This is a genomic window from Kitasatospora sp. NPDC048545 (assembly GCF_040651155.1).
In the GTDB taxonomy this organism is placed as follows: Bacteria; Actinomycetota; Actinomycetes; order Streptomycetales; family Streptomycetaceae; genus Kitasatospora.
Genome location: NZ_JBEZIQ010000003.1, coordinates 284,888 through 337,411, shown reverse-complemented (window position 1 = coordinate 337,411; position 52,524 = coordinate 284,888). Strand labels below are relative to the sequence as shown.

Below are 52,524 nucleotides of genomic sequence, written 5' to 3'. Positions count from 1 at the left end.
AGGATCGGCGCGAACTGGCCCGTCTGCTTCAGCAGCGCGCGCAGCTTGAGGTAACAGCGCTGGCAGCGGTCTCGTGCATACATTGCCGACGACCCGCAATCGGCGCATCGCCGCGCAGAGGCGGCCATCACTGTTCCCTGGCGAGGTCGGTGAACCGGCTGTAGTGCAGCTGGCTGGCCACGGTGATCGTCGCCGTCGGCCCGTTACGGTGCTTCCCAACGATCAGATCGGCCTCGCCCGCGCGCGGCGACTCCTTCTCGTACGCGTCCTCCCGGTGCAGCAGGATGACCATGTCGGCGTCCTGCTCGATCGACCCCGACTCGCGCAGATCCGAGACGACCGGCTTCTTGTCCTGCCGCTGCTCCGGGCCGCGGTTCAACTGCGACAGGGCCACCACCGGCACGTTGAGCTCCTTCGCCAGGGTCTTCGCCCCGCGGGAGATCTCCGACACTTCAAGCTGCCTGTTCTCGGCCTTCCCCCCACCGGACTGCATGAGCTGCAGGTAGTCGATGACGACCAGGCCAAGCGGGTGCTTCTGCGCGAGCCGACGCGCCTTGGTGCGGATGTCCATGCCGGTGAGCTGCGCCGAGGCGTCGATGTACAGCGGAGCCGCGGTGATGGCCGGCATCCGGCGGGCGATCCGCGTCCAGTCGTCGTCGGTCAAGTTGCCGGAGCGCACCCGTTCAAGCAGGACCTTCGCCTCGGCCGACAGCAGCCGGTCATGGATCTCGCCGCGGCTCATCTCCAGGCTGAAGATGACGGTCGGCAGGCCGTGCTGGATCGCGGCGGAGCGGGCGAAGTCCAGGGCGAGCGTGGACTTGCCCATCGCCGGCCGCGCCGCCACCACGATCATCTGACCGCCCCGGAGGCCCCCGGTCAGCGCATCAAGGTCGGCGTAGCCCGTCGGAACGCCGACGAGCTTGCCCTGGTTCGCCTTACGTGCCTCGACGTCATCGAGGTGGCCGCCCATCGTGTCAGCGACCGCAAGCATGTCCTCCTCGGCGTGCTCGTCGGCGACCTCGAAAAGCTCCTTCTGTGCGGCGTCCACGATCTCCCGCACGTTGCCCTCGGCAGCCCGGCCCATGTCGGTGATGCGCATCCCGGCCTTGACGAGGCGGCGCAGCACGGCCTGCTCGTGGACGATGCTCGCGCAGTACGCCGCGTCCAGCGCGGTCCTCGCCGTCTCCATCAGGGCGTGGAGGTAAGGGGCACCGCCGACCCGCTGCAGGTCGCCGGTACGGGCGAGCTCCGCGGTGACGGCGATCGGGTCGGTGGGCTCGCCACGGGAGAACAGGCGGACGATGGCCTTGTGGATCTCCTCGTGCGCAGGCCGCTGGTAGTCGCGGGGCTTGAGGACGGAGCAGACTTCGCCGACCTTGTCGCGGTCGAACATCATGCCGCCGACGGTGGCCTGTTCGGCCTGGAGGTTGCTGGGGCCGCCGGCCGGGATGACGTCCGACTCCGGCTCGGGTTCGGGCTCGTAGTCCTCGGGCTGGGGTTCGACGAGGTACATGGTCACAGGGAGGCTCCTGGAGGGTCAGGCCGCGCTGGCGTGGACGTTGGGGTGACAGGCCGGGCAGGGCTGCCCGCTGCGGGTGCGCCAGCGGGGGTTGTGGGCCGCGTGCGGGTTGTTGTCGAGACAGGTGCCGCACGCCGGCTTGAGGTTGCTGCGCTGGCCGTGCACGGCCTGGTGCGGGATCAGGTTCGGGATCCGGTCCCGCTCCAGGACCGCGGCGTAGCTGTTGATCCCGTCCGGGTTGGTGCACAGCTGGGCGGCGAGGTCGTCGTCAAGGGACCAGCCGAGTCGTCCGGCCGTGCCGAGGAGTGCGGGGGCGATCCGCTGGGCGTCCTTCGGGCCGACAGTCCACGGGCCGGGGAGCCGCTGAAGGAACAGGATCGCGCGGTTCAGTTCCAGGCTGCTGCCCGCCTCCTCCTCCGTTTGGGCCGGCCTGGCAACTGGCGCGGCTCGCCGCTGCGCCGGGGGACGGGAGGGGGAGGTCTTATACGTCTTCTTAAAAACGTCTTCTTCGTGTTCAACAGGCTGACCAGCTAGGTCAGCCCGCTGACCAGTTCTGGTCAGCCTGCTGACCAGTTCGCCTGACTGGTCAGCAGGCTGACCAGCTCCCACCTGCGCTTCTACGGGGAAGGGTTCGTTGAACGCGATGGCGTACGTGTTGGTGCGGTGGTCGGCCGCTCCGGACTCCTCGATGCGCAGCGCGCCGGCCGCCATGAGGGCCTTCACATAGGTGATGACGCTGCCGCGGCTGACGCCGAGTTCTTTGGCGAGGGTGCCGTAGCTGGGCATCATGCGGTCGTAGTGGCCGTAGCGCCCGTGAAGCCAGCCGTAGGTGGCAATGGCCTGGAGGGAGACGCCAGCCTCGTACAGCCACAGGGGGATGCGGCCGTACTTGGTCTCGGCGGTACGCCCGCGCATGTTCTCGATCACGGCGCGCTCCGGAAGGTCGCGGCTGCCTCGGCGATCAGCGCTGCTGCCGCGCAGCCCGAGAAGTCGAACCACTCACCGCGGACACGACGGCTCGCGAACGCATCGTGGAGGTGCGTTTCGAGCGCCGCGCCTCCCGGCCCCATCCAAAGGACTTCCAGGTGGCCGGGCCACGAGGTCTGGAGGGCTGACAGCCGCTGGCGGACGTTCTGCGAACAGCCGATCTTCACGAACGGCTGGCTGCGATCCGTGATCGCATAGGCGAAGCCGGTGGCGTCGACCACCTCGGCGGCCTGCGAGCCAGGCAGCACGTAGGTGACGCCAGACAGGGTGCCGTCCGGGAGCCGGTGGCGGTGCCTACGCAGGTAGCCAGCCGCCTCCAACTCTTTCAGTGCTGCCTTGACTGCACCCAGTCCCTCCTTGGAGTACTGGGCGAGCGTTTCAGCGGAGAGCCCTCGGCGATCCTCGAAGGTGCTGATCAGACCGAACAGGCCTTTGGCGCGGAAGGAGAGCGTTGCGCTGAGGAAGAGCTCGTCGGCATGGACGCCCGAGTGGCCGCTGTCGGCCTGGGAGTTGTTCACGGTGTGCTCCGGGAAGGAGTGCCTGTGCTGTGGGCGCGGCGGGTGAAGGGGAGCGAAAGGGGGGCCGCCCGCGTCGGGGCGGCCCATGGGGATGTCAGCGGCCGAGGATCCGGTCGAGCGTCCGCTGCGCCGTCGCCGCCGGCAGATCACCGGTCACCGTGTGGTATCCGGTCGGCGGCTCGTAGTGCGTCCGCACGTTCTCGAAGCCGAGCAGGCGGGCATCCTCGGCAGTCGCGGCAATCAGCGCGGCGGCACCGGGCTGGCTCTCATGACGGGACTTGAGCAGCCTCACTGCGGCACCCCCTCGACGAAGCTGATGGTGTCGCCGTGCACGGACTGCAGGACCATGACGACCAGCTCGGCGGTCAGGAACCGCGGGTCGAAGCCGACGACGACCTGGTCCGGCGCGATCCACGTCGCACGCATCGCCGGACCGTCGTCGGGGAGGGTCACGTTGATCAGGCCGGCGGTGATACGCGGGCTGGTGGCGCTCAGGGTGGTCTGCATGGCGCTCACTCCCCCACCCGGCCGGCGCCCGCGGGGCGCAGCAGGCGGGCCCTGAACAGCTCCTCGCCGTACCGGTCGCCGACACGCTGCGCCCAAGCGATCAGGCGCATCAGCTGCTTGCCCGTACGGGCGGGGATCGGGCGGCGGTCGGCCTGGCCGACCGCAAGGTCCTCGGTGGGACGGTGTACCGTGACGGCGATCATCGGGCCACCGCCACGGGGACGGGTGCACCGGTGCACTTCTTGGCGATACCTGCCATGATGGTCTGACTCCTTCTGCGGGCGCCTCGGTTACCAGGCCAGGCGGCGCTCGCGTTGGTTCCGGCGGCCCCGCTTCTGCGGGGCCGTTGTCGTTTATGCGGCGAGCGGCAAAGCCTGCTCGGGTTCACAGACGAGGTACTCGACCATCACCCGATACGAGGCCGCGAGCTTCATGAGCGTGCCGATGCTGGGCTCGGCCTGGCCGCTGGCAAGCCGGGACAAAGTCGCACGGGAAACGCCCGAGCGCTTCGCGATGCTGTAGTCGCTCTTGTCTCCGAGCTTGATGGCGACCTCACGCAGGTTGGCGATGTTCAGTCGGTGAGTCATTACACCCCCCTCCGTTGCTCCTGAGGAATCAATTCCGGCTGCGGAACTAGCCCCAGACTACGCCCACAGTTCCGCGCACGCAACATGTTGCGCGGCCGGACTTCCGTGCCACCCTCCGACGCCACCGATTGCGCATGTGCAACCATTGCTGTGCACGCGGCCCACGCACCCATATGCAGGAGGAGCAGACAAGCCATGACCACCACACCTGCCCAGCGATTCGCCTCATGGCTCAAGCCCGCCATGCGGAGGGCCGGCATGGACGTCGACAAACAGCAAGGCGGCGGCCGAGCAGCGCTGGCGGATGCCTGCCAGGTCTCACGAAGCACGGTCGGGCGCTGGCTCGACGGACAGAGCATCCCGGGCTCAGAGCATTTCGAGGCCATTGCCGCAGCGCTCGGCGTGCCAGTCATGGATCTGCTGCTGGGGACAGGCATCATCTCGGCCGAGAGCCTGCAAACCCCCCAGTCAGCCACCCGCCACTTCTCGCCCGAGGAAGCCGCCGAGGAGCTTGGCATCCGCGCCGACGATCGCGAGTTCTTCCTCACGTTTGTCGAGCAGCTTCAGAAGCGGGCGGACCGCGCCTAACCAATGAGCCAGCCCCTGAGGGTTTGCCTGTCGGCACCCTTTGGCACAATCGGCTGGTTGGAGTCCTAGCCGGCAAGGAGTGCTCGGCTAGGGTGAGGGCAGACCGCAAAGGGGAGGCCGAGACATGGCAAGCGTGCACGACGTAGCCGCGTACATCCTGGCCAAAGACGGCCCGATGTCCGCGATGAAGCTGCAGAAGCTCACCTACTTCTCGTACGGCTACCACCTGGCCTGGGACGACGAGCCGATGTTCCCGGAGCGGTTCGAGGCGTGGGCCAACGGGCCCGTCGCCCCCGGCCTGTATGCCGATCATCGGGGCCGCTACACCCTGAACGCCGACGACATCAACGGCGACCCCGACCAGCTCACCGCCAGCCAGCGCGAATCCATCGACGTGGTCCTGGAGAACCTCGGCCACCACACCGCGCACCAGCTATCCGAAGCCAGCCACCACAAGGACGGGCCTTGGCAGATGGCCCGCACCCGGGCCGGCGCACGCGAGCTGGAACGAAGCAACGAAGAACTGCGAGACGAGGACATCGCCGACTACTTCGGCGCACTCACTGCCGGCGCAGAATGAAGGCCGCAAAGCGGGTCGCCAAGCTGCCCGCACAGCGCGGCACCACAAAGAACGTGGCCAGCCTGGACGCGGCACTGCCCGGTTCGGGCAACTCCGGCGGCCGGATCTGCTGGCGCTTCACGCACGTCGACCACGACGGCCCGTGGGGCATAGCCAAGCTGCCGCCGGGCGAGTGGGAGTTCCTGCTTCGCAAGCTCGCAGAGGTCGAGACGCAGACCCTGATGGAGCTGTTCAACAAGGGCGAAGAGCCGGGCAAGCACTACGAGACGCACCGGCTGCCGAACAAGGACGCGCTGCGACGCCTGGCCGAGCTGAAGCTCAACGACATGACGCGGATCTCGCGCCTGCGGTTCGGCGGCAGGCAGCGCCTGTACGGGTTCCTGGTCGACAACGTCTTCCACGTCGTGTGGTGGGACCGGGAACACGAGGTCTGGCCGTCACAGAAGAAGAACACCTGAAACACTCAGCTGCGCCCCACCCAGGGACCTCGGGCGGGGCGCAGCTGCGTGTTCAGCGGACGTGGTTGATGAAGGCGCGCGAGCCGTCGCGCAGGTCGATCGTGGCGCCGTGCCCGACGGCCGGCGGGTTCGGCAGGGGCGAGTAGACCTCGACGGCGGCGATCTCGCCCGGGTCGGCGGCCAGCAGGGCGGCAACGAGACCGTGCTCGACTGCGGCCAGCTCGGTCGGCATCGCGGGCCCGGCTGGCTTCTCCCCCAGCATCGGCTCCGGCTCGGGGTGGTCGCCCCACTTCTCGCCGGGCGCGCCCATCACTGCAATCTGCCAGTTGATGGTCCGGCCGCCAGCCTCGATGACGACGCCGTACGGGTGTCGGGTGTTGCCGGTGTCGGCGAAGGTCTTCGCGGCCGCGCCCGGCAGGGTTGCCGCGGCGTCGAGGAGAAGCTGCTGAAAACGGGCAGGGCGCATGAACGTTCCTTCTCGGGTGGAGTGATCCACCGTACCGGGAGGTGGGTCCCGGTACGGTGACCGACTATGCCTGGCGCGGCCAGGCCGCCGAGTCGCTCCGCTGTACGCGGTAGGCCAGCGCGAACCGCTCGGACGACATCCGCGTCTCGTTGACTTCGGCGCCGATCAACGCGTCATCCCGCATGATCTGGGCCACCCGAGTGACCACAAGAACTGGGATCGTCTTCGAGATCTTCAGTGCTGCCTGCTCCTCCTCGGTTGGCTGCCGCGACCAGGCAGTCTCCTCCCATTCGAGGGGCGCCTGGAAATGCTCTTCGAGTCGGTCATAGATGCCTCCCGGGCCGGCCTTCTCTGCGCCGAGCGCGGGCAGCTCGGCGACTAGAGCCATCGGCAGGTAGCTGGTAGCGAGCTGCAGTACCTGCTTGGTGTCGGCTGGCCCCATCTTTCGCTCCCGGACGAGGACATCCTGTCCGCGGGGGACTCCGAGTAGATCGGCGATGTGGTCCGGGGGCACGGCGATCCCACGCGTCGGCGCTTCCACGGCTGCCCAGTTCTTTGCGTTCTGGTCGAAGAAGTAGCCGAGCTCGTCGCGATAGACCGTCCGGTCCCGGACAACCAGCCGGCTCCGGGGCCGCTCGCGCACCCTTGGCGCCTGCCGCGGAACGAGTTCCACGTACCCCTCGGCAGCCAGGGCGCGGACTGACTTCATCGCGGTGCCGCGGTGGACTCCGTACTTCTCGGCGAGCTTCTCCCCTGTAGGCAACTTGTCGCCCGGGGAGTACTCGCCAGTCTCGATCGCTTGGCGCAGCGCATCGGCTACGCGACGGGTTTCGTCCCCGGTCATCCGTCCTCCTTGCAGTGAGTCATCGGCGTGTTTCCTCGCTTAGGCTATCCCACGCGCCGTGGCGCATGCTACGGTTCTTTCGTACCAACCAGAAACGGCCCCGCTGGTGGTGACACACCAGCAGGGCCCGACTAGCCACACCTGCGCAAATCAGGAGAGGCCACTCATGTCTGATCGTACGGCTGCTACGAGCGGTGGGACATCCCAGGGCAAGCGTGTCGACGCTGCGGCCCTCCCCACCTCCGAGCAGATGAAGGCGGCCTCCTCCTTGCACCGGGGGTTGTGGCCCGGCCTCGACCCTGTCGAGCCCGGCCCGCAGCCCTCTCGCCCTACCCCCGCCTACGGCGCGCCCGACATCGGTCAGCGCCACGCCAAGGAGGCCCCCATGCCCACCCCCGACCGCGCCTTCGCCAACGGAGACGGTGGCGGCGACCACTCGACGAACGGTGGCTACGGCCACGACCCGCTGCCGCCCCTGCCGAACCCGCAGCCGGCGAAGTGACCCCCATGGACATCAACGAGCAGATCGCCCGTGCCGAGAAGCGCCGTCAGGTTCTCGCCGAGCTGGTCGCGACCGCGACCGACTTCATGGAGAAGGCGGCGGCGGGCCAGGCCTTGTCGCGGATGAATGCCGGCTTGGACGCGCTGAAGGCGCAGGCGGCCCGGTTCAGCGGCCCGCTGGACGTCGTGTGATGGCCGGCTCGCATCACAGTGCTGCGGTCATCGAGGCCATGCGGTGACCTGGGACAACCGGCCGGTGATCCCGAAGATCCCGCGGCCGCGCAAGCCGATCGACCCGACCAAGAAGGAGCCGCAGTGAACGTCGACGAGCAGATCGCCCTGCTGGAGAGCCAGATCGCGGAGACCGCCGCCGCGTTCGCTGCCGCAGCCGGAGACCCCGCCGAACGGAAGTCCATCGCTGACGAGCTGACGGCGCAGCAGGACTTGCTGCGGTGCCTCAAGGCGGAGCGCGCGACCCGGACCCGGAATCCGCTGGACATCGTCTGATGGCCGCCGGCGACATCGTTCCGCGCCCCTTGGGCGACCCGGACTGCCGAGACCTCGTCGAGCTGCTGTGCCTGATGACGGCGGCGGACGGGACCCCGTACCTCGACCTCCTGCTGGAGGGCGACGAGGAGGACTCCGGTGAGTGACCGCACCGTCTACATCGTCCGGGTGTTCAACCCCGACGGCTCCCCCTACCTGGACACGCTCGGCAAGTCCCTCGCCAGTGCTGGCGTCTCTCCGGCCGCGTCCGGGATCAGCGCCTACGGCGAGGCCGACCGCGACAAGCGCATCGCCACCGCCCAGGCCAACGGCTACACCGCCACCTGGGAGATCGCCCCCAATTGGAGGACCGCCTGATGACCATGCAGGAGCGCTTCGACGGCATCGTCAGCGTCGAGATCGCCCTCGGTCGGCTCCGCCCGGACGCGACGCCGGCCGAGCGTGAGGCCGCCGTCGACGCGGTCCTCGACAGCCTCAACGACACCGCGGACGCCCGCGCGACCGAACTCCTCCACCGTCTCGGCGCCGGGCACCGCTACCCGGCCGCCGCGTGAAAGGAAACGTCATGAGTCTGCGTCACGAACTGGCCCGCCAGCACTGGCCGGCCGACCTGTCGGACCGCGACACCGTCGTCTCCGTGTTCCAGGTCTACAGCGCCAGCGGTCACGTCGCCGTCGTCCGGAACCGCAACTCCGAGTTCTGGTTCGGCTGCAACTGCGGGGCCAGCATCAGTCCGGTTCGCGCGGACAACAGCAACCACTTCCGCGACGTTCTCGACAAGGTCGAGGGCCTGGCCGACCAGCACATCGAACAGACCCGCTGACACATCAACACCCCCGAAGGGACAACGACATGACCACCATCGACAAGCTCCTCGGCCAGCGCGCTGACCTGATCCACCGCGACCCCGAGACCGACACCGCGGTGCTCAACTCCGCCAACACCTACGGCGACATCAGTGACGACACGCTGCGGGCGTTCGCCCGGAAGGAGTTCGGCGCCCACGGGTACGTCCACGTCAACCGCGAGCAGGCGGCCTGATGGTCTGGTCTTGGGACCACAACCAGACCGGCGGGACCCGCTCCTACAGCTCCCACGTTGCGCTTGGAGAGCATCTCCTCCGGATCGCGACGCGCCGCGAATGGGAGGCCATCCAGCCTCTGTTCAACCGCAGCAGCGACTCGTACGACATCCAGCCCGAGCAGGCCCGCCGCATGGGCGAGGCGTTCAAGACCCTCGCACCGCTCGCCGACCGCCGGTGGCGACCCGCCTGCTACGAGCTCGGTGCGGCCGCTGCCAAAGCCGGCCGCACCAACTCGGTCTGGCACTGGGTCTGACTTCGCCGCGCCCCCCGATCAGCACCCACCGGAAGGATCTGAATGAGCGTCGCCCGCTACCCGACCGCCGGAAACCCGAGCAAGAACACGGTGGTCTACCAGGACCACAGGAACGGCGTCTCGTACGCCTGGTGGGGGTGCGACAACTGCGGCACCTCCGTGCAGACCCGCAACCTCGCCCACTCCGACGACCGCGCGTCCGTCAACGACCTGCGCCGCGAAGCCAAGGCTCACGCGGACGACTGCGTCATCTGAATTCGCCCCGGGGCGGCCGTCTCGTCGCCAAACTCGCCGGCCGCCCCGGGCCCTCATCCACCCAACTGAGTAGACAGGAGTACCCATTATGGGCCTGCGTGACCTGATGAGCAGCATGTCCGCCGGTGCGGCCGGCCGGATCGCCCGGATCGACGACCGGATGCTGAGTGAGCGCGCGCTGCGGGACATGCGCCGAGAGCACGCCATCTGGGCGAAGACCGTGAAGGCCGGCACCACGTACTACACGGTGCGGCCGACGCTGGGCATGGACCTGGTTCACGCCGGCCACATCAGCCGGCCCGTCCACGGCGCCTACGTCTGGGACCGGCGGGTGAGCTGGGGCCCGCAGACCGGCCACTGGGTCACCGCCTCCAACCTCACGTCCAGCTGGGACGTGTGGCGCAAGCACGGCGTGCTCGCCACGACCCGGCAGTGGACGCAGCGCGACCAGGACGAGCTGGACGCTCGCCGCGACGCCGAGTTCGAGCGCGGAATGGGCGCGGAGGTCCTGCGCCGGGTCTACGACTCCGCCGAGTACATGGAGCTCACGCGCCGCCTGGAGCGCGAGTACCCGGCCACCGTCGCCGCCCTCGCGGCCTGAGCCGACCCCTAACCCCTCGACCACCCGCACCTGCTCCTGCCCGCCTGACCGACCCGATCCCAAGAAGGAGAGATCCCGATGCTCACGACCCCCACGACGGTGACCGACGCCGAGTGGCCGCGCATCTACAACCTCATGACCCGCGCCGTCGACAACGAGGTCGCCGCCGAGGCCGCCGCGCTCGCCGGCGAGAAGACCTCCTCCACCGCCCTGGACCTGGAGAGCGCCGTCGAGATGGTCATCGAGCTGTACGGCATCGACGCGCTGCGCCAGCTGCTGACCGGCCGCTCCCCCAGGGCCTGACCGACAGTCAGCCGCGAGGGGTGCGACGCACCGCACGAGTCGCACCCTCGCACCACCTGCACAGAACTACATCACGGAGGCCTGACCCATGCCCCAGCTCGCCGACGGCGACACCCTCACCCACGCCGACTACGACACCCTGGTCTGCTGCGGCCGACCGATGCTCGTCGGCCACGCCACAGCCCAGCTGCCTATCGCTGGCGCGACCTGCGAGACGTGCCTGTGTGTCATCACCTCTCAGGAGTACGGGCCGATCCACGTGAACGCCTGCTCAGTTCACCGCGCCTGACCAACATCACGCCCTCACACCCCGCGACCAGGAAGGAGGCCGAGATGCCCACCGCGACCACCGACCTCGACATCGACCTCGCCGAGCTGCTCGGCCCCCTCCTAGTCGCCGAGGTCGAGGCCTACCTCGCCACCGTCGCCCCCACACCAGCCTGGCGTGCCCGACTCCGTACAGCGATCGCCGAGGCCCACACCAGCACGCCGCGCGGGACCAGCCCCAAAGCACCGAAGCCCTGGTGGCACGACGCCCCCGCCCCGGTGCACACCCTCACCGACCGAATCCTGCGCCGGCGCCCGACCGTCCCGGTCACCGCCCGCCAGTACCTGCACCTCATGGACCGCTACATCCGGCAGCACGGCTGGACTCAGGGCCGCCTCTGGGACGACACCGGGGCCGTCTGCGTCCTCGGCGCCCACATCCAGGTCTTGGCCGCAGGCTACGGCACCCCGGCCACCGCCTGGCAGGCCCGGCTGCTGATCGGCAACGCCCTCGGCTACCAGGGCACCCCGGTGCCCGTCGACACCTGGAACGACCTCCCCACCACCTGCCAGAACGACGTCCACCACCTGCTGCGCGCCGCCGCAGCCCGAGCCTGACGGAGAGACCCCGATGAGCCACCCCCTCGCCCGCGCCGCCCTGGAAGCGATCGCCGCGGCCGCCCAAATCTCCATCGACCACAACGACGACGCCAACTCCCCTGAGGCCGAGAAGGCCCGCACCGCAGCACGAGACGCCATCGACAAGGCCCTGGCCGCCGGGGTCACGAGCGAGGAGATCTGGACCGCGACCGGCGCCTGACGACATCCCGGCCCAGGCGACCCGACGCCCACACCCTGCTGCGGACCGCAGCAGGCCTCACCTGAGAGGCCCCACCGCCATGACCACCCTGTCCCTGAGCCAGCACGGAGCCAACACCCCGGTCCCGCCCGGGAGCTACATGGCCACCCTCACCACCGAGTTGCGCGACAGCAACGGCATCGGCATCAACCTGAAGGAGATCGACACCCAGGTCACCACCCCGCACACCCTGGGCTCGCTCGCTGCCGGCGTCGCCACCCTGACTCGCGTGCCCGGGACCGTGGTCGACCTCGTCATCACCCCGAAGTAGGGGCCCCAGAGGTTCGGCTGCCTGCCTGGCCTGAATCAACGATCACGTCTGCCCCAACCGCCGAAAGAGGCATCATGACCACCTGGTCCCAGCACACCGAGCCCGACACCTGGCCCGACGGCGTCATCGCCTACAGCACCCACGGCGGCACCACCATCATCACCCCCGGCCAGTGGACGTTCTTCGTCATCCCCGACGACGACCGCATCGGCAACGCGTCAGGAACCGTCACCGTCCCCCAGTCCTGCACGCTCACCGCGCTCGCCACCGGCATGAGCGCCCAGATGCGGAACGCCTTCCACGGCGACCCGATCTACGACCTGGCGATCGCCCCGTACGGAAGCCCCGCAGCCGCCGCACTCGACCGCCTCATCCCCAGCGACTGCAGGGCCGACATCGCGATCGCTGCCCGCATGTGATCTGAGCGGACCGTCACGGTCCCGGCTTCAAAGGAGCCCGAGTAATGACCGACTACCTGATCTTCCTCGCCAGGCCCCACCCCGCGGACAGGGCCCTGCGCGCCGCGCACCTCGCCGCGGTCAGCCTCCTCGCCGCCTTCATCGCCTCCGCCTACTACCGCCGCACCACCTGACCCCGGAGCCCACCATGGCCCGCACCGCCGCCCCAGCCGAGCAACACGCGCTCACCACCATCAGCCTCGCCCTCGCCGGCCTGGCCGCCACCCAGACCCCCGGGGCGGCGGTCACCACCCTCCTCCTCGCCGCCGTCGCCCACTACGCGATCCTCGCCCTCGCCGCCGCCGCCCTCCGCCTCAACCTCCCCCACCTCCTCGACGGCCACCACCGTCAGCTCCGCGCCACCACCGCCCTCATGCTCCTCGGCGCAGCCCACGGACTCCGCGTCGTCGCCACCGCCATCCTCTGGGCCCTCACCACCACAGCTCACGCCATCACCCCAACCAACCGCCCACCAACCGCTAGCCACCCAAGGAGGTGAGCGTCATGACTCGCCAGACCAACCCGGCCGACAGCACCACGCTCAAGAAGCCCCCCGCGCTCACCAACGGCGAGCAGTGCCTCCTCTACCTCACCGTCGCACTGCTCCTCGCAGTCGGCACCATCGGCCTGATCGCCAGTTTCCAGTCCGTCACCGCAGCCGCCACCCGCTGGGGCTTCCAGACCCCCGAGCTCCTCCCCATCGCAATCGACCTCGCCATCCCCGGCTTCACCATCGCCCACCTCCTCCTGATCCGCATGGACATGGAACTCGCATGGGTCCGCGCGGTACCCATGGCGCTCACGGCAGTCACCGTGTACCTCAACGTCCAGGCCGCCGCGAACCCGCTCACCCCCCTCGGCCACGCCGCGCTCCCTGCGAAGGCCGACAGCACGCTCGCCGCTCAGATCGGCCACGGCGCTCTCCCCCTCGTCTGGGTCGTCTGCTCCGAGATCGCCGGCCACGTCTACCGCGTCATCATCGGCGCCGCGACCGGAAAGCGCATGGAGCGGATCCGGCGCGCTCGCTTCGCGCTCGCCCCGATCAAGACGAGCGCGCTCTGGCGCCGCATGGTCTTGTGGGAGGAGACCTCCTACACGAGCGCGCTCTCCCGTGAGCGTGAGCGCCTTCTCGCGCGAGCGTCCCTCCGTGAGCGCTACGGGTGGCTCTGGTGGTTCCGGGCGCCCATTCGTGAGCGCGCTCTCCTGCACCTGGGTGAGCTCGCACCGGCCTTCGACGGTGAGCGCCCGGCTGAGGGTGAGCGCCTGAGCGTGAGCGCGGAACCCGAGCGGGCTGGCCTGAGCGTCACTGAGCGCCCGGCGCTCACGAGCCCCGCTCACCCCCCGCTCACCCCACCACAGCCCCAGGTCACCGTTGGGATGAGCGCGCCCGTGAGCGCCCCCGCCCCCGCACCGGTGAGCGCCGACAGCGACTCCCAGCCTGAGCGCGCTCAGAGCGCCGTCACGCTCACCAAACGCGCCCGGCCCGCCGCTCACGCTCGCACGAGCGCCAGCACCGTCCGGGCGCTCGGCGACGCTCGCAGCGCGCTCATCGTGCCGCTCTACAAGGCGCTCAACCGGCGCCCGGAATGGACCGAGATCCGCGACGCGCTCATCGACGCTGGCCACGACGCCGTGTCCCGGCCGACTGCCCAGCGGATCCGTGAGCGCGCCGAGCAGCACAACCCTGAGCTCACGAAGTACCCGTCGGCCGCCCAGCCCGGGGGCGCTCAGCGCTCAGGCACCGACGACTGATCTGACGGCCTGATGGCGGCGCCCAGCCCGACTGGGCGCACGCCACCTGCCCTCAGCTCAACCCGACCCGCTTCCCCGCACCGCCGAACCCCCCTGAGGAGGCCTCCGTGGCCCAGCAATACACGCCCGCCGAGGCCGACAACGTCCTCCCGTTCATCCCCCGCCCCCAACGCTCCCAGCCCGCGACGACCATGACGACGATGCCGACGACGACGACCGTCCTGGAGCCGCGACCTGCGGAAACGTCGCCGGAAGCGGGCCTCCCGGCATCGTCGTCGCCGGCCCCCGCCCAGGCCCAGGACTCCGTCTACCTGCCCGTCCAGGCCAAGCCGTCCCTCTCCCGCCGCTTCTTCGAGGGCTGCATCACCGTCGCCAACCGGGTCGGCGCTCTGGTCGTCCGCTACCGAGTCGAGCTCGTCCCCACCGCCGTCGTCGGCACGGTCACCGGCCTCGGCTGGTGGCAGAACCTCGCCGGCGTCGGAGGCTGGGGGACCGCCGCCTACGCGGGCCTCGCCCTCGCCGGGGCGGGGATCACCGCCTGCGGGGTGAAAGAGAAGAACGACAGGCTCGTCCACGCTGGCGCGGGCCTGACCATGACGTTCGCCGACGTCGCCACCGCCGTCGGCGCCGGCCCCGGCGGGATCTCCCTCACCGCTGCCGCAGTCACCACCGGCGCCGCGTACGCGATGTACGTGCCCTGGCTTCTCGCGCACCGCAAGGGACACAAGGAACTGCCCTCCAAGTCGAACGCCACGGCGAACGCCAACGCCAGCGTCGACGTGCAGGTCCAGATGGACAAGGGCAAGGCTGAACTCAAAGCCGCCGCGACCAGCAACGCCACCAACGAGGAGGACCAGTCGACGATTCGCATTCCCTGCGGTCCGTTCCACGACGACGTCATCCCCTACGCCGCCGACGACTCCACCAACGTCGCCGACCCCATCCGCCTCGGCTGGGACGAGTACGGGCAGCCCATCTACCTGACAACGCTCTACCGCCACACCCTCATCGCCGGCGCCAGCGACTGGGGCAAGTCCGGTGTCGCCAACCTCATCATCAAGAAGCTCCTCAAGAAGCAGCACGTCGAGATCTACGGCATCGACCTCAAGCCCGGCGCACCCGAACTCGGCCCCTGGGCGCCACTCCTGAAGCGCCTCGCCCGCACCCCGGAAGAGGCACGCGAACTCCTCAAGGACCTCCTGGCCGAAGGCGAGCGCCGCGGCGCCCACCTGGAGAACCTGTCAAGGCGGTCCCTCGCCAGCGGCGGACCCGCTGTACGCAAGTGGATCCCCGGCGACCCGAACCACCCCGACCCGCAGAAGCGCGGCCATGGCACCGCTGTGTTCCTGGTCTGCGACGAACTCGGCGAGCTGGTCCGGCAGGACGAGGAACTCCGCAAGGAGGAGGCCGAGGTGCGGAGGCTCAACCCGGATGGTCTTCCCGCCGAGCCTGCCATCACGAAGCTGTACGAGTCGGCCCTCGCGCTACTGCGGTTCCTGGGCATGCAGTTCGTCTCGGCAACCCAGCAGCCGTCGTCAACGGTCTTCGGCGGCCGGACCGATGCCCGCGGGAACTACGTCAACCGGATCTCCACCCTGGTTGCCGACCCGGACCACGCCCAGTTCGTGTTCGGGAAGCGGTACCAGGCGCTGGGTCTGGACCCGGCGAAGCTTCGACGGCCCGGCGAGATCTTCTTGGCCTGCCCCGAGATGCCCACCGGTGTTATGCCGGCCCGGATCCGTGTCGAGTACGTGTCCGACAAGGACATCGCTGCGGACGTCGCGCACCTGCACAGCAACATGTCGGCGCAGCCGATCGGCCGGTTCGCCCCGCAGGGCCAGCGGGCCGACCTGACGAAGCCGGAGCAGCCCGCCAAGCCACAACTGCTCTACCCGGACGGGACGCGCGTCGGCGCCGACGAATGGCCGGGCCTGTACAAGGTGCTCGTAGAGGTCTGCGAGCAGCAGGGCTACGCCACCAAGGGCGACCTCTGCGAGCTTGGCCCGTACAACAGCCTGGACACCGTCCGCCGCGCCCTGGAGGTGTGGGTGCAGCACGGCGTCGTGGTGGAGAAGGTCGGGGCGGTCAAGCAGTACTCGCTGCCGACAGAATGATCTGCAGCCCGCCCCGGCGCTACCCGGGGCGGGCCTTCGCGCGAGAGGATGAGGCATGACTCCCGGTGAGCGAGAAGAGTTCTGGATCAGGGCCTACCGTCTGCGCGCCGCTGCCCATCGCGGCGCCGCCGCCCGAGACGAACTCAACGCCACCAGCCTCGAAGCCGCCCGCGCCATGAAAGCTCTCACTGCAGCCATGGTGGATGGTGACACCCGTGATGTCGCCGCACACCCCGACCTCGCCGAACTGGACGTCCAGCTCGACGGTTACTACGGCGGACTCTGCTAGGCATGCTCCAGGAGTCGATCCGCCCCGACCTGCTCGCCGCCATCGAAGACGAACTCCGACGGCCACCCGGCGACGCCACCTTCAGCCGCTCGTGAACTCGTCAGAGAGATCTACCGGCTCCGGTTCGAGTTGCTGATCACTCAGGTTCGACGACACCCGTAGGCCGATGCCGACTGGCCACCAGCAACGGCGGGGTGACAGATTTCGGATCGGTGCCACACTGGTCTGATCACCCCGCCGCCCGGGAGGACCAGCATGCCCAGCGCCCCCACCCCATGCCCCGGATCCTGTAACCGAGCCTGGCGCGAAGCCGAACACGCCGGCCTCCCCCACGAGTACGCCCCCACCTGGGGCCGCCCCGTGCACTGCCAACCCTGCGCCGACCGCACTCGCCAAGACCTCACCCGCCTCCCCGAACTCCTCGCCGCAATATGGCTGGAGGCCACCCACGGCACCGCCCGCCCCGCAGACGTCACGACCAGCCGGCCCGCCGGCATCGCACCCTGGCCCGGGCAAGCCAGCAGGCTCCTCACCGACCACATCATCGGTGGCCTCACCGAGATCGAGGACGACATCCGCGGCCTCCGCCAGCTCGGCCCACGGCCGACAGACTTCCGCGAAGGCGCAGCGGTAACCTCCACGGTTCGCTTCCTCGAAGCCCACCTGGACTGGGTGCTGGAGCACCACCCCGCGGCCGGTGAAGTCCACGAGCGGGGCAGTGGCAACCCTGCGGCGCAGATCCGGGCCTTTCACCGTGCCGCAGAACGGTTCACCGCCCGTGATGCCCGCATGGAACAGAAGGCCGCCCCGTGCAAGCGCTGCGAATGGCGGGCGCTCGCCCTCGCCGACGGCGCTGACTACGTCGAATGCCGAAACTGCGGCCTTCTGATGACCCCTTCCGAGTACGAGAACTGGGCTGGAGAAGTCGCCGCAAACACGCCGTACCGGAACGCGGCTTGACGGATCCGAAAATCATGTAACACTTTTGCCCGTACCCCCATGTCTTCGACCAGGCCCCGGCAGCCACAGCGGCGCGGGGCCTTCGTCGTTTCCGGAGGGAGGGCCGGCGCCAGTGATCCACCTCGATTCCGACCTCCGCACCCTCACCTGGACCACCCGCCAGGCCGCCGAAGCCGCACAGGTCCCGCCTGGACGTATCCGGATCTGGGCGCACCGCGGCAAGCTCCGCCCGGTCAACCCTCGCGCGACGCACCCCCGGTACCGGGCGAGTGAGGTCCTGCAGGTCGAAGCCGAGATGCGAGCCCGCGCCGCTGCCTGACCACTGATCTCCCCGCCGTGTGCCGCCCGCGTGAGCAGGCCGGCGGGGATGGCCCGCCCTGAGGGCGGCGGGCCCCAGCTCGCGGCCTGGCACCACCGCTTCCCGCCAGGCCGCGAGCACCCAACCCCGGGAGGTGCACATCGCCACGGAAGACACCCCCACGCCCATGCCCGCCGCGGCCCCCGTCACCTTCGAGTCAGCCCTCGGCCACGCCGCAAGACTGCTCCTCCACGCCGAGCTCGAAACGAACCTGCCGCTGATGGAGCGCCTCGAACGCCTCGCGGACTCCTGGATCGCGATCGCCCGCACCCTCACAGAGGTCAATTCGTGACGGCCAGCCCGCAGCGCGCCCTCGACGCCCCCTTCACCCTCCCCGCCGCCTGGACACCGATCCCTGGCACCTGCTCACGCTGCGGCGCCCGCGCCTGGCTCGGCGAACAACGGTGGTGGCACCAAGGCCCCACCTGTCGAGCCCGGCCCACCAACCGCGTCACCGCCCCCGTCACCGCCGAGTTCATCCCGGACAAGCGGCCGCGCTGACGCCCGCCCACGCACCTGCCCTCACCTGAAGGAGCGCCACGGTGACCGCCCCCATCGGCTACAGCGCCGCCACAGCCACCAGCGGCGCGTTCGGCGCCACCGACACCGGGTTCGTCGAGAACAGCAGCCAGGTTGGCGGCTGGGACGTCTCCGCGAGCAGGTTCAACCTGCTGGAGGTCATGCAGCAGGACGCCAGGCTCGCCATCGACACCCGCGACAACCTGAACCTGCTCCGCAACCAGCTCCTGCCCGCCCCCGCCACCCAGGTCAAGGTCATGGCGTGCGGCGACTCCATCACCGTCGGATTCGGCTCGACCGACGGCCTCGGCTGGCGCGGCTGGCTGGCCGACCTCATCGCCCGGCAGCGAGTACAGCCGGTCATGTCGATGTGCGCGCACGGCGGCTGGTACCTCGCCGACCTCAAGGCCAGCATCGGCGCCGCCCTGGCCGCGAACAGCCCCGACCTGGTGCTGATCAACATCGGCACGAACGACTCCAACTTCACCAGCGCCTTCACCACCACCACCTACGGTGCGCTCATCGACCAGATCCTCGCGTCCAGCCCCACCGTCAAGGTCGCCTGCGCCCTCGTCGCCCTCAGCCAGCAGAACACCGGCATCCTCGCCAGTGAGCAGCAGGCCAACACCGTCATCACGCAGGCCGTGAACGCCCGCACGTCGACCGGCCGGGTCGTCCTGTCCGACCACACCCACACCACCACGGCCCGCTGGGAAGTCGATGCCACCCAGCCCGGCTCCGCCCCGCCCCCGGGCAGGTGGACGATTGACGGCGTCCACCCGACCGATGCCGGCTATCTCCAGATGGGCCGCGCCTGGTACACGACCATCCAGCCGCTCGTTCCCGGCCTCGCCCCGCTCTGACCCGCCCTCAAGGAGTAGCCCGTGTCCATCGCCGACGCCGCCCGCGCCATCGCCGCCCGGCTCCAGGCCGAAGGCCACCACCTCGCCGACGACGCGCACAAGCTGTGGGCCCACCTGCACGACGACGAGACCGCCCTGGCCGGCGAAGCCGCCGCCGACGCACGCCAGGTCGCCGCCGATGCCGCCCCGGTCGTCGCCGAGATCAAGGCCGACGCCCAGGCCCTCGGCAGCGAGGCCGTCCAGGACGCCGAGGCGCTCGCGGCCGAGGCTGCCGCCGACGTCAAGGGCGCGGCGCAGCCCGAAGCCCCGAGCGCGCAGGTCTGACCGTGGTCAGGGGCAACGGCCCGGTCTGCGGCGCCAAGACCCGCCAGGAAGAGTCCGCGGAGCACTGCGGGCTCCCCGCCGGCTGGGGCACCGACCACGCCGGGACCGGGCGGTGCAAGCTGCACGGCGGCAAGACCCCCGGGCAGAAGCTGAAAGCTGCCCACGACATCGCCGAGCGGGAGGTTCGGGCCGTGCTTGCCGAACTCGACGTCCAGCCCGTCGACGATCCCCTCACCGCCCTGATGCAGCTCGCCGGGCAGGTCGTCGCCTGGCAGACCGCCACCGCGACGCTCGTCAACCGCATCGGCGACGAGATCCGCTACGAAGGACACGCCGGCGCCGAACAGCTCCGGGCCGAAGTCCAGCTGTACGAGCGGGCCATGGACCGGGCGAACACCGTCCTGTCCTCCATTGCCCGTCTCGACATCGAAGCGCGCCTCGCCGCGATCTCCGAGGCGCAAGCCGACCGGGTCCTGAGCGCGATCGACGCCGTCCTCGCGCACCTCGGCGTCAGCGGCGTCCAGGCCGCGGAGGCCAAGACCGTCGCGGCCCGCCACCTGCGCTCCGTGTAGGCCGCGAGGGGGTGGCAGGTGCGGGCCGACCCTCTCGCTCTCGCCGCCCGGCGACTTGAAGAAGACGGCGCAGCTCGTGCGCGGGTCGACGAGTACGCCGCGGACCCGGCGCTGTGGGCGCGGGAGAAGCTCGGCGAGCACCTGTGGTCGAAGCAGGTGGAGATTGCGGGCTCGGTCCGGGACCACCGCATGACCGCAGTCCAGTCGTGTCACGGCGTCGGCAAGTCGTTCGTTGCCTCCCGGCTCACCGCCTGGTGGCTCGACACCCACCCCGCCGGTGAGGCCCGCGTCGTCACCACCGCCCCAACCGGCGACCAGGTCAAGGCCATCCTGTGGTCCGAGATCAACGCGGCGTTCTCCACCGCCGCCGCCCGCGGCACCCCACTGCCCGGCCGGATCAACGAGACCGACTGGAAGCTCGGCAAGCGGCTCATCGCGTTCGGCCGCAAACCCTCCGACTACAACCCGCACGCTTTCCAAGGCATCCACGCCAAGTACGTCCTCGTCATCCTCGACGAGGCCTGCGGCATCAACAAGCAGTTCTGGACCGCCGCGAACGCCATCGCCACCGGCGAGCACTGCCGCATCCTCGCAATCGGCAACCCCGACGACCCCGGTTCCCAGTTCGCCCGGGTCTGCGCCAACACCGGCCGTTGGAACGTCATCCGCATCTCGGCGTTCGACACCCCGAACTTCACCGGCGAGACAGTGCCGGCCGAACTGCAGCCGATGCTCGTCTCGCACGCCTACGAAGCCGACATGCGCGCCGAGTTCGGCGCCCAGTCCCCGACCTACATATCCAAGGTCCTCGGCGAGTTCCCGTCAGACGCCGAGGACGGAGTGGTGCGGCTCTCCGCGATCCGCGCCTGCGGCCTTCCGCCAGAACAGCCGCTCAGGTACACCGATCTCGCCCCCGTCGAACTCGGCGTCGACCTCGGCGCGGGCGGCGACGAGACCGTCGTTCGCGAACGCCGCGGCACCCGTGTCGGCCGCGAGTGGCGCAGCCGCGAGAAAGACCCCACCAAGGTCGTGCACCTGATCGTCGCGGCGATCCGCGAGTCGAAGGCCACCAGGGTCAAGGTCGACTCGATCGGCATCGGCTGGGGCATCGTCGGCACCCTGCGGGAGCGCCGCGCGCAGGGCGAACACGACGCGGAGATCATCGGCGTGAACGTGTCCGAAGCCAGCAGCGAGCCCGCGAAGTTCGCCCGGCTGCGGTCCCAGATCTGGTGGCAGATCGGCCGGCAGCTGTCCGAGGACCGCGGCTGGGATCTGTCCGAACTCGGTCCGGACGACAGGGAGCGGCTCGTCTCCCAGTTGACCGCACCCAAGTACTCCACTGACGCGGCCGGCCGGATCGTGGTGGAGCCGAAAGCCGAGACGAAGAAGCGGATCGGCCGCTCCCCGGACAACGCGGACGCCCTGCTCCTGGCGTTCTACAGCGGCAGCGGCCTCGACGCGCACGCCTGGCTCTCCTACGGCCGCCGCAAGGCCAACGAAGCTGCCCCGGCGGACGCGCCGGACGAGTCCGCGCCCACCGCTATGTCCGACGACCCGGCCCTCGCCCGCAAGAAGGCCCGCGACGCAGCCCTCCGCCGACAACGCCAACCCTGAGATGGGAGGCAGCGTGGGCATCTGGGACCGCATCACCAAGGTCTTCGGCCTCGGCACCCGGGTACCCGCCGAGATCGTCGCGGCCGAGCAGGCCGCCCAGATGACCATGCAGACGCCGTTCGCGCCGGGCACCCCGCAGCAGCCGTTCGACGGCTACTCGCGGCAGCCCCGTTCCAGGGACTTCCCGGCCGGCGTCAACATCGCCGCCCGGCCCCGCATCAACGAGCGCGTCGCCTTCCACACCCTGCGCGGCCTCATCGAGGCGTACGACGTCGCCCAGGCCTGCATCTGGCACAGAATCGACTCCATCCGTGCCCTCGACTGGTCGCTGACCCCGGCGCCCGGCTTCCACGGCGACGCTGCCGCGGCCATCGCGCAGGGCATGGCCGTTCTCGCCAAGCCGGACCGGCAGACCCCGTTCGCGAACTGGCTGGCCGCATGGCTGTACGACGTCCTCGCGTACGACGCGGGCACCCTCTACCGGCTGCGGAACCGCCGCGGCGACGCAATCGGCCTGCGGGTCGTGGACGGCACCACCATCGCGCCGCTGCTTGACTACTGGGGGAACATCCCCGAGCCGCCCGCCGAGGGCTACGTCCAGTACGTGCAGGGCCTCCCGTGGAACTGGTTGACCAGGGACGACCTCATCTACCAGCCGTTCCGACCGCGCGCCAACAGCCCTTACGGCACCGCCCCGTTGGAGACGGTGCTCCTCAACGCCAACACTGACCTTCGGTTCCAGGCGCACTTCCTGCAGCGCTTCACCGAGGGCAACGTGCCGGAAGCGTTCGCGTCAGCACCCGAGACGTGGAGCCCCGACCAGATCGAGGAATGGCAGACCGTCTGGGACGCCATGATGCTCGGCGACCAGGCCGCCAAACATCAGATCCGATGGATGCCCGGCGGCAGCGGCATCACCTGGAGCAACGAGAAGGACTTCTCCGACACCTTCTCCCTCTTCCTGATGCGCAAGACCTGCGCCGCCTACCACGTCGTCCCCAGCGACCTCGGGTTCACCGAGACCGTCAACCTCAGCTCATCCGAGTCCCAGGGCGACGTGCAGCACCGCGTCGGCGACCTCCCGCTGATCGCCCACATCACCTCCGTCCTGACCGACTTCCTGCAGAACGACCTCGGCCTGCCGATCGCCTTCAGCTTCGACACCGGCCAGGAGAAGGAAGACCGCCTGCAGCTCGCCCAGGCCTGGCAGGTCTACATCGAGACCGGCATGGCCTCCGTCGACGAAGGCCGCGAAGCCCTCCTCGGCCTGCCCGGCGACCCCACCCGGCCCACCCCCCGGTTCTACTCCACCCCGCGCGTCGGGCCGATCCCCCTCCTCGCCATCGACGGCGTCGCAGGCCGGGTCGACCCCGAGACATTCGGCCCGGCCAAGGACCAGCCGGTCCTCGACCAGCCGTACGTACCCCCGCCCGGCGCCGTGCCGGCCGCGGGCACCACCGACCAGGCGGCCGCGGCCGCCGCCGAAGACGCGTACCAGACCCGGTACAACTCGATGGTCCACAACACCGAAGTCGCCAAGGAAGACAGCCCCCAGGGCGGGCCCACCGCGGGCATCACCTCGGCGACCGGCATCACCGGCTACGACCTCGTCCACGCCACGGACGAGGAGGACGAGGACCGGGATCAGCTGGTCAAGCGTGAGCTGAGCTCTTTCCGCCGGTTCTTCAAGACCCGGCGCCGCGATGGCCGCTGGCGGGACTTCACCTTTCAGCACACCCCGGCCCGCCAGGCCCGACGCCTCAACCAGACCGGCTGGCTGGCGGTCCGCAAGGCCGCAGGTGAGGTCGCCGTCGCCGGACTCGCCGTCCGCGCCGCCGACACCGGCCGAGTCCTGATGATCCAGCGGGCACTCGACCCCGACGACCCCGCAGCCGGCACGTGGGAATTCCCCGGCGGCCACCTGGAAGGCGCCGAGACACCCCTCCAGGGTGCGTGGCGAGAGTGGGCCGAGGAAACGGGCTGCATCCCCCCTCCGGGAATCCTCGCTGGCACGTGGACCAGCCCGGACGGCATCTACCAGGGCACGGTCTGGGAGGTCGACTCCGAGACCGCCGTCCCGATGCACACCGGCCGAGACCAGATCACCAACCCGGACGACCCCGACGGCGACCAGGTCGAAGCCATCGCCTGGTGGGACCCCTGCCTCCTCGCCGGGAACCCCGCCGTCCGGGCAGAGCTCCTGGACAGTCTGCCCGACGTCCTCGCCGCGCTCGGCGTCGACAGCCCCGCGGATGTGGAGAAGGCCGGCGGCGGTGACGCGGACCCAAAAGCCCCGACGCCTGGCCCGGCTGGGACCACGATGAGCGCACCGCCCGCTACTGGGCGCCGCTGATCGCCGCCGCGCTCGGCACCGCACTCACCGCCACAGCCGCAACCCGGCTGGCCCAGGCCTTCGCCTCCAACAACGGCGGCAACGGCACGGACCGGCAGACGCTGGCCGCGGCCGCCGCCACCTACCTCACGAGCCAGGACATCACGCCCGGGCCCGCACTCACCGACGCGCTCGCCGGCCTCTACGCCGACGCCTACCTCGTCGGCGCGGTATCCGCCGCGACCGTGACCACCGGCACCACCAGCAACCTGAACAGCTGGCAGCCCGGCGGCGCCCCCGCAGCACAGGCCGGCATCGAGGACCACGGCACCGGTCCGGCCCTCGCCATGCTCTCGCTTGGGGCCGGCGCCACCGCGGCGGCCCTGACCGCATCCCGCATCAAGGACGCGGCCAAGGCCCTCGCGGACGGCACCGCAGCCGGCGACACACCGCGCACCATCGGCGCCGCGATGCACGCCGCCCTGGCCGACCCCGACCGCGCCTACGCGGCGGCCGTCACCGAAACGACCCGGGCCATCGCGGCAGGCGCAGCCGACGGCTACAGGCGTAACGGCGTCGCGCGCGGCCGCTGGCAGACCGAGCCCGACGGCCATGTCTGCCCGGTCTGCGAAGCCAATGCCGCCGCCGGAACGCTCCCGCTCGGCAGCACCTATCCCAGCGGCAACGCCTACCCGCCGGCCCACCCCCGGTGCCGATGCGCCGTCCTTCCCGCCTAGGAGGTCCCCGTGCCCGAGCAGCGCTACGTCCTCGGCATCGCCTACCAGGCGGGGCCTGACCCGCGGATTCAGAAGGGCGCCGACGGCGGCCGCGACTTCTTCACCGCTGACGAGCTGGAGAAAGCCGCATGGTCGTTCCTCCGGGACGGCGGCTCCCAGGTCGGCCTCAACCATGTCGACGGCACGACCGGCGCGGCCACCGTCGTCGAGTCATACGTGTGGCGCGGCCCCGACTGGGACCTCGGCGACGGCGTCGTCGTCAAGGCCGGTGACTGGCTCGTCGGCGCCGTCCTCGACGAACCCGCCTGGCGCCTCTACAAGTCCGGCCGGATCACCGGCTTCTCGCCGCAGGGAACGGCGCGGCGCATCCCCAACAGGAGCAGCTGATGACCACACCCGCTGACGACGAGTTCACCGAGCTACGTGACGCCACCATCCCGCGCGTGGACCTGGTCGACAAGGCAGCCAACGGCACCACCTTTCTGATCGCCAAGCACGCCGCCGACAGCCGGGGCCTCATGGACCCCGGCTTCGTGCGAGACCTGATCGGCAAGACCGCCGAGCCCCCGCCCCAGGAGGAGACCGTGACGATGACCGGCAGCCCCGGGGCTATCGCCAAGCTCATGCACGAGGCCGCGCAGCGCGCCCGCCGCCGCGACGACGTCACCAAGGACGCCGGCATCGGCGCCGACCTCGACGACTCCGAGGACGGCCTCGACCCGACGATGGTCCTCGCCGCCCCCGACACCGACGCGCCCGGCGACCCCAATGACCCCGGCTCCCCCGCCTGGGAGGCCATCGACGCGGCCACCGCCCAGAAGTGGACGAGCATCGCGGTCCGTCTCAAGAACGCCCTCGGTGTCCTCGCCGAACGCGAAATGCTCGAAGCCGCCGGTGCCGACCCCGACGACGCCTACGACGCGTGGGACCTGCAGGACGCGCAGTGCGCCCTCGACTACGTCATCGACACCCTCGCGTCGTTCGCCGTCGGCGAGCAGGCCGCCGCCGATCTGGCCGGCGAGGCGATGGCGACCGTCGGCAAGGCCCTCGCCGGGCTGGAACCGGCCGCGCTCGACACCGTCGAGGCCCTCGGCCAGGTCGCCAAGGCCGGCCGCGTCCTGTCCGCGGCGAACGAGGCCGCGATCCGCACCGCGACCGAGCACCTGCAAAAGGTCCTGGCGTCGCTGCCCGAAGCCCCGGTCGTCAAGACCGTCCACGAGGAGCCCGACATGCCCACGCCCACCCCGTCCGAGGACCGCACCACAGCGGCCGGCGAGCCCGCGATGGGCACCGCCGAGGTCGAGAAGACCACCGAGGCCGTTGCCGCCCCGGTGGCCAAGGCAGACGGCGAGAAGCCGCCCGTGGTCGTCGTCTACGACCAGGCCGGGCGCCTCATCGGCATCGTCGACCCGGCCGACGTCACCCCCGTCGCCAACTCCGAGGCCGAGCCCGACGACACCGGTGACACCGACGCCGACGCCACGGACGCCGAGGACGACACCACTGGCGACGACACCCCCGACCTCGAACCGCAGCCCGCAGCCGACGCCGGCACCCCCGCCGACGCACCGCCGGACGACGACGAGACCATCACCAAGACCACCGCCGACACCGACACCCTCACCGACATGTTCAAGAGCAGCCTCCTGGCTGCGGTCGAAGACGTCCTGACGAAGAACAGCGCCGACCAGGCCGAAAAGATCGCCAAGACCGGCGATGCCGTCCTGGAACTGGCGGAACTCGTCGAGACCCTCAAGGGCCGCGTCCGGGTGCTGGAGGAACAGCCCGCCCAGCCGAAGATCTTCACCAACGGAGCGACCCCGCCGCGCGAGCACCTGCGCGGCCAGGACCACGGCGCACCGGCGCCCGTCGACGTCGCCAAGGCCCGCGAACTCAAGGGCGTGCTCTACAGGGGCACCGCCGCCGAGCAGAACCGCGCCGCCACCGACATGCAGGCCGCCGCCATCGCCGCGCTCCAGGCGATCCACCAGCCGCGGTAACCACCCGCACCCAGACATCCCCCCAAGCCTCCGGACGAGCGCCCCGCGCCCCGGAGGCTTTCCCATGCCCAGGAGGCACCCCTTGAGCGCACCGCTCGGCAGCATGACAGAGGACACGCTGGCCGCCATCAGCAAGGCCCAGACGTCCGGCATCCTCAACAACACCGGCATCTACTCGTACGACCTGAGCCAGCTCGTCTCGCTCATCCCGGTCGTCACCCCGTTCCGCGACATCGTCACCCGCGTGATGAGCCCCAACGGCAACAACTTCGCCGTGTGGCGGGCCATCATGAACCTCACCAACTCGCAGCCGTCGCCCGCCATGGGCTTCGACTACGCGGCGAACGAAGTCGTCTTCCAGGAGCAGGACTTCCAGGCCCGTTACAAGCCCACCGGGTTCGCCGGCCTCGTTACCCAGGACGCCTACGACCTGGCCCAGGGCTACGGCGACCCGTTCGCCATCAGCACCTTCCAGGTCCTTAACCAGGTCTTGATCGGCGATGACCGGCAGCTCATGGGCGGCCAGTCGTTCCCGCTCGCCCGGCCCGCCGCGCCGACGCTGACGACGTCCACCACCGGCGGCACCATGACCGCGACCACCACCGTGTACGTCGGTGTCGCCGCCCGCACCGGTAGCGGCTACTACTACGGCAACGGCAACAGTCAGGGCAACAGCGCGAGTATCGCGACCGGTTCCGGGTCGACCAACTCGATCTCGGCGACCGTCGGTTCGGTCCGCGGCGCGGTCTGCTACGACTGGTTCCAGAGCGCGAACGGCACGACCTGGTACTACTACACGACCACCACGGTCAACGCGGTCACCATGACCAAGATCATCAACGCGAACCAGACACTCCCCGCCCTCACCGCCACCCCCGACCTCTCCACCTCCTGGCAGGGCACCGCCAACGCCTCCCCCACCTACAACGCCGCCGCCGACAACGGCAGCGCCGCCCCCGCCGAATACGACGGCTTCCTCGCCAGCCTCGCCGGCGACTACAACGGCGCCGGCCAGTGGGGACAGCCCGGCACCGGAACCGCCAACCCCTCCATCAACAACTCCCTCAACGGGGCGTCGCTCACCCTCACTGGCGGCAGCATCACCGAGATCGAGAACCTGCTCTTCCTCCCGCTCTGGCAGCAGGTCAAGTGCAGCCCCACCGCCATCATGGTCAACGCCGTCCAGGCCCAGGAGATCGCCAACCTCATCCTCGGCTCCAGCTCCGCGACCACCTACCTCAACACCGACTCCTCCGGCCGCGTCTCCGTCACCGCCGGCGGCCGCGTCGGCGAGATCGTCAACGCCCCCGCGGGCGGTGTCACGGTCCCGATCGAGGTCCACACCTCCCTCCCGCCGGGCACCATCATCGCCCGCACCGACCGGGTTCCGTTCCCGCAGGCCAACATCCAGAGCGTCCTGGAGTACCGCGCCCTGCGCGACACCGCCCAGTTCGACTACGGCGTCTCCCGCATCGCCAACACCGCCGGCGGAGGGCCGAGACGCGAGTATGAAATTCGCAGCGTCGGAGCCTTCCTGAATCGTGCTCCGGTCGCGATGGCTTCTCTGCAAAACGTGGCCTGAACTGGCTTTTTGTCGGTCTCCTGACCGCCACTGAAGCGTTCGGAAGTGGTACCTTGGTAGGAACAAAGTCGCTCGGCACATTCCTACCAAGGACCGCCATGACACTGAGCACCGACCGGACCTGCTCCATCTCCGACTGCACCGGCAGGACTGTTGGGCGGGGATGGTGCGCAAGGCACTACGGCATCTGGCGCACCCACGGCGACCCGCTCCATCCCGTACGGCGGTACGTCCGCCAGGGAAGCGAGTGCGTACACCCCGGCTGCGACCTCAAGCCCCAGCGCCGAAACCTGTGCAACAAACACGCTAAGCGCGAAGAAGCCCACGGAGAGACGACAGACCCGCGCGAGCGCCGCTTCTGGGCCAAGGTCGACAAGAACGGCCCCACACCGGAGAACCGCCCGACCCTCGGACCTTGTTGGATCTGGACCGGCTATATTCACGCACCCTCGGGATACGGCCAGTACGGCCTCAGGAACGGCACTCGTCTGGTCCACAGAATCTCCTACCAGTACCTGGTCGGCCCGATCCCGAAAGGCCTCCACCTCGATCATCTCTGCCGCCGACGCGAGTGCTGCCGACCCGACCATCTAGAGCCGGTCACGCCACGCGAAAACCTCCGGCGCGGAGACCAAGGCGCCTTCTGGGGCTACGTGCCTGAATCCATTCCGATGCAGCCGAAGCCGTCGAAGCCGGAACGGTGCACGGGTTGCGGCGACAACGGCAGGGCGGTCTACAAGAGAACGCTCTGCCGCCCCTGCTATCGAAAGTGGCTCAAGGATCCTGACGTCGAGCGCCCGTCCCAGCGGACGCCAGAGCAGCGCTTCTGGGCGAAGGTAGAAAAGACCCCGTCGTGTTGGCTGTGGACCGCAAGCGTACATAGCAAGACCGGCTATGGCCGTTTCGCCGTGAAACACGGCCAGATGGTCGATGCCCACAGGTACTCATACTTCCTAGCCTTCGGCGCAATACCCGATGGCCTGGACGTGCACCACACCTGTCACGTGCGGCATTGCATCCGTCCGGAGCACCTACGCGCCACGACCCGGTCTGAGAACCTCGCCCTCCGCAAGGTTCGACGCCCATAGTCGAGCCCACCCCTCAAGGCCGAGAGCCCTGCCGCTCTCGGCCTTTCGCTTGCCCTGACTGAGGAGGCCCGGATGCCGCCGGCCCGTGCGGGTGTACCGATGCCCAATTTCACTGCTACGCAGGAGCTGTTTCGCGCCGACGGGCTGACGCTGAACAGCAACTCGGACAGCGTCACAGCGAACATCACCAACCAGGTCAACGGGGCCGTCGGCGGCCTGATTGATGTCTCGTCGGTGTCGAACGGCCTGCTGGTCGTCAACGTGGCGAACGCCCCGACCGGCACCAGCCCGAACCTGGCGGTCTTCTTCGACGTCCGCGACGCCTTCGGGAACTGGATTCTTACCTCGAATCCGACGGCGATCTCCGGCGCCGCCCTCGGCTTCGCCGGCACCGTCGCAGGCAACATCTCGACCGGCTACGGCCTCACCTACAACGGCCGGATCCGCTGGACGGTCACCGGGACCGGCAGCCCGACGTTCACTGGGGTCAGCTTCAGCCTGTACGGCCGCTGACCCGCCCTCATCCGCTCCATCACCCTTCGAGGAGAGCAGGCATGCGCCTCTACTCGCGTACGGGCGCGACCGCGCTCGAACATCCCGTCCATGGCCGTATCGAGGCCGACCCGGTTCACGGCGGCTTCGACCTGCCGGAGGAACTCGCCGAGGAGCTGCAGACTTTTCCCGCGTGGGAGACGGACGTGGCTCGGCAGCACCGTCTGGTCGCGGAGGAGATGGAGCGGCGGAAGGATCCGGCGACGCTCCTCGACGCGGTGCAGCAGCTGGTGCAGGCGGCTCAGGCTGTGAGCGCGGCGCGGCAGGAGTCCGGTGCCGCCGGGCAGGCCGAGGAGTCTTCTCCCGCGAAGGCGCCCCGCGGGCGGAAGGCAGCCGCGAGCCGCCCGGACCCGTCGCCCGCCGAGTAAGCCAGCACGCAGTCGCACCGATCCGAATAGGGGGTGACCGACTGTGGCCACGCCGTACATCACACCGGGCATGCTGCTGTCGCAGCCGGCAGGGATCAGCTGGAAGGTCATGCCGACCCTGACCGCTGACGCCTCGTCGCAGCTAGCCCAGCTTCAGCAGGTGTGCTGGAGCGCCACCGCGGCGGTCGACACCTACTGCCGGCAGCCTCTGCGGGCGACAGTCGTGACCGAGACGCAGGCCGGCCCGGGCGGGTCGCGAGTCTCGGTGGACCGGCACACCCGCATGGGCGCGGTCGTCGCGCGGCACCGGCATCTGTCGGACGTGTGGGCGGTGCTCTTGTCACCGGCGCGCACCTTTCCTTCGGTGTGGTCACCGGTGCCTGCCGGCCAGTTCCGGCTCCGCACTCCAGCGGCCTTCGCCGGGCCGATTCCGGCGACGGGCCCGTCGGGTGGCAGTGCCATCGACGTGGCCCCGGGCTGGATCGACTGGCGGCAGGGGCGGGGCGGCTGGCAGGTGCAGACGTCCTATACGTCGGGTTGGCCGCACGCAGGCCTCACCGCCCCTGCCGCTGCGGGCGCCATGTCGATCAGTGTGGACGATGTGACGGGCTGGGGCGGTGCGCATGGCACGGCTGGGTTCTGCTACGACGGGGCGTCCACGGAGACGATTGCCGTGAGCGGGGCCATCGCCACTGTTCCGGTGGTGCTGCCGAACACGGCAACTGCGGTGCAGACCGGGCCGGGCACCGTTCAGCTCGCCCAGCCCCTGACTCAGAACCACGCAACTGGGGCTGTCGTGTCGGCACTCCCGCCGAACGTGGTCCACGCCGCGGTTCTCGCCGCAGCGGTGGAGGCCCTGGAGGGTATCGACGCGATTGCGGCCCAGTCCTTGTCGGGGCAGTTGGCGGGCGGCACGGGGGCTCTGGCGACCGAGGTCGAGATGCTGCTCGACGATTTCAGGCGGGTCGGCTGATGGCCCGCCGACGGCCGAACCTCGGCAGCGGGGGCGCTTCCGGAACCGCCGGGGTCCTGCGGTTCTGGAACCGCACGATCACGATCATGCGCGGTACGGCGATCAACGGGTACGGCGATGCGACGGACGTGGGGGTTCCGTTGTACACGGGGGTTCCGGCGGCGCTGGCGGAGACAGAGCAGGTCGCTTTCGACTCGGCGAGCCAGCGGCAGCAGATCATCCGCAGCATCACGTGCACGGTGCCGAACTGGGCCGATGTGCGGACCACGGACACGATCCGGGATGAGACGACCGGCCGCTACTTCATGATCGAAAACATTTCGGAGCGGCCCGGCATCGGCTACTACCCGCCGCCGAAAACACTGACGCTGCGCGCCCGCTCCGGCGTCACCGCCGGATCAGACTGAGGAGGCTGCCATGGCCCACGCAGAGATCGACGGAGCCTGGGAACACGAAGTGACCACCGCGCTCGGAAGGCTGTTCGTCGAGCGACTCGGACCTGCCATCGCCGCCGACGCCGCCCGCTACTGCCCCCAGCACACCGGGGCGCTCGCGGCCAGCATCGAGCACCACATGGAAGGCCAAGACCTCATCGTGTCCGCGACCGGCGGAGCCGAGGGCCGTACCTACGCCGCGTACGTGGAGCTCGGCACCAGCCCTCACATCATCCGCCCCAGCGGCAAGCAAGCCCTGCACTGGGAAGGCGCCGCCCACCCGGTCCGCGAGGTCCACCACCCGGGCACTAGGCCGCGGCCGTTCCTGCGGCCCGCGCTGTACCAGCAGCGCGGCGACTGACCGAGGGGGCGAGGTGACCACTCCCCTTCCTCTGGAGGCCACTGACGAGCTCGTCTGCGCGCAGTGGATCGCCACCATTCCCGGTTTCACCCCGGCCATGGTCGGAACGACTCTGCCGCCGGACGTCAACGCCGACGGCTCCCTCGCCGCGTGGGTCGCCACCGGATTCGTCACCGTTACGATCGTTGGCGGCAACCCTGACCCGCTCCTGCCGGTCAACTGGCCCGTCCTGCAGGTCGACTGCTGGGCCACCGTGCCGGGCAGCAACAAACCGCCGTGGCACCAGGCCGCGGCCCTGGCCGGCGCCATCCGCCGGGCCACCTGGGACCGGCGGGCCATCTCCCGGCCCTTGCAGATCACCGCGAACGGGGTCGCCTACCCAGCCGCGGCGGTGCGCTCCGCCTATCTCACGAGCGCGTTCCGCCGCCTGTACGACGACCAAGGCGACTACGCCCACTACCAGGCCGATCTGTCGCTGTCGTGGGTGACCGTCAACGACCGCCTCTACTGAGCGAGGAATCCATGCCTCTGGTCCGCACCACCTTCTTCGACGACCTGGTCGAGGTCCCCGACGACGAGATCCCGGTGCTCCGGGCTCAGGGCCTGCTGGTCGGGGAGTCCACGCCGCAGCCCGCCGCCGACCCTGTCCCCGTCAAGCCGACCGCCTCCAAGACGAAGGACGCCTAATGGCCCGCCTCGCCCTGACCGCGACCAGCCAGCCGAAGACCGGCGCGGCATCCCCCCTCAACCTCACTGCCCTCCTCACCGCCGGCACCCTCGGCGCCAACACCGGCGTGAGCTTCGTCAACACCGGACGCGAGGTCCTGCACATCTCCATGGGCGCGGGCGCCAGCACGGTGATCGTCAACATCGGGACGACCATCGAGGGGCAGTCCGTCACTGCCATCACGGCGTCGCTGACCTCAAGCGCGACCAACATCGTCGGGCCGTTCCCGTCGGACGAGAACCAGCCCAACGGGCAGATCTACGTGGACTTCGGTACCCCGGCGAGCGTCAACGGTGTCGCCCTGCTTCAGAACGCCGGCGTCTTCTAGCCCGGTCCCGCAGTACCGCCCCCCGGCCCGCTGTGCGGGCTTTTTTCATGCCCGCGCCCGGCAGTGGCGCCTGACCCAAGGGGATGAGTTCCATCGCCGTCAACGCTGCAAATCTCGTACTCGGCCCGGCGCGACTCTACGTCGCCCCATTCGGCTCGACCGAGCCCGCCGACTCCACCGTCACTCCGAACGGCCCCACGACCCCGCCGTCTTCCCCGTGGACCGACGTCGGCGGGACCGACGGCGGCGTCACGTGGGAGGTCGACAACACGTACACCGCGCTGCAGGTGGACCAGATCACGATGGAGGTCGGCGCCCGCCTGACCGCCATGAAGATGACGGTGACCGCCAAGCTGTCCGAGATGACGCTCGGCAACCTGCAGACGGCGCTCAACAACATCGGCACCCTGGCGACGAACTCGGGCTACTCGACGCTGGACATCCCGGTCACGTCCGCGTCCACGCAGCCGAGCTACGCGGCCCTGATCATCGACGGCTGGGCGCCGATGCTGTCCAGCGGACAGCCGGCACTGCGCCGGGTCATCGTCCGCAAGGTGCTGTCGCAGGTGAAGGCGCAGCTGTCGTACGACAAGAAAACCCAACAGGCGTACGACTGCACGTTCTCCGCGTACTACGTCAGCAGCAGCATCTCGCCTGTGCACATCGTCGACCAGACGGCGTGAGCTGAACCGATCCGTTCCTGCCGCCCTGAAGGGGGACCATGGCCGCGAAGGTCACCGCCAGTAAGAAGGCCCCTGCTCGCCGGCCCGCGCCGTCCCCCGCGGCGCGGACGGCCGAGCCTGACTTCGAGGTGCTACGCCTCACGACGAGCCAGCAGGTGGACGAGGAGCGGGTGCCGCTCTTCTACATCGACGACGTCGAGTACTGCATCCCGAAGCGGCCTCGGATGAACATCGCCCTGCAGTACATGCACCTCGCCAAGGACGAGGGCGACGCAATCGCCACGGACTACCTCCTCGGCAGTCTCCTGGGCGAGGACGGCTACCGGGCGCTGCGGGAGTACGACCAGCTCACCCCGGAGCAGTTCCAGCAGATCACCGTCATCGCCACCCGGCAGACTCTGGGCGCTCTGGAGTTCCCAAAAGCGTAGTCGACCGGGTCGTCCAGGTGGGCTGGGTGCTGGACCATCTCGACGATCTGGCCAGCGATTTCAGCGTGTTCCACCGGATCCCTGATGTCACGGTTCTGGACGGGCCGACGTTTCTGCGGCTGGCGTGGCGCATGCCTGCCTATCAGGGCGTGATGCAGGCCAGGGCCGCCGCCTACCAGGAGGCGGACACCAGTGCTGGGGCTACGCCTCGTATGGCGCCCGGTCGCCACGAGGAGATCAACCCCGGTACGCGCACGTCTCTCATGGCCGACCCGGCGTTCGCCGGCCTGTTCAGCTACGGATCGTCCCGGGGGTGAGCCGTGCCCGAGGGCTTTCGTATCGCGAGCGCGTGGGTGCGGGTCTCACCGGACCTGGAGGGGTTCCGGGAGGAACTCCAGGCCAAGCTGGACGAGGCGACCGCCGGCGTCACGGGCCGGGTGCGGGTTGTCCTGGATTCGGCGGAGTTCGACGCGCAGTCGGGCGAGGTCAAGGCGAAGCTGGACGAGCTCGGCGGCGAACGTGCCACCCCTGCGGTCCACTTGGAGGTGGCCGGGTTCGAGGCCCGGGCCGAGGATGCGCGGGCTCAGCTGGACGAGCTGGCCGGCCGCCGCGCGGGTCCTGAGCTGCATCTGGAGGACGCCGAGTTCGAGGCCAAGGTCGATGACGCCCGGGTGCGGATCGACCGCTTGGCGCATGACCGGGCTCGTCCTGAAATCACGCTCGACACGGCCGAGTTCGACGCACGGCTCGACCGGGCCGAGGCGCGCATGCGCGCGTTCGGGGCCAGGGAGGCCTCCGCCCGCCTCAGGGCGAGCGGAAGCAGCGGTGGTGGCGGTGGCGGGGGTGGCGGGGGTGGCGGCGAGGGCGGCAGTCTGCTCGGGGCTCTCGGCGAGCATCCGATGCTGGCCGGCGTCACCGCGGGTGTCACCGCTCTGCTGCCGAGCGTCGGCGGTGCAGTGATGGGCGGAGGCCTGCTGGCAGGCGCGGGTGCCCTGTCGCTCGGCCCGGTCGCCAAGGCCTTGAGTGACGCCCACCAGGCGTCCCTGAACATCGGCATGACCCCGCAGCAGACCGCGGCGATCCAGTTCAGCAACTCCGTGCAAAGGCAGGGCGCGCAGGAGCAGGTCACCACGGCGCGCATGCAGCAGGCCCAGGACGCGATCACTGCGGCCCGCACGATCGAGACCGCGCAGATGAACCTCGCGTCCGTCGAGCGCAACACGGCCGCACAGCAGGTGCAGGCCCTGCAGTCTGTCGTGCAGGCCGAGCAGAGCGTCCAGCAGGCGAACTACAGCCTGAGTGAGGCCCAGTACAACCTGAACCAGGCGTGGGAGCGGGCGCGGGAGAACCTGCGGCAGCTGAACGATCAGCTCGCTGACAGTCAGCTGAACGTCGAGCAGGCGCAGCTCGGAATCAAGCAGGCGGAGTACCAGCAGAAACTGGTGAGCGAGAACGCCTACTCCACCGCGTTGGACCGGCAGCAGGCCACTCTTGCGGTCGCGCAGGCGCAGCAGCGGCTGGTGGATGCGCAGGACGAGCTGGCCGCGAGTCAGTACAACGCGAACCGTGCGAACACGGAGGGCATCGACGGCTCGCAGGAGATCATCAAGGCGAAGCAGGCCGTTGTCGCGGCGCAGTACGGGCAGATCGACGCCCAGGCCCAGTACGGGATCGCGCAGCAGGACCTGACGAACACGCAGCTGAACAACGCCACGCAGCTCAAGGAAGCACAGATGCAGCTGGCGGCGGCGGAGCAGGATGCCTCCTACCGCCGGCAGATGGATGCGCGCACCGTCGAACTGGCCGAGCGTAACGTCTCCAACACGGTCCGGGAGCAGGAACTCCAGTGGGCGTCCATGAAAAGCACCGAGAACGAGGCCGCGAACGCGCTCGCCAAGGACCTGGCGCGCATGACCCCGGCGATGCGGTCCGTGATGGAGCAGATCTTCGGAATGACAGGCGCGTTCCGGGAAATGCGGGATGCCGCGCAGAACGCCGTTGCTCCGGGCCTGTCGCAGTTCATCACCGGCCTCTCCCAGTCGATGCCGGCGCTGACTGCGGGCGTGACGGGCATGGGCAAGATCATCGGCGATGCCTTCGGCTCGGTCGGCAAGGCGCTGCAGTCGACCGGCGGAAAGGAAGTTCTGCAAGGTCTGATCGACAACGGCCTGAAACTCGCGCAAACCGTCGTGCCTGCGATCGGCCGCCTTGTCGGCGCCCTGGCGGACCTGGGTTCGCAGAAGGGCGCGGCCGACGGCCTCGGAGGGGCGTTCACCGGGATCCTCAACGCCGTGACCGCAGTGGTGAAATCGGTGGCGCCGTTCGTTGGGTCGCTGTCGTCTGTGCTAGGCACTCTGGGCCAGGCGCTAGCCCCAATCGGTTCACTTTTGGGCACCGTCGTCGGACAGGCCGCGCAGGCGCTAGCCCCAGCGCTAGCAGCCCTCCTGCCTGCGGTAACTACCCTCGCGGGTGCGCTCGGCCAAAGCCTAAGTCCGATTTTCGCCGCGCTCGGCCCAATTCTTCTGCCGGTGGCCCAGGCGATCACTGGAATTGTTCAGGCCTTTGCCCCAATGCTGCCAATTGTGGGGCAAATTATCGGCCAAATTGGAATGGAATTGGCCCCGCTGTTTCAGGCGCTGGTGCCCATTGTGCTGCAGCTCGCCCAGATGCTGACGAAGGACTTGCAGGTTGGCCTGCTCCAGTCTCTGCAGGCGATGCTGCCGCTGGTACCGGTCGGCGTCAGGCTGATCGAGTCGCTGCTGCCGCTTGTCAGTCTGATCCTCAAGCTTGGCGGCATTTTCATAGACTTCGCCGCCAAGCTGATAGGTCCGGTGATTAGCGGAATTGTCGCTGTGGTCGCAGCCGTGGGCAATTTCGTGTCGAACTGGCGCGAGGCGGTCGACTGGGTCGAAGCCAAGGCTTCGTGGCTGTGGCACAACGTCTTCGAGCCGCTGTGGAAGGGTATTCACCAGGGCGCCGAGGATTTCGTTGCCGGTTTCAAGACGGTCTGGGACACGCTGAAGGACGTTTTCAAGACACCTGTGGCCTTCTTGATCAACACGGTGTATGACGGCGGTATCGCCAAGCTGTGGAACTCGGTCACGGGCGCGATCGGCATGCACAACCTGGACTTGCCGATCATCACCGGTTTCGCCACCGGCGGTGTCGTTCCCGGCTACGCGCCGGGTCAGGACACGGTTCCGGCGATGCTGTCGCCTGGCGAGGGTGTGCTGGTGCCGGAGGCGGTGCAGGCCATTGGCGCCGACACGGTGCATAGCCTGAACGCGGCTTACGGCGGCGGCCGGCAGTCCGTTGGCAACCATTTCTCCGGTGGTGGCATCATCGGCGGCATCAGCGACTTCGTTGGCGGCCTGATCGACAAGGCCGTCGACATCGGGAAGATCACCGCCGCTCTCGCCACAGGCAACGGCGAGGCCCTGACCAACGCGCTAAGCAAGTTGGTCGGGACCCAGGGCGACGTCGGGAACTACAGCAAGCTCATGCTGGGCATTCCCGGCTCGCTGATCCACAGCATGGTGCAGGCGATCCTCGGCTCGCACCCGGCCGCCCCGGCCGGTGGCGGCGGGGTGATTCCGTCCGGTGACCACCTGGCCATCATCGACCAGGCGCTCCAGGCAGCCGGCGTGCCCCCTCCGGGCACGCAGGACGAGTGGCGGGCCGGGCTGAACACGTTGATCACCCGCGAGTCCGGCTGGAACCCGCGGGCCATCAACAACACCGACATCAACGCCCAGAACGGCGACCCGTCCCGCGGCCTGGCGCAGACCATCATGTCGACGTTCCTGTCGAACCACGTGGCGGGGACCAGCACCGACATCTACGACCCGGTCGCGAACGTCGCGGCAGCGGTCCACTACATCGTGGGCCGCTACGGGAGCATCAGCCGGGTGCAGCAGGCCAACCCGAACCTGCCGCCGAAGGGGTACGACCAGGGCGGGTGGCTGATGCCAGGCAGCACGATGACGGTGAACGGGCTCGGCCGGCCCGAGGCGGTGCTCACGCCCGACCAGTGGGGCATCGTGCGGCAGCTCATCCAGCAGGCCGCTTCGGCTGCGGTCGGAGGCGGGTCGGGCCGGCAGGTCACGGTGGAGCAGCACTACCACGGCACGCAGTTGCCAACGGTGGAGCAGCAGGCCGACATGCAGCGGCGTCTCGCGCTCGCGCTGAGCGGCGCCTGACCCGCGGGAGGGCGGCGCGGGACCGCTGCGGCGTCCTCCTGCCGGGCGGCGCTATGCCTTGGTGATCTGGGTGACTCCCACCCACAGCTGTTTGAGCTGGGAGGAGGTCAGTGCCGGATCGGGGTTGATGTTGACGTTGATCGAGATCGACTTCCCTGGCCCGATGGGCGCGGTCGTCGCATCGACCCCGGGGCCGCCCGGTCTGCCGCTCGCGCTGCCAATGGCTTGGGTGATGTGGAAGGCGTACCGGACTGGCGTAGTGCAGGGGTTGGTGAACTCGAAGGTCACGATTGCCACGCCCGCGTCCGCCCGGGCGTCGAGGAGCTGGGCCTCGTTTCCGGAGTCGTCGGCCGGGATCGCGCACGGGTCTGCGGCGCTCTTCACGACCTTGACGTCGTCGAGGTCGGGCGCGCCCTGCGCTGGCTTGTACGGGAGGCGCGCGGCGGGGATCGCCATTTCCAGGTGCCCGGGTGCCTCTGCGGCGGTGCTCGCGGCCGAAGCCGGGCCGGGGGCTGTCGTCGGTGCCGGTGGGAGCGTTGAAGCCGCTGTCGCAGCAGGCGAGGACGACGGCGATGCTGCGGGGTTCTCCGCGTGGACCGGCGGCTGGCTGGGCGGCGCAGCGGCGGGCTGCGTGGCGGTACTGGCGCAGGCGGCAGTCAGCAAAACGACACCGGCGAGGGCCGGCATGGCACGGCGCACTGATTCCCCAGGGGCTGTGACGGGTTGGTGCGGCCAGTGTGGCAGCGCCTCGGGCAGGGCCTTGTGGTCCTTTGCCGGACTGTGACCGATTTCAGCGGGATGAGCCGGAGGTGGTGACGGGTGGTGCAGGCCGTCGCGGGCCAGCCGTGGACGCTCTACCTGAACTTTTACAACCAGACCGGCGGAGCTCTGGTCGACCCGTCTGCGGTGCAGCTCGACATCACCTACGGCCAGCAGGTCGGCTTCGTCGCGGACGTCGCAGGCCCGTATACCTACCAGGGAGCCAACCGGCCCGTCTCCGGGCAGGTGTGGCGGATCGGCGTCGGCCAGTACGCCTGCACCTGGAACGTACCCCCGACGGCTGTGCAGGGCGTGTACGTCGCGAACTGGGCCTGCCAGTACGGCGCCAACACGTTCCTCGGCGTCGAGGATTTCGCCGTCACGGGCGGTTTCACCCCCCCGGTTCCGGCGAGGGACACGGGTTTCTGGACCGGAGGCCTTGTCTACTCGGGCATCGACATCGAGTTCGGGCAGGTGGACAGCAGCGGCATCTCGTGGCTGTGGCAGAAGCTGGAGGGCTGGGACGGCCCCGATGTCCAGGGCGCCGGCATCATCCCCCGCGCCGGGGAGCACGGCGGCTGGGCATCGCCTCAGTACTACGCGGCGCGCACCCTGACGTGGACCGTCACCGCGTCGGCCCCGACCCAGGCATTGAGGGACCAGGCCCGCGCGCTGCTGCAGCAGGCGGTGCCCATCAGTGGGCTGGCGCAGCTGCGCTACGACGAGCCGGTCCCCAAGTACGCGTGGGTGCGGCGCAGTGGGAAGTTGACGGAGGCCTACCCCACCCTGACCGACGTCACGTTCACCGTTGGCCTGGTGGCCCCGGATCCGCGCAAGTACGGGACTGTGCAGCGCTCTCTCGTGATCGGCGTGGTGCCCGCCACTGCGGGCGGCAGCATGGTGACCCCGTTTTCGGTGCCGTTCACCGTCAAGGCGTCACCGCCGCCCGGTGTGTCCGTCGCGAACAACGCTGGCGGGTTCGGCTCCCCGCCGGTCGTGGTCATCACGGGGCCGGTCACCGGGCCTACCCTGACCAACCTGACGACCCGGCAGACGGTGTCGTGGCCGACCCTGACGCTCAACACCGGCGACTCCTTCGTCGTGGACTTCCTGAACCGCCAGGCGTTCATCAACGCCGGCACGGTGTCCACCACTCCCGGCGTGCCGTCCACGGGGGGAACGTTCTGGCCGGCCGACATCAACTCCGCCTGGTGGCACCTATCGTCGGGCTCCAACCAGGTGCAGTACGGCGGCGGGACAGGCACCGGCTCGACAGCAACGATCTACTGGCGGGACGCGTGGGTGTGACACCGCGCCGCAGGGAGGGACTCCGATGGCAACCCAGGTGACCACCAGCCTGCCCATGTGGCTCACGGGCGCTACCTACGACGCCAACAGCGGCAACGACCTGCGAAACAGCGGGGTCACCGCCTACTTCTACGACCAGGGCATCGCCACCGGCACCACGATCGGCGTCCTCGGCGGTGTCGTCGGCGGCACCGGCCTCGCGGTGAGCCCGGGCACTGGCATGACGGTCACGGTGCAGCCCGGCTCGTACGTGGTGCCCAACTCGTCGACCCCGACGGCAGGCGGCTATGCCTCGACCCTGTCGACGCAGGCGACTCTGACCGTGCAGACCGCGGACCCGTCGAATCCCCGTATCGACATCATCGTCGCGTACGTGTCCGACGTCGGCACTTCGTCGTCGTTCGGTGCAATCCAGATCATCACCGGTGTAGCCGGCCCTTCGCCGTCCGCGCCCGCAGCCCCGGCGAACTCGATCACCTTGGCACGGCTGACGGTCACGGCGGCCGCATCGTCCATCACTGTCGGGATGATCTCGGATGTGCGGCCGTTCACCGTCGCCACGGGCGGCATCCTCGTCGCGCCGCGCGGCACGGTGAACGGCTACAAGGGGCAGATCGCCTACGACCCCGCGTCGAACGCGTTCTACCACAACAACGGGACGACCAACGCCACTCAGCTGCACGTGCTGCCGTGGGTGCCGATCATCCAGACTCGTACCGCGAACTTTGTGTTCGACGGCAGTGAACAGACCGTGCTGTCGGCCACGATCACCACGGACGGGAACACCGACGTGGAGATCTATTTCAAATACGCGGGGATCGGCTGCAGCCTCGGCAGTCCATTCACCGCCACTTTCCGCATGTACATCGACTCGACGGCGGTCGACGGCACGTGGACCCCAAGCCTCCCCGGTGACGGCACCATCTACAACGGCTCCGCCTGGTCGTACTTCACGAGCAGCGGCGCGGGCGACACCCCGAGCGCGGGAACCCACACCGTGAAGGTGACAGCTCAGAACGCCAACGGGCTGTACTCGACCACGATCGCCGCCTCCGGCACTGCAAAGACCCTCCTCCGCGTCGGGCCGGGCGCAATGTGAGCACCTACACCTACGCCTCGACCGACCTGATATCCGGACGGGTCCTCGCCGACAACTTGCCGCTCACCGTCCAGTCGTTCGGGATGCAGCTCAACGGCTCGGGCACCCTCACGGGGAGCCTCGCTCTCAACGCGTCGCCCGCGGTCAACGCGCCAGCCGTCGCAGCATTGGAGCCCCGCCGCTCGGTCTTGTGGGTTCTGCAGGACGGCTACCCGGTATGGGCTGGCGTTGTCTGGGACTGGCCGGACCAGGGCCGGGGGCCGGGCACTCTGCCGATCTCCGCGCAGACGCTTGACACGCTCTGGTCGCACCGGCTGGTCACCGACACCATCATCTACCAGCAAGTCGACCTGTTCACGGCGTTCATGGACCTGTGCCGGTACGGCACCTCGAAACAGTCGTCGTACATCTCCTCCGTGTCCCCGGCCGCGACCCGGACTCCTGCCTACCTGGCGATGGTCGCGCAGAACGGCGGCGTAGCTCGCCTGGTGATGCCACAGGGAGCCGCAGGCACGGCCGGAGTGCCGTGGACCGCCTCCTATACGTACTCGGACCTGACGCAGATCAGCGGCGCCTGGCAGGACATGTGCGCGAGCGGCAACTTGGAGTACGCGTTCGTGCCCGGCCTGGACTCCTCCGGCAACCTGGCGATCTTCCTGCGGCTCGCCTACCTGCGCATGGGCCGCACAGCTGCCTCCTCCGGCTACAACCTGGTCTACCCCGGCAACGCCATCGACTACGGATTCCAGCGCACCGGCAGCCAGAGCAGCAACATGGTGTGGGCCACGGCCCCGCCGAACGGCGCCGCCCTGCAGTGGCAGTCCGCGTACCCGCACGGCGCGGACTCGGTCGACTTGGCGGGCGGCGTGTATCCGCTGATGGAGTCCACCGTGTCCTGGCAGGGCTCATGGGTCGTCTCCCAAGCCCAGATCGACGGATTCGCGGACGGCGAAGTCGCGATGAAAACCCGCGCGATGACCAACCCCATGGTGACGGTGGGCGCCGGTGCCGGCTATCCCCGCGTGCGGGACATCGTCCTGGGCGACGCCACCACCCTCGTCGCGACGTCGCCCCTGCATCCGCCCGGCCCGAACGGGGAGCCCGGCCTGCAGCAGCGCGTGCGCGTCGTCGGCTGGACAGCCTATCCGCCGGGCCCACAGCAGGCCGAAAAGATCCAGCTCCAGACATCCGCTGTAGGCGCCTGACACGAGGGGGCTGCTGATGACCCGCTATCCCGACCCGCTGGAATCCCGGTTCTCCACAACGATCCAGGACATGCGGCAGCGAATCGGCCGGCTCGAAAACCGCACGACGGCGATCGACTCCGGTTTCCCCCTGGCCGCACTCCCTGCAGTCATCGACCCGGCGTACAGCAGCGGCCAGCCCAAGGCCTACGTCAACGGCGCCACCGTCCTCACAGGCCCCTACCGGCGCCTGTCGTCCTACACCCCGGCGGCCAACGACTCCGTGCTCGCCATGCCCGTCCGTATCGGCCAGGTCGGCACCTACGTCATCCTCGGGAAGCTCGTATGACGGCCTCGATGTACGGCGCCGCAGACCGTGTCGCCAAAGCTGGCGACACCATGACCGGGACGCTCGTGCTCACCGGCAGCCCGCCGGCGCAGGTGCCCGCCGGGGCCGCCACCGGCAGCGTGCTCACCTCCGACGCCTCCGGCAACCTCACCCTGCAGGCACCCGGCGCGGTGTCCGGCACCGACTACCTCAACGTCAAGGCCTACGGCGCCAAGGGCGACGGAACCACCAACGACACCACCGCGATCCAGTCCGCACTGACCGCGGCCGCCACCAAGGGCGGCACGGTCTACTTCCCGGCCGGCACCTACGTGCTGTCGTCCGCGCTCGCCCCGGCCAACCAGGTCAGTCTCCTTGGCGCCGGCCCCGGCGCCACGGTGCTGAAGCAGACCTCCACCACGGCGCACGGCATCGCCTACAACCCGACCACGCTCACCTACGTCTCCGTCCAGAACCTCACCGTGCAGGGCCCCGGGTCCGGCACGGGCGTCGGCCTGTACGTGCAGGCCAACAGCGGGGCGAACCCAGTCACCTCATGCCAGTTCAACAACGTCGCCATCACCGCGTTCGGCAGCCACGGCATCCAACTGGTCGCGGCCACCGGCTGCAGTCTCGCCTCCGTCAACGTCTCCAGCGTGGGCGGCCACGCCTTCTACCTGTCTGGTGGCACCGGCAACACCCTCGACGCCTGCAGCGCCGCCGGCAGCACCAGCACCCAGCAGGGCTTCAACCTGTCATCGGTGTCGTACGCCACCCTCACCGGATGCAAGGCGTCCGCGTGCGGCGGCGGCTACCTGATCACCAGTGGCTCCGCCAACGCCCTGAACTCCTGCGGTGCCGAGAGCATCGTGTCGCAGGCCAGCCAGGACGGCACCAGTTTCAAAGTCTCCGGCGGGTCCGTCCACGCCCTCACCGCCTGCTACAGCAACGTCAACAAGGCGTCGGCGTTCTGGGTCACCGGCAGCGCGACAGGCGTGTCCCTGGTCGGCGTCCAGGAGGCCTCGCCCGGCGCCGGCGCGACATCCTCCATCAAGGTCGACAGCGGCTCGACTGCCACCGTCATCGACAGTGCCACCGTCACCGCGACGAGCTTCGCCTCGTCCACGACGAACAGCGTCACTGCCGCCACGGTCACCCTGCCGGGCGCTGTCACGGCCGGCAGCGCCACCGTCAGCGGGAGCCTGAGCGCGGGCAGCGGATCCGTCTCCGGGAACCTGTCCGTCACCGGGAACCTGACGGTGTCGGGCATCGGGCAGCGGGTCGCCGCCTACAAGGGCTCCAACCAGTCGGTGACCAGCTCTACCACCCTGGTCAACGACTCCGCTCTGGTCGTGGCGCTGGCGGCCAACGCTACGTACCGGATCGACGGATACATCTCCTACACCGGCGACAACTCACCCGCCGGCGACCTTCAGTGCACCCTCACGGTGCCCAGTGGAGCCACCGGCTCCTGGTCGTCGTTCGGGGTGCCCACCGGCGCTCTGACGGCTTACGACGCGGTGGCGATCGGCTTCGCGACGACCCGGCGGCTCGGCACGAATGGCGCCGCAACGCCGATGGCGCTCAGGCCCGGCGGCGTGGTGGTCACCAGCGCGACGTCCGGCAACCTTCAGTTCCAGTTCGCGCAGGGCGCGTCCAGCACCACGTCTACCACCGTCAGGTCCGGCTCTGTCCTGATCGCCACCCGCATCGCCTGACGGACACCACCCGCTATCACGCCCCTGGAGGACCCATTGGCGCTTGCCAGCCTTGCCTCTCTTGACCAGCACAAGACCAGCGGATTCCCGCCCGGCTACCCGCAGGACGTACGCACCTGGTACTCGCCGGTCGACGACGTCCACGGCGTCCTGCTCGACCTCGTAAAGTCGGCGAGCACCTCGCTGGTGGTCGCCATGTACGGGTTTGACGATGACGATCTCGCCGACGCGATCCGGGAGAAACTCGCCGACGAGCACGTGTTCGTGCAGCTCACCCTCGACTCCAGCCAGGCCGGCGGTGTGCATGAGCGGGCGATCCTCTCCCGGGAGGGCTACCCGGCGTCGAGTGTCGCGATCGGGCTCAGTGAGCACGGACAGATCATGCACATGAAGATGGTGATCGTTGACGGCCTTGACGTTGTCACGGGCTCGACGAACTGGTCCCATTCCGGCGAAGCGCTCCAGGACAACCAGACGACCGTCATCCGGGACCCGCTCGTCGCCGCCGAGGCCCGCGCCCGCATCGACGCCATCCACCACCACATGCTGAACGCGACGAAGCGGGCAGGCTCGTGAGGGCCGCCGATGCCTCGGGGCCCTCGGAGCACCTGCACCCGGCGAACCAGGCCCGGCACGACGATCGGACGCTGGGCGACCGTGTTGCCGACGGTCTGGCCGGCGGCATGGGCAGTTGGCGGTTCATCATCGCCCAGGCGGCGTTCACCGCGGCGTGGATCGCGGCGAACACGTTGCACGGCTGGTCCCGGTGGGACGAGTACCCGTTCGTCCTGCTCAACCTCGTCTACTCGTTCCAGGCCGGCTTCACCGGGCCGATACTCCTGCTCAGCCAGAACCGGCAGGCGGAACACGACCGCCTGCGCGCGGAGCACGACTACGAGGTGGACAGGGAGGCCCTGGCCTGGACGAAGGCCATCGCCGCGCACCTCGGCATCACCGATCCGGCGGCCGAAGTGACCGCCATCGACGGCAATCTCACCCGCAAGGAGAACCGATGACCCGAGCCCTCGGACGGTTCGTCGACCACGACCCGCGCTCCCTGGCATACGCCCACGGGGTCCTGCCGCAGTCGGCACTGACCACCACGTCGTGGACCCGGCGTATACCCGTGCTCGATCAGGGCCAGCTCGGGTCGTGCACCGGAAACGCCGCAACCGGCCTGCTCGACACGGACAGTGCCGGCCGCATGGGGGCCGTCACCGTCACCATCAGCGCGGCCGGTGCCGCCGCATCCCACGGCGCCTTCCAGGCCGGTGAGCACCCCCTGGACGAGGCCTTCGCCGTCAGTCTCTACTCGCTGGCCACCGTGTTGGACGGCGCGCCCGGGCAGTACCCTCCCGCCGACACTGGGAGCAGCGGTCTCGGCGTCGCGAAGGCGCTCAAGGCCCTGGGCCTCGCGACGTCGTACACCCACGCTTTCGCCCTGTCCGCGGTGCGCTCCGCTCTGCAGTCCGGTCCGGCGCTCCTCGGCATCCCGTGGCTCCAGTCGATGTTCACGCCGGGCACTGACGGGCGGATCTCGGTCGACCCGGCGTCCGGCGTCGCGGGCGGCCACGAGATCGAGATCACCGGCTGGGACGCCGACACCGACCGGTTCTGGCTCACCAACTCGTGGGGCGGCGATTGGGGGCAGGGCGGGCGCGGCTACCTCGCCGCGCCGGACCTTCAGTGGCTGCTGTCCCAGCAGGGCGATGTCACGGTGCCCGTGCTCTCTACCCCGCCCACCCCGACCCCGGCGCCGGCCGATCCGGACGCCGCGTTCGCGGCCGCGGCCCACACGTGGCTGGCCGCCAAGGGTCTGTGAGAGGAGGGACCGTGGCACTCGCACGCGGTTACGACGTCTCCGACTACCAGTCCTCGATCCCCGCGGACGCGCAGTTCGTCTTCATCAAGGCGACCGAGGGTGCCCGGAGCGGCCAGCAGGGCTACACAGCCAAGCTGGCCGACGCCCGCAGCCGCGGGCTGGTCGTCGGCCACTACCACTTCATCCACTGCGAGAACCCGGTCCAGGGCGAGATCGATCATTTCTGTCAGGTGGTCGGCGCCATCCCGCCTGGCGAGCTGCTGGTGCTGGACTTCGAACCGTACGGTCAGCCGGTCTCGGCCGGTACCGCGACGGCGGCGAAGAACGCGTGGCTGGCGGCGGTCAAGCAGCGCTACCCGAACAACCGGGTCGGCTTGTACACCAGCGCCGATTGGTGGCGCCGAACCGATGACAACGCCGGAGACTTCCTCTGGATCGCCGACTACGTCCAAGCTGGCTCCCCGAGGATCCAGGCTGCGTGGCGTTTCCACCAGTTCACGGACACGCCGCTTGACATGGACGTCTACAACGGCAGCTTCGACGATCTTCGGGCCTGGGCCGGCGGGACAGTTCCGCAGCCCGTCCCGCCTCCGACGTCGGGCGCACCCGCGGCGTGGACGTCGCCGGGACGAGTACCCCGAGCTGCGTGGGGCGCGGCGGCCCCGACAGACGCCTACACCCCGATGACAGGTGCCCTCGGCGTAAAGATCCACTACCTGGGTGAGGCCTACCAGTTCGGCGACCACTCCACGTGCGCCGCGTACGTCAGGAAGATCCAGGCCGCCCACATGGCCGACCCCGTCCAGCACTGGATGGACATCGCCTACAACGAGCTGGTGTGCGAGCACGGCTACCGCTTCGAGGGCCGCGGCCACAACGTCCGGTCCGGCGCCAACGGCAACCAGACGCTCAATGCCCAGCACTACGCGATCTGCGCGCTGGTCGGATCGTCCGGCTCCACGGTGCCGACGGACGCCCAGCTCCAAGGGCTGCGGGACGCAATCGAGGACTACCAGGCCGACGCTGCAGCCGGGCCCGAGATCCGGGGCCACAAGGACGGCTACCAGACCGACTGCCCCGGCGGACCGCTCTACACCTGGATCCAGGCCGGCGCCCCGCGCCCCATCGAGGAGGACGACGACATGGCCGCACGTACCGACGACGAGATCATCGCCCTGGTCAGCAAGGGGGTGTTCGCTGCCCGCGACGACGTGACCTGGTCAGGCCGCCACTACGACGGCGACGGGTCCCCGAGCCTGCTCGACCTGATCGCCCAAATCCCAGCCGCCGTATGGGAGCACGGCCTTCCGAACGTGGATGTCAACTGGCAGCAGCGAGCCGGCGACGACGCTCTCGTGCCCGCGAAATGGCTGGCTGCCGCCGCCAACCCGCTCCAGATCCAGCTCGCCACCGCCCGCGCACAGATCGCCGCCCAGGACGCCGTCGTCCAGACCCTCCTCGACCGCACCTCCGGCGTCGACACGGCCACCGTCACCGCCGCGATCGAGGCCGCCGTCACCAAGGCCCTCGTCGCCGGCGTCGACATGCACGTCACTACCACCCCCACCGCCCCTGCCTCGAAGGAGACTTCCTGATGGCCCAGATCGAAACCAAGGTCAAGGCCGCCGCGGCCGCCACCTACCTCGGCACCACCTCGCTGCTCGCCGGTCTCACCGCGGTGCAGGACCATCCCGGGCTGGTCGGCTGGCTGCCTGAGTGGCTCGCCCCGTTCGTCCTGGCGATCGTGCCGACCGCGATCGCCGGGGTGGCGGGCTACCAGGCCCGGCACACCCCGCGCCCGGACCTGGTTCCGCCCCTCGCAACCGTCAAGCCGCTGGAGCCGTGATGCGCGGGGCGGTCCACCGGGCCGCACGCCGGGTGGGCCGCCGCGGCGCCGTCCTCGCCCTCAAGGGCATCATGGCGGGCATCTACGGCTACAGCCTGCTCGTCCAGCCACCCCAGGACACCCGGGGCATCAGGCTGTTACTCGACCTGATGCCCCTACACCTATGGGCGTGGGCGTGGATCGCCGCAGGCCTGCTCGCCATCGTCTGCGCGTGGCGCCCACCGGGACGGGACTGGCCCGGCTATCCGGCCATCTACCTCGTCGTCGCCCCGTGGGCCCTGGGCAGTCTGGCTAGCTGGTGGCTGTACGACAACCCCCGCGGCTGGGCATCGGCCGTCGTATGGGGATCGTTCTGTGGCGTGGCGCTCATCGCCGCCGAATGGCCCGAACCGCCGCACGACCAGCACGACCGGAGGCGCCCGTGAGTGGAGAATCGTGGGCCGCGATCTCCGCAGTGGGTGCCGCAGCCGTCACCCTTGGCGGCACCGTCTACACCGCGCGCGCCGGCCGCCGAACGCGCGGCCAGGAGCGCCGCGACGACTTCAGGGTCGTCACCGAGCGCATGGAGAGCGAACTCCTACGCCTCGGGAAGCGCCTCGACGAGCAGGAGCTGGAGTCCGTCCAGCAGCGGGCCCGGCTTGCCGGCCAGGAGTACAGCATCCGCTACCTCGCCGGGTGGGTCCGCAGCATGGTCGGGTTCATCCGGGCCAGCGGCCTCGAACCGCCCCCGGCTCCGCAGCCCGTGCCCGAGGACGTGCGGCCTTTCCTGCAAGGCCTAGACGTGTGAGCCGCCCGATCGGGTGAACGGGCCCCGCGAACGGGCGCCCGTGCGCTACGGTGGTCCCGCGAGTTGCTCCCCGCCTACGCGGGGGTGGTCCTCATCGAGGATTGTCGGTCAACCTGCTCCCCGCCTACGCGGGGATGACCCTGGAGTCTGTGACCACAGGGATTCGCCCCGCTCTCGCGGGGGTCAGCCGTGCGGCGCTTACGAGCAACCTGCTGCGGCAGCATCACCTCCCCGCCTCCGCGGGGGTCAACGTCAGCGCCCCCGCCCAGATCCGGGCGGGGGCACTTCGTCGTGTCCGGGCTCAGGCCTGTTCGCCGAGCGCCTTTTTCGCGGCATCGAGGCTGGCCTGCCAGAAGGCCTGGTGCTGGCCAGCCTGGCGCCGCTCCTCCCAGAACGGGTGGGCCTGGAGCGCCGAGGCTGCCTGGAGATAGGCCTCTCGCGCGGCCTCAACGTCGCCGCCCTCCAACCGTGCCTTCTCCATCGCCCGGTCCGCAGCGAGCGCGGCCGTGTGCAGGGGCAGCAGGTCAGAAGGGAGTTCGAGGTCGGCCATGCGGACATCGTAGGCACCTCTGGCAGGATGACGCCGACCGCCCCACCGAGATCATGAGGTGCCTGTGAGTAGCGAGTGGACTGTCCACGGCAGCCGGCCCATCTACACGAGCCCGTGGGTGAACCTGGACCTCGTGGACGTCGAGCCGCCAGGGCGTGCTCGCTACGAGCATCACCTGGTGAAGTTCGCTCCGGTCGCCGCGACGGTCGTCATCAACGACCAGGACGAGGTGCTGATGATGTGGCGCCACCGTTTCGCCACGCAGACCTGGAACTGGGAGATCCCCAGCGGCATCGTCGAGGAAGGGGAGGCCCTTGAGGATGCGGCTGCCCGAGAGGTACTCGAAGAGACCGGTTGGCGGGTGGACGTGGTTGAGCCCCTCGCCTACAACCAGCCGATCGGCGGCATGAGCAACGCTGAGCACCACGTGTTCCTTGCGCGCGACGCTACCTACGTCGCGCCCCCCGTGGACACCCACGAGGCTGATCGGATCGAGTGGATCCCGATGGACCGGATTCAGGCAATGATCGATCGCCGGGAGATCGTTGCCGGTGTCGCGGTCACCGGTCTGCTCCAGGTACTGGCCCGACGTTCCTAGCCAGCCAGTGCCGGCGCCGGCTCCGCAGCGATCATCTCGCGCAGGTCGGCGACCACCGGCATTCGGGCCGCTCGCGCCGGAACGGCGGCGACCACGTCCCGGGCCCTGGAGACGACGATGCCTGTCCGGTGCTCGGCTGGAATGGCGTCGAGGGCAAGCATGCCGACCTGGGCGGCCGTTGCGATCTCGCCGACTCCGATCAGGCTGGTCGCCTGGTCCATCGCGATGAGCGCCCGGTCAAGGTGTTCATCGGGGGCGTACAAGGAGAGGGCCTCGTCGAGGGCAAGCTGGGCACGACGGGTGTCACCGAGGGTGGTGTACATGCTGCCGATGTGCCAGCGGAGTTGGCGCTCGGTGTACCCGTAGGCAAGGTCACTGGTGTGGCTGGTGTCGAGGCGGGCAAAGGCCCGCTCAGCCAGTGCCATGGCCTGGCGGGCATCGTCGGCACGGCCCATCCGGGCGAGCGAGCGCGCCTCAAGCGCGGGTGCCCACGCTGCAGTTGCGCAGAGGGTGTTGCCAGCCAGGAGCCGGGCGCGCTCGGCGAGACGGGCGGCCGCGGCAGGGGCGCCGTAGTAGAACGGGATGACCGCCTCGCGGGCCACCAGCCACGCACGGAGGGCCCGGTCTCCCGTCTCCTCGGCGGCGAGTTGGGCGCATCGGAACCATCCGCGGGCCTCCCGGTGCTCGCCGAGAGCGACGAGGGCAATGCCTGTGGTTGCGGCGAGTCGGGCGGCCACGTGACAGAGCCGGGATCGGTGGTCGGCGTGCTGGCTCCGGCCGAGCAGTGACCGCACCTCGGCGAAATCAAGGACGGCGCCGGCGAGAATCTCCCCGGGTGGGGTGTGCTGGTACGCCTGCCCGTACTCGGTGGCGGCGTCCTCCCACTGGTCGATGGTGGTGTCCGCGATCGAGCCGGTGAGGGTGTGTGTCATCTCCTGCCGGACGCTGGCCAGGGCGGTCATGACCGGGCTCGGGAGAGTTACTCCTGCTGAGCCGAGCAGGCTTCGGAGTATGGCGTGCCGGGTGTCCGCTGCGACCGGCGGGGCAGTGACGTTCTCGTCGTGGGTGACTCTCGGAAGGGTGGCGGGGTGCTGCTCGGTGCCGGGAGGCGTGTAGTCGGTGCCGTATCCGAGCCGGTCGGGGCGGGTCTGATAGAGACGGCAGAGACTATCGAGCCGCGGGTCGCTAGGCCTGCTGGAGCCGTGCTCCCACGAGGAGAGCTGTTGCACGGTGGCGCGGTGCCCGAGCTCGGCGAGCGCTGTCACCGCGTCCTGCAGTGTCCAGCCCCGGGCGAGCCGGGCGGCCTGAAGGGGGGAGACCTCGCACTGATTTGCGATCGCGTGAACGAGCTGCCACGAAGTCCAGCCTGAGGTGTGGGCCTGGGTTACAAGGCTGGCCGCAGCCTGCCGGGTGTTGGCACGGGGCATCAGCGGCTCCAGTCTGCGGCGGATGGTGTGACTACACGTTAGGTCATGAGTAGCTGTCGGTCGGTTCGGTTTCATCACGCTGTCGTGAAGAACGGGCGCGGGTTCGGGTGGCACGGTGAAACCGCCCGTTGTTCATGTCGGGACCGCCATTTACGGAATCCGGCAGATGGGCCGATCCTCTCGGCATGGTCATCCCGCCAACGCCGGTTCGCACGGCGGCCGAGTACCGGCCGCTCCGTGGAACGCCCATCCAGATCAGTGTCACCAGCGAGCAGCCGCATGGCCGGGCTTGCATCCACGACGCGGAGGAAAGCGGGGCGCTCGTCCCTGCCGGCCATGTCTACACCCCAACCTCCGGGTCGCCGCTCGGCTGGCCGGTCGTTGCCCACCCGCAGTGCATCGAGGAGACGGCGCATGTTGAGCACTGACAGCCTGACGGTCGCAGTGGACGGCCACCTGGAGAGCGTCACCAAACCCGCGCTGGAGGCCCTGGACGCGCTGTGGCAGACGGTCCGCGAGCTGCCGATC

Annotated in this window: 78 protein-coding genes (2 of these 78 only partly in view); 65 read left to right on the top strand and 13 right to left on the bottom strand. The window is 69.5% G+C overall.

Annotation, left to right across the window (positions count from 1 at the left end):
* From AB0D10_RS05345 to AB0D10_RS05310, 8 genes are all read right to left on the bottom strand, one after another.
* Positions 1-128, bottom strand: partial view of an HNH endonuclease signature motif containing protein gene (locus tag AB0D10_RS05345; protein ID WP_360251591.1) — the 5' portion only. Its footprint begins 457 nt before the window's first position; the window shows 128 of its 585 coding nt (coding positions 1-128); it begins with the start codon at positions 126-128; its stop codon lies off the left edge, out of view.
* Entirely contained in the window at positions 128-1,519 is a 1,392-nt protein-coding gene (dnaB, locus tag AB0D10_RS05340; protein WP_360251588.1) for a replicative DNA helicase, read from the bottom strand. Before dnaB ends, AB0D10_RS05345 begins: the two co-directional genes overlap by 1 nt.
* 18 nt (positions 1,520-1,537) lie before the next feature.
* Entirely contained in the window at positions 1,538-2,446 is a 909-nt protein-coding gene (locus AB0D10_RS05335; RefSeq protein ID WP_360251585.1) for a hypothetical protein, read from the bottom strand.
* On the bottom strand, positions 2,443-3,024 hold the full coding sequence (locus AB0D10_RS05330; protein WP_360251582.1) for a GIY-YIG nuclease family protein: 582 nt from the start codon (positions 3,022-3,024) through the stop codon (positions 2,443-2,445). The genes AB0D10_RS05335 and AB0D10_RS05330 overlap by 4 nt, the downstream gene beginning before the upstream one ends.
* Before the next feature lie 94 nt (positions 3,025-3,118).
* Complete coding sequence (locus AB0D10_RS05325; protein WP_360251579.1) at positions 3,119-3,316, bottom strand: hypothetical protein; 198 nt, start codon at positions 3,314-3,316, stop codon at positions 3,119-3,121.
* Positions 3,313-3,531, bottom strand: coding sequence for a hypothetical protein (locus AB0D10_RS05320; RefSeq protein WP_360251576.1), 219 nt, complete (start codon positions 3,529-3,531; stop codon positions 3,313-3,315). The genes AB0D10_RS05325 and AB0D10_RS05320 overlap by 4 nt, the downstream gene beginning before the upstream one ends.
* 5 nt (positions 3,532-3,536) lie before the next feature.
* The gene (locus AB0D10_RS05315) at positions 3,537-3,734 is read right to left on the bottom strand and encodes a hypothetical protein (protein ID WP_360251573.1); all 198 of its coding nucleotides are present in this window, start codon (positions 3,732-3,734) and stop codon (positions 3,537-3,539) included.
* A 150-nt stretch (positions 3,735-3,884) separates the two neighbouring features.
* Entirely contained in the window at positions 3,885-4,118 is a 234-nt protein-coding gene (locus tag AB0D10_RS05310; protein ID WP_360251570.1) for a helix-turn-helix transcriptional regulator, read from the bottom strand.
* A 195-nt stretch (positions 4,119-4,313) separates the two neighbouring features.
* Here AB0D10_RS05310 and AB0D10_RS05305 point away from each other — a divergent pair, with 195 nt between their 5' ends.
* The 3 genes from AB0D10_RS05305 (at position 4,314) to AB0D10_RS05295 (ending at position 5,744) form a co-directional block, all read left to right on the top strand.
* Positions 4,314-4,706 (top strand): helix-turn-helix transcriptional regulator, encoded by a 393-nt coding sequence (locus AB0D10_RS05305; protein WP_360251567.1) that lies wholly within the window; start codon positions 4,314-4,316, stop codon positions 4,704-4,706.
* Positions 4,707-4,830: 124 nt separating this feature from the next.
* Positions 4,831-5,286 carry a type II toxin-antitoxin system antitoxin SocA domain-containing protein gene (locus AB0D10_RS05300; protein WP_360251564.1) on the top strand — a complete coding sequence of 152 codons (456 nt, stop codon included), beginning with the start codon at positions 4,831-4,833 and terminating at the stop codon, positions 5,284-5,286.
* Positions 5,283-5,744 carry a hypothetical protein gene (locus tag AB0D10_RS05295; RefSeq protein ID WP_360251561.1) on the top strand — a complete coding sequence of 154 codons (462 nt, stop codon included), beginning with the start codon at positions 5,283-5,285 and terminating at the stop codon, positions 5,742-5,744. Before AB0D10_RS05300 ends, AB0D10_RS05295 begins: the two co-directional genes overlap by 4 nt.
* Before the next feature lie 52 nt (positions 5,745-5,796).
* On the opposite strand, the gene AB0D10_RS05290 is transcribed toward AB0D10_RS05295, so the two are convergent.
* Positions 5,797-6,210 (bottom strand): hypothetical protein, encoded by a 414-nt coding sequence (locus tag AB0D10_RS05290; protein ID WP_360251558.1) that lies wholly within the window; start codon positions 6,208-6,210, stop codon positions 5,797-5,799.
* A gap of 64 nt (positions 6,211-6,274) precedes the next feature.
* Positions 6,275-7,054 carry a GntR family transcriptional regulator gene (locus AB0D10_RS05285; protein WP_360251555.1) on the bottom strand — a complete coding sequence of 260 codons (780 nt, stop codon included), beginning with the start codon at positions 7,052-7,054 and terminating at the stop codon, positions 6,275-6,277.
* A gap of 507 nt (positions 7,055-7,561) precedes the next feature.
* Between AB0D10_RS05285 and AB0D10_RS05280 the strand changes: the two genes are divergently transcribed.
* The 47 genes from AB0D10_RS05280 (at position 7,562) to AB0D10_RS05050 (ending at position 38,570) form a co-directional block, all read left to right on the top strand.
* Positions 7,562-7,747: a hypothetical protein gene (locus tag AB0D10_RS05280; protein WP_360251552.1), complete on the top strand. Its 186-nt coding sequence runs from the start codon at positions 7,562-7,564 to the stop codon at positions 7,745-7,747.
* A gap of 123 nt (positions 7,748-7,870) precedes the next feature.
* Positions 7,871-8,062, top strand: a complete 192-nt coding sequence (locus AB0D10_RS05275) for a hypothetical protein (protein WP_360251549.1) — start codon at positions 7,871-7,873, stop codon at positions 8,060-8,062.
* Positions 8,062-8,208, top strand: coding sequence for a hypothetical protein (locus tag AB0D10_RS05270; protein WP_360251546.1), 147 nt, complete (start codon positions 8,062-8,064; stop codon positions 8,206-8,208). The genes AB0D10_RS05275 and AB0D10_RS05270 overlap by 1 nt, the downstream gene beginning before the upstream one ends.
* On the top strand, positions 8,201-8,419 hold the full coding sequence (locus AB0D10_RS05265; protein WP_360251543.1) for a hypothetical protein: 219 nt from the start codon (positions 8,201-8,203) through the stop codon (positions 8,417-8,419). Before AB0D10_RS05270 ends, AB0D10_RS05265 begins: the two co-directional genes overlap by 8 nt.
* Entirely contained in the window at positions 8,419-8,616 is a 198-nt protein-coding gene (locus AB0D10_RS05260; protein WP_360251540.1) for a hypothetical protein, read from the top strand. The genes AB0D10_RS05265 and AB0D10_RS05260 overlap by 1 nt, the downstream gene beginning before the upstream one ends.
* A gap of 11 nt (positions 8,617-8,627) precedes the next feature.
* Positions 8,628-8,885 (top strand): hypothetical protein, encoded by a 258-nt coding sequence (locus AB0D10_RS05255; protein WP_360251537.1) that lies wholly within the window; start codon positions 8,628-8,630, stop codon positions 8,883-8,885.
* Between the two features lie 29 nt (positions 8,886-8,914).
* Complete coding sequence (locus AB0D10_RS05250) at positions 8,915-9,103, top strand: hypothetical protein (protein ID WP_360251534.1); 189 nt, start codon at positions 8,915-8,917, stop codon at positions 9,101-9,103.
* Positions 9,103-9,399: a hypothetical protein gene (locus tag AB0D10_RS05245; RefSeq protein WP_360251531.1), complete on the top strand. Its 297-nt coding sequence runs from the start codon at positions 9,103-9,105 to the stop codon at positions 9,397-9,399. Before AB0D10_RS05250 ends, AB0D10_RS05245 begins: the two co-directional genes overlap by 1 nt.
* A gap of 42 nt (positions 9,400-9,441) precedes the next feature.
* Positions 9,442-9,654 (top strand): hypothetical protein, encoded by a 213-nt coding sequence (locus tag AB0D10_RS05240; protein WP_360251528.1) that lies wholly within the window; start codon positions 9,442-9,444, stop codon positions 9,652-9,654.
* Positions 9,655-9,742: 88 nt separating this feature from the next.
* Positions 9,743-10,255, top strand: coding sequence for a hypothetical protein (locus AB0D10_RS05235; protein WP_360251525.1), 513 nt, complete (start codon positions 9,743-9,745; stop codon positions 10,253-10,255).
* Positions 10,256-10,333: 78 nt separating this feature from the next.
* The gene (locus tag AB0D10_RS05230; protein ID WP_360251522.1) at positions 10,334-10,558 is read left to right on the top strand and encodes a hypothetical protein; all 225 of its coding nucleotides are present in this window, start codon (positions 10,334-10,336) and stop codon (positions 10,556-10,558) included.
* Between the two features lie 88 nt (positions 10,559-10,646).
* Positions 10,647-10,847 carry a hypothetical protein gene (locus tag AB0D10_RS05225; RefSeq protein WP_360251519.1) on the top strand — a complete coding sequence of 67 codons (201 nt, stop codon included), beginning with the start codon at positions 10,647-10,649 and terminating at the stop codon, positions 10,845-10,847.
* A 44-nt stretch (positions 10,848-10,891) separates the two neighbouring features.
* Complete coding sequence (locus AB0D10_RS05220) at positions 10,892-11,443, top strand: hypothetical protein (RefSeq protein WP_360251516.1); 552 nt, start codon at positions 10,892-10,894, stop codon at positions 11,441-11,443.
* 13 nt (positions 11,444-11,456) lie between these two features.
* Positions 11,457-11,645, top strand: coding sequence for a hypothetical protein (locus tag AB0D10_RS05215; protein ID WP_360251513.1), 189 nt, complete (start codon positions 11,457-11,459; stop codon positions 11,643-11,645).
* A 79-nt stretch (positions 11,646-11,724) separates the two neighbouring features.
* Positions 11,725-11,955, top strand: coding sequence for a hypothetical protein (locus tag AB0D10_RS05210; RefSeq protein ID WP_360251510.1), 231 nt, complete (start codon positions 11,725-11,727; stop codon positions 11,953-11,955).
* Between the two features lie 74 nt (positions 11,956-12,029).
* Entirely contained in the window at positions 12,030-12,374 is a 345-nt protein-coding gene (locus tag AB0D10_RS05205; RefSeq protein ID WP_360251507.1) for a hypothetical protein, read from the top strand.
* A 44-nt stretch (positions 12,375-12,418) separates the two neighbouring features.
* Positions 12,419-12,547: a hypothetical protein gene (locus tag AB0D10_RS05200; protein ID WP_360251504.1), complete on the top strand. Its 129-nt coding sequence runs from the start codon at positions 12,419-12,421 to the stop codon at positions 12,545-12,547.
* Between the two features lie 14 nt (positions 12,548-12,561).
* The gene (locus AB0D10_RS05195; protein ID WP_360251501.1) at positions 12,562-12,912 is read left to right on the top strand and encodes a hypothetical protein; all 351 of its coding nucleotides are present in this window, start codon (positions 12,562-12,564) and stop codon (positions 12,910-12,912) included.
* Between the two features lie 5 nt (positions 12,913-12,917).
* Positions 12,918-14,165 (top strand): DUF2637 domain-containing protein, encoded by a 1,248-nt coding sequence (locus AB0D10_RS05190; RefSeq protein ID WP_360251498.1) that lies wholly within the window; start codon positions 12,918-12,920, stop codon positions 14,163-14,165.
* Between the two features lie 107 nt (positions 14,166-14,272).
* Positions 14,273-16,279 (top strand): FtsK/SpoIIIE domain-containing protein, encoded by a 2,007-nt coding sequence (locus AB0D10_RS05185; RefSeq protein WP_360251495.1) that lies wholly within the window; start codon positions 14,273-14,275, stop codon positions 16,277-16,279.
* Positions 16,280-16,334: 55 nt separating this feature from the next.
* Positions 16,335-16,568 carry a hypothetical protein gene (locus AB0D10_RS05180; protein WP_360251492.1) on the top strand — a complete coding sequence of 78 codons (234 nt, stop codon included), beginning with the start codon at positions 16,335-16,337 and terminating at the stop codon, positions 16,566-16,568.
* Positions 16,569-16,928: 360 nt separating this feature from the next.
* Positions 16,929-17,528 carry a hypothetical protein gene (locus AB0D10_RS05175; protein WP_360251489.1) on the top strand — a complete coding sequence of 200 codons (600 nt, stop codon included), beginning with the start codon at positions 16,929-16,931 and terminating at the stop codon, positions 17,526-17,528.
* A gap of 112 nt (positions 17,529-17,640) precedes the next feature.
* Positions 17,641-17,847 carry a MerR family transcriptional regulator gene (locus AB0D10_RS05170; protein WP_360251486.1) on the top strand — a complete coding sequence of 69 codons (207 nt, stop codon included), beginning with the start codon at positions 17,641-17,643 and terminating at the stop codon, positions 17,845-17,847.
* A gap of 166 nt (positions 17,848-18,013) precedes the next feature.
* The gene (locus tag AB0D10_RS05165; protein WP_360251483.1) at positions 18,014-18,178 is read left to right on the top strand and encodes a hypothetical protein; all 165 of its coding nucleotides are present in this window, start codon (positions 18,014-18,016) and stop codon (positions 18,176-18,178) included.
* Complete coding sequence (locus AB0D10_RS05160; protein WP_360251480.1) at positions 18,175-18,387, top strand: hypothetical protein; 213 nt, start codon at positions 18,175-18,177, stop codon at positions 18,385-18,387. Before AB0D10_RS05165 ends, AB0D10_RS05160 begins: the two co-directional genes overlap by 4 nt.
* A gap of 41 nt (positions 18,388-18,428) precedes the next feature.
* A complete protein-coding gene (locus AB0D10_RS05155) occupies positions 18,429-19,268 on the top strand; it encodes a GDSL-type esterase/lipase family protein (RefSeq protein ID WP_360251477.1) in 840 nt (279 codons plus the stop codon).
* A gap of 21 nt (positions 19,269-19,289) precedes the next feature.
* The gene (locus AB0D10_RS05150; RefSeq protein ID WP_360251474.1) at positions 19,290-19,592 is read left to right on the top strand and encodes a hypothetical protein; all 303 of its coding nucleotides are present in this window, start codon (positions 19,290-19,292) and stop codon (positions 19,590-19,592) included.
* Between the two features lie 2 nt (positions 19,593-19,594).
* The gene (locus AB0D10_RS05145; protein WP_360251472.1) at positions 19,595-20,164 is read left to right on the top strand and encodes a hypothetical protein; all 570 of its coding nucleotides are present in this window, start codon (positions 19,595-19,597) and stop codon (positions 20,162-20,164) included.
* An 18-nt stretch (positions 20,165-20,182) separates the two neighbouring features.
* Positions 20,183-21,778 (top strand): hypothetical protein, encoded by a 1,596-nt coding sequence (locus tag AB0D10_RS05140; protein ID WP_360251469.1) that lies wholly within the window; start codon positions 20,183-20,185, stop codon positions 21,776-21,778.
* Positions 21,779-21,791: 13 nt separating this feature from the next.
* Complete coding sequence (locus AB0D10_RS05135; RefSeq protein ID WP_360251466.1) at positions 21,792-24,131, top strand: phage portal protein; 2,340 nt, start codon at positions 21,792-21,794, stop codon at positions 24,129-24,131.
* A 224-nt stretch (positions 24,132-24,355) separates the two neighbouring features.
* Positions 24,356-24,847 (top strand): phage minor head protein, encoded by a 492-nt coding sequence (locus AB0D10_RS05130; protein WP_360251463.1) that lies wholly within the window; start codon positions 24,356-24,358, stop codon positions 24,845-24,847.
* A gap of 9 nt (positions 24,848-24,856) precedes the next feature.
* Positions 24,857-25,234: an XkdF-like putative serine protease domain-containing protein gene (locus AB0D10_RS05125; protein WP_360251460.1), complete on the top strand. Its 378-nt coding sequence runs from the start codon at positions 24,857-24,859 to the stop codon at positions 25,232-25,234.
* Positions 25,234-26,847, top strand: a complete 1,614-nt coding sequence (locus AB0D10_RS05120; protein ID WP_360251457.1) for a hypothetical protein — start codon at positions 25,234-25,236, stop codon at positions 26,845-26,847. Before AB0D10_RS05125 ends, AB0D10_RS05120 begins: the two co-directional genes overlap by 1 nt.
* 82 nt (positions 26,848-26,929) lie before the next feature.
* Positions 26,930-28,429, top strand: coding sequence for a hypothetical protein (locus AB0D10_RS05115; RefSeq protein ID WP_360251454.1), 1,500 nt, complete (start codon positions 26,930-26,932; stop codon positions 28,427-28,429).
* A 98-nt stretch (positions 28,430-28,527) separates the two neighbouring features.
* Entirely contained in the window at positions 28,528-29,517 is a 990-nt protein-coding gene (locus AB0D10_RS05110; RefSeq protein WP_360251451.1) for an HNH endonuclease signature motif containing protein, read from the top strand.
* Between the two features lie 99 nt (positions 29,518-29,616).
* The gene (locus AB0D10_RS05105; RefSeq protein ID WP_360251448.1) at positions 29,617-30,030 is read left to right on the top strand and encodes a hypothetical protein; all 414 of its coding nucleotides are present in this window, start codon (positions 29,617-29,619) and stop codon (positions 30,028-30,030) included.
* A 41-nt stretch (positions 30,031-30,071) separates the two neighbouring features.
* Positions 30,072-30,437, top strand: a complete 366-nt coding sequence (locus tag AB0D10_RS05100) for a hypothetical protein (RefSeq protein WP_360251445.1) — start codon at positions 30,072-30,074, stop codon at positions 30,435-30,437.
* A 70-nt stretch (positions 30,438-30,507) separates the two neighbouring features.
* The gene (locus AB0D10_RS05095; protein WP_360251442.1) at positions 30,508-31,410 is read left to right on the top strand and encodes a hypothetical protein; all 903 of its coding nucleotides are present in this window, start codon (positions 30,508-30,510) and stop codon (positions 31,408-31,410) included.
* A complete protein-coding gene (locus AB0D10_RS05090) occupies positions 31,410-31,817 on the top strand; it encodes a hypothetical protein (RefSeq protein WP_360251439.1) in 408 nt (135 codons plus the stop codon). Before AB0D10_RS05095 ends, AB0D10_RS05090 begins: the two co-directional genes overlap by 1 nt.
* 10 nt (positions 31,818-31,827) lie before the next feature.
* A complete protein-coding gene (locus AB0D10_RS05085) occupies positions 31,828-32,205 on the top strand; it encodes a hypothetical protein (protein WP_360251436.1) in 378 nt (125 codons plus the stop codon).
* A gap of 13 nt (positions 32,206-32,218) precedes the next feature.
* Positions 32,219-32,716, top strand: a complete 498-nt coding sequence (locus tag AB0D10_RS05080; protein ID WP_360251433.1) for a hypothetical protein — start codon at positions 32,219-32,221, stop codon at positions 32,714-32,716.
* A gap of 11 nt (positions 32,717-32,727) precedes the next feature.
* On the top strand, positions 32,728-32,892 hold the full coding sequence (locus AB0D10_RS05075) for a hypothetical protein (RefSeq protein WP_360251430.1): 165 nt from the start codon (positions 32,728-32,730) through the stop codon (positions 32,890-32,892).
* Positions 32,892-33,260 carry a hypothetical protein gene (locus AB0D10_RS05070; protein ID WP_360251427.1) on the top strand — a complete coding sequence of 123 codons (369 nt, stop codon included), beginning with the start codon at positions 32,892-32,894 and terminating at the stop codon, positions 33,258-33,260. Before AB0D10_RS05075 ends, AB0D10_RS05070 begins: the two co-directional genes overlap by 1 nt.
* An 83-nt stretch (positions 33,261-33,343) precedes the next feature.
* Positions 33,344-33,943, top strand: coding sequence for a hypothetical protein (locus AB0D10_RS05065; RefSeq protein WP_360251424.1), 600 nt, complete (start codon positions 33,344-33,346; stop codon positions 33,941-33,943).
* Between the two features lie 38 nt (positions 33,944-33,981).
* On the top strand, positions 33,982-34,371 hold the full coding sequence (locus AB0D10_RS05060; protein ID WP_360251421.1) for a hypothetical protein: 390 nt from the start codon (positions 33,982-33,984) through the stop codon (positions 34,369-34,371).
* 26 nt (positions 34,372-34,397) lie between these two features.
* The gene (locus tag AB0D10_RS05055) at positions 34,398-34,688 is read left to right on the top strand and encodes a hypothetical protein (RefSeq protein WP_360251418.1); all 291 of its coding nucleotides are present in this window, start codon (positions 34,398-34,400) and stop codon (positions 34,686-34,688) included.
* 3 nt (positions 34,689-34,691) lie between these two features.
* A complete protein-coding gene (locus AB0D10_RS05050) occupies positions 34,692-38,570 on the top strand; it encodes a hypothetical protein (protein ID WP_360251415.1) in 3,879 nt (1,292 codons plus the stop codon).
* Between the two features lie 51 nt (positions 38,571-38,621).
* On the opposite strand, the gene AB0D10_RS05045 is transcribed toward AB0D10_RS05050, so the two are convergent.
* Positions 38,622-39,026, bottom strand: a complete 405-nt coding sequence (locus AB0D10_RS05045) for a hypothetical protein (RefSeq protein WP_360251412.1) — start codon at positions 39,024-39,026, stop codon at positions 38,622-38,624.
* 363 nt (positions 39,027-39,389) lie between these two features.
* On the opposite strand from AB0D10_RS05045, the gene AB0D10_RS05040 reads away from it, so the two are divergent.
* The 12 genes from AB0D10_RS05040 to AB0D10_RS04985 are packed head-to-tail and all read left to right on the top strand — an operon-like array spanning position 39,390 to position 49,421.
* A complete protein-coding gene (locus AB0D10_RS05040; protein ID WP_360251409.1) occupies positions 39,390-40,637 on the top strand; it encodes a hypothetical protein in 1,248 nt (415 codons plus the stop codon).
* Between the two features lie 25 nt (positions 40,638-40,662).
* Positions 40,663-41,736 (top strand): hypothetical protein, encoded by a 1,074-nt coding sequence (locus tag AB0D10_RS05035; protein WP_360251406.1) that lies wholly within the window; start codon positions 40,663-40,665, stop codon positions 41,734-41,736.
* Positions 41,733-42,941, top strand: a complete 1,209-nt coding sequence (locus AB0D10_RS05030; protein WP_360251403.1) for a hypothetical protein — start codon at positions 41,733-41,735, stop codon at positions 42,939-42,941. The genes AB0D10_RS05035 and AB0D10_RS05030 overlap by 4 nt, the downstream gene beginning before the upstream one ends.
* A 16-nt stretch (positions 42,942-42,957) precedes the next feature.
* On the top strand, positions 42,958-43,269 hold the full coding sequence (locus AB0D10_RS05025; protein ID WP_360251400.1) for a hypothetical protein: 312 nt from the start codon (positions 42,958-42,960) through the stop codon (positions 43,267-43,269).
* Positions 43,266-44,966, top strand: a complete 1,701-nt coding sequence (locus AB0D10_RS05020) for a glycosyl hydrolase family 28-related protein (RefSeq protein WP_360251397.1) — start codon at positions 43,266-43,268, stop codon at positions 44,964-44,966. Before AB0D10_RS05025 ends, AB0D10_RS05020 begins: the two co-directional genes overlap by 4 nt.
* A gap of 36 nt (positions 44,967-45,002) precedes the next feature.
* Positions 45,003-45,542, top strand: coding sequence for a phospholipase D-like domain-containing protein (locus AB0D10_RS05015; RefSeq protein WP_360251394.1), 540 nt, complete (start codon positions 45,003-45,005; stop codon positions 45,540-45,542).
* A complete protein-coding gene (locus AB0D10_RS05010) occupies positions 45,539-45,982 on the top strand; it encodes a DUF1003 domain-containing protein (RefSeq protein WP_360251391.1) in 444 nt (147 codons plus the stop codon). The genes AB0D10_RS05015 and AB0D10_RS05010 overlap by 4 nt, the downstream gene beginning before the upstream one ends.
* Entirely contained in the window at positions 45,979-46,788 is an 810-nt protein-coding gene (locus AB0D10_RS05005; protein ID WP_360251388.1) for a C1 family peptidase, read from the top strand. The genes AB0D10_RS05010 and AB0D10_RS05005 overlap by 4 nt, the downstream gene beginning before the upstream one ends.
* 11 nt (positions 46,789-46,799) lie before the next feature.
* Positions 46,800-48,383, top strand: a complete 1,584-nt coding sequence (locus tag AB0D10_RS05000; RefSeq protein WP_360251385.1) for a GH25 family lysozyme — start codon at positions 46,800-46,802, stop codon at positions 48,381-48,383.
* A complete protein-coding gene (locus AB0D10_RS04995; RefSeq protein ID WP_360251382.1) occupies positions 48,383-48,634 on the top strand; it encodes a holin in 252 nt (83 codons plus the stop codon). Before AB0D10_RS05000 ends, AB0D10_RS04995 begins: the two co-directional genes overlap by 1 nt.
* Positions 48,634-49,059 (top strand): hypothetical protein, encoded by a 426-nt coding sequence (locus tag AB0D10_RS04990; protein ID WP_360251379.1) that lies wholly within the window; start codon positions 48,634-48,636, stop codon positions 49,057-49,059. The genes AB0D10_RS04995 and AB0D10_RS04990 overlap by 1 nt, the downstream gene beginning before the upstream one ends.
* Complete coding sequence (locus AB0D10_RS04985; RefSeq protein WP_360251376.1) at positions 49,056-49,421, top strand: hypothetical protein; 366 nt, start codon at positions 49,056-49,058, stop codon at positions 49,419-49,421. The genes AB0D10_RS04990 and AB0D10_RS04985 overlap by 4 nt, the downstream gene beginning before the upstream one ends.
* Positions 49,422-49,722: 301 nt before the next feature.
* On the opposite strand, the gene AB0D10_RS04980 is transcribed toward AB0D10_RS04985, so the two are convergent.
* The gene (locus AB0D10_RS04980) at positions 49,723-49,971 is read right to left on the bottom strand and encodes a hypothetical protein (protein ID WP_360251373.1); all 249 of its coding nucleotides are present in this window, start codon (positions 49,969-49,971) and stop codon (positions 49,723-49,725) included.
* A gap of 118 nt (positions 49,972-50,089) precedes the next feature.
* Here AB0D10_RS04980 and AB0D10_RS04975 point away from each other — a divergent pair, with 118 nt between their 5' ends.
* Positions 50,090-50,569 carry an NUDIX hydrolase gene (locus AB0D10_RS04975; protein WP_360251370.1) on the top strand — a complete coding sequence of 160 codons (480 nt, stop codon included), beginning with the start codon at positions 50,090-50,092 and terminating at the stop codon, positions 50,567-50,569.
* Here the strand turns inward: AB0D10_RS04975 and AB0D10_RS04970 are convergent.
* Positions 50,566-51,996, bottom strand: a complete 1,431-nt coding sequence (locus AB0D10_RS04970) for a helix-turn-helix transcriptional regulator (protein WP_360251367.1) — start codon at positions 51,994-51,996, stop codon at positions 50,566-50,568. The genes AB0D10_RS04975 and AB0D10_RS04970 overlap by 4 nt on opposite strands.
* 185 nt (positions 51,997-52,181) lie before the next feature.
* Between AB0D10_RS04970 and AB0D10_RS04965 the strand changes: the two genes are divergently transcribed.
* Complete coding sequence (locus tag AB0D10_RS04965; RefSeq protein ID WP_360251364.1) at positions 52,182-52,424, top strand: hypothetical protein; 243 nt, start codon at positions 52,182-52,184, stop codon at positions 52,422-52,424.
* A protein-coding gene (locus AB0D10_RS04960; protein WP_360251361.1) for a hypothetical protein crosses the window boundary here: on the top strand, positions 52,411-52,524 show its 5' portion. The gene runs 390 nt beyond the window's last position; only the first 114 of its 504 coding nucleotides appear in the window; its start codon is at positions 52,411-52,413; its stop codon lies beyond the right edge, outside the window. The genes AB0D10_RS04965 and AB0D10_RS04960 overlap by 14 nt, the downstream gene beginning before the upstream one ends.

Bases quoted from the DNA above. Each gene is read 5' to 3' on its own strand.
- AB0D10_RS05320 (WP_360251576.1), bottom strand. From the start codon at position 3,531: ATGCAGACCACCCTGAGCGCCACCAGCCCGCGTATCACCGCCGGCCTG.
- AB0D10_RS05315 (WP_360251573.1), bottom strand. From the start codon at position 3,734: ATGATCGCCGTCACGGTACACCGTCCCACCGAGGACCTTGCGGTCGGC.
- AB0D10_RS05310 (WP_360251570.1), bottom strand. From the start codon at position 4,118: ATGACTCACCGACTGAACATCGCCAACCTGCGTGAGGTCGCCATCAAG.
- AB0D10_RS05305 (WP_360251567.1), top strand. From the start codon at position 4,314: ATGACCACCACACCTGCCCAGCGATTCGCCTCATGGCTCAAGCCCGCC.
- AB0D10_RS05300 (WP_360251564.1), top strand. From the start codon at position 4,831: ATGGCAAGCGTGCACGACGTAGCCGCGTACATCCTGGCCAAAGACGGC.
- AB0D10_RS05295 (WP_360251561.1), top strand. From the start codon at position 5,283: ATGAAGGCCGCAAAGCGGGTCGCCAAGCTGCCCGCACAGCGCGGCACC.
- AB0D10_RS05290 (WP_360251558.1), bottom strand. From the start codon at position 6,210: ATGCGCCCTGCCCGTTTTCAGCAGCTTCTCCTCGACGCCGCGGCAACC.
- AB0D10_RS05285 (WP_360251555.1), bottom strand. From the start codon at position 7,054: ATGACCGGGGACGAAACCCGTCGCGTAGCCGATGCGCTGCGCCAAGCG.
- AB0D10_RS05280 (WP_360251552.1), top strand. From the start codon at position 7,562: ATGGACATCAACGAGCAGATCGCCCGTGCCGAGAAGCGCCGTCAGGTT.
- AB0D10_RS05270 (WP_360251546.1), top strand. From the start codon at position 8,062: ATGGCCGCCGGCGACATCGTTCCGCGCCCCTTGGGCGACCCGGACTGC.
- AB0D10_RS05260 (WP_360251540.1), top strand. From the start codon at position 8,419: ATGACCATGCAGGAGCGCTTCGACGGCATCGTCAGCGTCGAGATCGCC.
- AB0D10_RS05255 (WP_360251537.1), top strand. From the start codon at position 8,628: ATGAGTCTGCGTCACGAACTGGCCCGCCAGCACTGGCCGGCCGACCTG.
- AB0D10_RS05250 (WP_360251534.1), top strand. From the start codon at position 8,915: ATGACCACCATCGACAAGCTCCTCGGCCAGCGCGCTGACCTGATCCAC.
- AB0D10_RS05245 (WP_360251531.1), top strand. From the start codon at position 9,103: ATGGTCTGGTCTTGGGACCACAACCAGACCGGCGGGACCCGCTCCTAC.
- AB0D10_RS05240 (WP_360251528.1), top strand. From the start codon at position 9,442: ATGAGCGTCGCCCGCTACCCGACCGCCGGAAACCCGAGCAAGAACACG.
- AB0D10_RS05235 (WP_360251525.1), top strand. From the start codon at position 9,743: ATGGGCCTGCGTGACCTGATGAGCAGCATGTCCGCCGGTGCGGCCGGC.
- AB0D10_RS05230 (WP_360251522.1), top strand. From the start codon at position 10,334: ATGCTCACGACCCCCACGACGGTGACCGACGCCGAGTGGCCGCGCATC.
- AB0D10_RS05225 (WP_360251519.1), top strand. From the start codon at position 10,647: ATGCCCCAGCTCGCCGACGGCGACACCCTCACCCACGCCGACTACGAC.
- AB0D10_RS05220 (WP_360251516.1), top strand. From the start codon at position 10,892: ATGCCCACCGCGACCACCGACCTCGACATCGACCTCGCCGAGCTGCTC.
- AB0D10_RS05215 (WP_360251513.1), top strand. From the start codon at position 11,457: ATGAGCCACCCCCTCGCCCGCGCCGCCCTGGAAGCGATCGCCGCGGCC.
- AB0D10_RS05210 (WP_360251510.1), top strand. From the start codon at position 11,725: ATGACCACCCTGTCCCTGAGCCAGCACGGAGCCAACACCCCGGTCCCG.
- AB0D10_RS05205 (WP_360251507.1), top strand. From the start codon at position 12,030: ATGACCACCTGGTCCCAGCACACCGAGCCCGACACCTGGCCCGACGGC.
- AB0D10_RS05200 (WP_360251504.1), top strand. From the start codon at position 12,419: ATGACCGACTACCTGATCTTCCTCGCCAGGCCCCACCCCGCGGACAGG.
- AB0D10_RS05195 (WP_360251501.1), top strand. From the start codon at position 12,562: ATGGCCCGCACCGCCGCCCCAGCCGAGCAACACGCGCTCACCACCATC.
- AB0D10_RS05190 (WP_360251498.1), top strand. From the start codon at position 12,918: ATGACTCGCCAGACCAACCCGGCCGACAGCACCACGCTCAAGAAGCCC.
- AB0D10_RS05180 (WP_360251492.1), top strand. From the start codon at position 16,335: ATGACTCCCGGTGAGCGAGAAGAGTTCTGGATCAGGGCCTACCGTCTG.
- AB0D10_RS05165 (WP_360251483.1), top strand. From the start codon at position 18,014: ATGCCCGCCGCGGCCCCCGTCACCTTCGAGTCAGCCCTCGGCCACGCC.
- AB0D10_RS05120 (WP_360251457.1), top strand. From the start codon at position 25,234: ATGACCACACCCGCTGACGACGAGTTCACCGAGCTACGTGACGCCACC.
- AB0D10_RS05110 (WP_360251451.1), top strand. From the start codon at position 28,528: ATGACACTGAGCACCGACCGGACCTGCTCCATCTCCGACTGCACCGGC.
- AB0D10_RS05105 (WP_360251448.1), top strand. From the start codon at position 29,617: ATGCCCAATTTCACTGCTACGCAGGAGCTGTTTCGCGCCGACGGGCTG.
- AB0D10_RS05100 (WP_360251445.1), top strand. From the start codon at position 30,072: ATGCGCCTCTACTCGCGTACGGGCGCGACCGCGCTCGAACATCCCGTC.
- AB0D10_RS05095 (WP_360251442.1), top strand. From the start codon at position 30,508: ATGCTGCTGTCGCAGCCGGCAGGGATCAGCTGGAAGGTCATGCCGACC.
- AB0D10_RS05090 (WP_360251439.1), top strand. From the start codon at position 31,410: ATGGCCCGCCGACGGCCGAACCTCGGCAGCGGGGGCGCTTCCGGAACC.
- AB0D10_RS05085 (WP_360251436.1), top strand. From the start codon at position 31,828: ATGGCCCACGCAGAGATCGACGGAGCCTGGGAACACGAAGTGACCACC.
- AB0D10_RS05075 (WP_360251430.1), top strand. From the start codon at position 32,728: ATGCCTCTGGTCCGCACCACCTTCTTCGACGACCTGGTCGAGGTCCCC.
- AB0D10_RS05070 (WP_360251427.1), top strand. From the start codon at position 32,892: ATGGCCCGCCTCGCCCTGACCGCGACCAGCCAGCCGAAGACCGGCGCG.
- AB0D10_RS05065 (WP_360251424.1), top strand. From the start codon at position 33,344: ATGAGTTCCATCGCCGTCAACGCTGCAAATCTCGTACTCGGCCCGGCG.
- AB0D10_RS05060 (WP_360251421.1), top strand. From the start codon at position 33,982: ATGGCCGCGAAGGTCACCGCCAGTAAGAAGGCCCCTGCTCGCCGGCCC.
- AB0D10_RS05045 (WP_360251412.1), bottom strand. From the start codon at position 39,026: ATGGCGATCCCCGCCGCGCGCCTCCCGTACAAGCCAGCGCAGGGCGCG.
- AB0D10_RS05035 (WP_360251406.1), top strand. From the start codon at position 40,663: ATGGCAACCCAGGTGACCACCAGCCTGCCCATGTGGCTCACGGGCGCT.
- AB0D10_RS05025 (WP_360251400.1), top strand. From the start codon at position 42,958: ATGACCCGCTATCCCGACCCGCTGGAATCCCGGTTCTCCACAACGATC.
- AB0D10_RS05020 (WP_360251397.1), top strand. From the start codon at position 43,266: ATGACGGCCTCGATGTACGGCGCCGCAGACCGTGTCGCCAAAGCTGGC.
- AB0D10_RS05005 (WP_360251388.1), top strand. From the start codon at position 45,979: ATGACCCGAGCCCTCGGACGGTTCGTCGACCACGACCCGCGCTCCCTG.
- AB0D10_RS04995 (WP_360251382.1), top strand. From the start codon at position 48,383: ATGGCCCAGATCGAAACCAAGGTCAAGGCCGCCGCGGCCGCCACCTAC.
- AB0D10_RS04990 (WP_360251379.1), top strand. From the start codon at position 48,634: ATGCGCGGGGCGGTCCACCGGGCCGCACGCCGGGTGGGCCGCCGCGGC.
- AB0D10_RS04980 (WP_360251373.1), bottom strand. From the start codon at position 49,971: ATGGCCGACCTCGAACTCCCTTCTGACCTGCTGCCCCTGCACACGGCC.
- AB0D10_RS04970 (WP_360251367.1), bottom strand. From the start codon at position 51,996: ATGCCCCGTGCCAACACCCGGCAGGCTGCGGCCAGCCTTGTAACCCAG.
- AB0D10_RS04965 (WP_360251364.1), top strand. From the start codon at position 52,182: ATGGTCATCCCGCCAACGCCGGTTCGCACGGCGGCCGAGTACCGGCCG.